The following is a 57,671-nucleotide window of genomic DNA, read 5'->3' as shown; positions in this document are numbered from 1 at the left end:
TGAAGCGGTTGAGCATGACGCGCCTCACGCCGAGTTCTGCGAAGAGCCGGAGGGTTCCGGGAAGAAGATCGCCGTTCAGCGCGGTCACGACGACGCCCCCCGTGACCGTGCCGCCCGCCGCCCGCACGCCGCGGATCGCATCGACGGCCCGCCCCCACGAGCCCACGGTGCGGGTGAGTCGGTCGTGCGCGGCCGCCCCGGGGGCGAGCAGGGTGATCTCGTAGTGCCTGACGCCGAGGCCGGCGAGCGCGACGTAATCACGCGGTCCCGAGGCCGCGCCGCTCGTGAGGATCGTCACCGCGGCCCCCTTCATCCGGCAGTAGATGACGAGCTCGGCGAAACGCGGCGCGCAGAAGGGCTCCCCGCCGGAGAAGACGACGTGCTCGATGTCGGCGACGGCGAAGAGCCGCCGGAGCGTCCGGCGGGCGCGGGCGTAGCCGTCCGGCGGCGGTGCCGGCGCGCCGGGGCGCTTCCAGATCGCGTAGCAGAAACGACAATCAAGCGGACAGCGGTGCGTCGTCTCGAAGACGATCCGTTCGAGTCGGCTACTCATCTCCTCAGCCCCCGTCGTTCGTCACGAGGAGGCGGATCGAGGAGAAACCGTAGGGATCGGTCGGCTGGTGCGTGGCGTCGGTCTCGTAGAGCCACAGCCAGTAGGCGCCGGTCGAGAGCGACGGGTCGATGACGATCTCGAACTGCTCGGTCGATTCGTCCCACGCCCCGTCGAGGGGCTCGATGTCGCCGCGGTCGATCTCGACGAGCGAGTCGTCCGCGATCCGCCAGGAGAATGCGTCGCCGCTCCTCGACTCGATCCGGCAGCGAATGACGTTTCCCTGGGAGAGGTCGATCGGGACGCCGTCGACCTCCTGCTCCGGATCCTCGACGACGACGTGGTTCGAGATCGCCGGCGCGTAACAGGTAGCCTCGTTGTCGCCGCACGACCCCGTCACGGCGACGGCGCCGAGGGAGAGGAGGAGCGCGCCGAGACGGAGCTTGGCCCCGAGCAGCGGCCCGCGGCCGCGCGAGAGGAGAACGAGGAGGGAGACGACGACGAAACAGAGCGAGAGGGCCGCGACGGCCGCCGCGACGAGAACCTTCCGGGACATGGCGATCCCCTTTCACGGAATACCACGTTCGATGCGTTTCGACCGGTATCAGATGATCATGCGGATCGCGAGGGGTGGTTTCTCCGGCCGCGGCCGGTTCGTTTCACATCTCAATATACAACGCGACGGCCCGGACGTTCCAGTGCTTTCCGGCTTGCAGCGCTCCTTGCCGGGTCGGAAAAAGTCCTTGAACGGCCCGCGGCGGGGCATATATTATTGACGTTCTCGTTACGAGTTAGTGAAACGTCTCGTTCACTATAAACCTTCTCAGCCAGAGGTGGTCCCATGATTATCGGTCTTCCGAAGGAGATCAAGAACCACGAGTACCGCGTGGCCCTGCTCCCGGTGGGCGTGGAGACGCTCAGGAAGCACGGCCACAAGGTCCTCGTACAGAAGAACGCCGGTGTCGGCAGCGGGTTCGCCGACGCCGAGTACCGCGCCGCGGGCGCGACGATGGTCGCCTCGGCGAAGGACATCTTCAAGCGGGCCGACATGATCATCAAGGTCAAGGAGCCGCAGCCGGTCGAGGTCAGGATGATCCGCAAGGGCCAGATCGTCTTCACATATTTCCACTTCGCCGCGGACCGCGCGCTCACCGACGGCATGATCAAGTCCGGCGCGATCTCGATCGCCTACGAGACGATGATCGAGAAGGACGGCTCGCTGCCGCTGCTCACCCCGATGAGCGAGGTGGCCGGCCGGATGGCGATCCAGGAAGGGGCCAAGTACCTCGAGCGCCCGATGGGCGGGCTCGGCCTGCTCCTCGGCGGCGTTCCCGGCGTCGAGCCGGCCAGCGTCGTCATCCTCGGCGGCGGCGTCGTCGGCACCGAGGCGGCGAAGATGGCCGCCGGCCTCGGCGCGAGCGTCACGATCCTCGACATCGACCTCGAGCGCCTGCGCTACCTCGACGACGTGATGCCGGCGAACGTGACCACGCTCATGTCGAACCCCGCGAACATCCGCCGCAAGATCGCCGAGGCCGACCTGCTCGTGGGAGCCGTCCTCATCCGGGGCGCGAAGGCGCCGAAGCTCGTCACCCGCGGCATGCTGAAGCTCATGAAGAACGGGTCCGTGATCGTCGACGTCGCCGTCGACCAGGGCGGCTGCATCGAGACGATCAAGCCGACCACCCATTCCGACCCCACCTACGTGATCAACGACGTCGTCCATTACGGCGTGGCGAACATGCCCGGCGCCGTCTGCCGGACGAGCACGCTGGCCCTGACCAACGCCACCCTCCCCTACGCGGTCGAGATCGCGAACAAGGGCTGGGAAGAGGCCGCGAAGAAGAACCCGGCGATCTGGACCGGCGTGAACATCCTCGACGGCCAGGTCACCGACCCCGCCGTCGCCCGGGCCTTCCGCATGAAGTACGTGCCGCTCGATTCCCTCATCTAGCGGCCCGTTCGATCGGACACGACGACGCCCCCTCCCCGTTCGGGGAGGGGGCGTTTTTTTCGTGCCGCGTCCGCCGGCGTACGGAAGCGCGCCCGCTACTTCCTGCCGTAGCCGACCGTCGCGACGGCCGCCTCGATCTCGGGAAGGGTGTCCGGGTCGCCGATCGTCGAGGGCACCTTGTACTCCTTGCCGTCGGCGATCCTGCGCATCGTCCCGCGGAGGATCTTGCCCGAGCGGGTCTTGGGCAACCGGTCGACGACGATGGCCTTCTTGAAGCAGGCGACGGCGCCGATCTCCGAGCGGACCATCTGCACGAGTTCCGCCGCGATCTCCGCGCGGTCGCGGTCGACCCCCGCCTTGAGGACGACGAAGCCGAGGGGGAGCTGCCCCTTGAAGCTGTCCTCGACGCCGAGGACGGCGCACTCGGCGACATCCGGGTGGGTGGCGATGACCTCCTCCATCCCGCCCGTCGAGAGCCGGTGCCCGGCGACGTTGATCACGTCGTCCACGCGTCCCATGATGAAGACGTAGCCGTCCTCGTCGATGTAGCCGCCGTCGCCGGTGAAGTAGTAGCCGTCGTAGGGATAGATGTACGACTCCTTGTACTTTCGGTCGTTTTCCCAGAGCGTCGGCAGGCAGCCCGGGGGCAGCGGGAGACCGATGACGACGATCCCCTCCTCCTCGCGGTCGAGGATCTTCCCCTCGGTGTCGACGATCTCCACGCGGTATCCGGGCACCGGGAAGGTCGGCGATCCCGCCTTGACGGGCATCGGCTCGATCCCCATGCAGTTGGCGACGATCGCCCAGCCCGTCTCCGTCTGCCACCAGTGGTCGATGACGGGGACGCCGAGCAGGTCGCGCGCCCAGTTGTACGTGTCGGGATCGAGCCGCTCGCCGGCGAGGAAGAGATACCTGAAGCGGGAGAGGTCGTGGCCGGCGAGCAGCTCGCCGTTCGGGTCCTCCCGTTTGATCGCGCGGAAGGCGGTCGGCGCGGTGAAGAGCGCCTTCACGCCGTGCTCGGAGATGACGCGCCAGAAGACGCCGGCGTCGGGCGTGCCCACGGGCTTGCCCTCGTAGAGGATCGTCGTGCAGCCGGCGAGGAGCGGCGCGTAGACAATGTAGGAATGGCCGACGACCCAGCCGACGTCGGAGGCCGCCCAGAAGACCTCGCCCGGCTCGACGTCGTAGACATGCTTCATCGACCAGGCGAGGGCGACGGCGTGTCCGCCGTTGTCCCGGACGACCCCCTTCGGCATCCCCGTCGTGCCGGAGGTGTAGAGGATGTAGAGGGGGTCGGTCGCCTTGACCGGCACGCAGGAAGCCGGCTCGGCGCCGGACATCGCCTCGACCCAGTCGAGGTCGCGGCCCGCGATCATCGATGCGGTTGCCTGCTCGCGCTGGAAGACGATCGTGTGCTCCGGCTTGTGCTCGGCGAGCTCGATCGCCTTGTCGAGGAGGGGCTTGTACTCGATCGTCTTTTTGCCCTCGATCCCGCAGGAGGCCGAGACGATCGCCCGGGGCTTCGCGTCGTCGATGCGGATGGCCAGCTCGTGCGCGGCGAAGCCGCCGAAGACCACGGAGTGTATCGCGCCGATCCGCGCGCAGGCGAGCATCGCGATCGCCGCCTGGGGGATCATCGGCATGTAGACGACCACGCGGTCGCCTTTCCGGACGCCGATCGATGAGAGGACGCCGGCGAAGCGCGAGACCTCGTCCAGAAGCTCGCCGTAGGTGTACGTACGGACGACGCCCGTCACGGGGCTGTCGTAGATGAGGGCGGGCTGGTCGGCGCGGCCCCCCTCGACGTGGCGGTCGAGGGCATTGAAGCAGGTGTTCAGCTCGCCGCCGGTGAACCAGCGGTAGAAGGGCTTTTCTGAATCGTCGAGCACCTTCGCGGGCTCGGTATACCAGTCGATCCCCTTCGCCGCCTCGCCCCAGAATCCGTCGGGGTCCTTGATCGATCGCCTGTACGCTTCGCGGTACTTCCCGGGCACGACATCCTCCTCGGACAAAAAAATTGCGCGATCCCATGCTCCCCGGCCTGGAAAGGAGATGAAATCACGAATCGATACACAGCCGTCTGACAAATCCGGCCAGAACAACATAACGATTCAAGTGCTTGGCGGCAAGCCGTTTTTCCCCGCCGGTCAACGCGATGGCACGGGAATGACGTGTACGGCGGCCCGTTCTCCGGCGAGGATGATGCCGGGAGCGCGAAGAAGATTTGGACATGCGACGGGCGACGTGCTCGAGGGAGAGCGCGCCGCCCGTTCGTATGGCGCCGGCGCCGGGCCGGGCGTCGTTACTCGTGGATTTCGAACAGCCCGCACGTCTCCTCGTAGGTCATGGCACCGAGCGAGTCGATCAGGCGCGAGCGGGAAATGCCCCTGCTCCCGGCAATCTCGTCGAGAGCGCCCCCGGGGATCAACACGTACCTGGCCACGTTGCCGCTCGGGATGGCGCCCGGATCCGTCCCGGGAGAGGGTATCGAATAGTAGGCGACCTTGATGCTTCCGGCCCGCGCCCGGAAATGGAAGCGGTAATCCACATCCTCGACGGTCACGGGCAGCTGGCAGATCTCCGGGGAAATCCCCAGGAACCGCATGTAGACCAGGACGACGCCATGGTCGATGATCTCCTGCGTCAGGGCGGTGGTCGTCATCGTGAAGGTTCGTTCGATCGCGCCGTAGAACGCCTCCTGGACCCAGGGATCGGTCTCGTACCAGTCCGAGTAGATGACGTTCGCGGTGCCGGCCGGGCCGGCGGGCCCCCGCGCCCCATCCTCCCCCGTGCAGCCGACGACCACGAGCGCGAGGCACAGAATCATCCCGGAAACGATACGCTTCTTCACTCGTTACCTCCCAGGCTCTGGTTGAACTGGAACAGGAGAATCGCCGCGACCGTATGTGAAATCCGGCACATTGTCAAGCAGGCGTCCGGATATTCCGACGACAATCGGATCGTGCATCACCCGGCTCGGCCGAGGCGGACCGTCGCATCCCGTTGACAGACGCCCGCCAGGCACGATATCTTTTCTGGCGGCTCAATCATCACAAAAATACGTGCGCACATTCGCACCAACGGGGGGATAAACATGAAACGGTTCATCCGGAACGGTATTCTGGTCCTGCTCGCGCTGGCGCCCGCCTCGGCGGCCGCCCCGACGCGCGCCGGCGTCATGCATTGTCGTCGCACAAACACTCGAAGGGGGTCAGGCATGTTCAGATCCATGCTAGCTGCAACGTTGCTCGTCTTGTCGCTGTGCCTCTGCGCGTTCGCCGAGGTGCCGCGGACGCTCGACTACCAGGGGGTGCTGACCGGCGCGGACGGTCCGGTCGTGCCCGACGGCAGCTACACGATGACGTTCAGGATCTACGATGTCCCCGCGGGCGGGTCGGCGCTCTGGGAAGAGACCAGCGACGCCGCCGTCGGCAAGGGGATATTCTCCGTCACCCTCGGCATGGCGGTTCCCCTCGATCTTCCCTTCGACGGGCAGTACTGGCTCGGCATCTCCGTCGAGGGGGAGACGGAGCTTTCGCCTCGCGTGCAGCTCACCGCGGTCGCCTACAGCCTCAACGCCGCCTGCACGCGGGGGGAGAACCTCGTCCCGGCCACGGGGAGCGTGGGCATCGGCACGACCGCGCCCGCCGAGATGCTCGACGTCGCCGGCGCCGTGAAAGTCGGCGGCACGGCCAACCTGAACGCCGGCACGATCCGCTGGACCGGCTCGGATTTCGAAGGGTACGACGGCGGGGCGTGGCACTCCTTCACGACGACCGGCACCGGCACGGTGCCCCCGGGCTCGTCGGGACAGACCCTCCATCACACGGGAAGCGGGTGGGCGGCGACGAGCAGCCTCTTCAACGACGGCGCGAACATCGGGATCGGCACGACCGCCCCCACCGCCGCGCTGGACATACTCGGCGGCGCGCTGCACATCAGGCGCAACGACACCCAGTACACCGAGATCCGCAACAACGACGCCGACGGCGGCTACCTCCGGGTCTTCTCGCCGGAGAGCAACAAGAAGCCCCTCCGCATCGGGAGCCTCTACAACGAGACCGGATCGCCGTCGAGCAGCGGGACGCAGATCCGGTTCTACACGGGGAACGCCGCCTCGCCGATCATCCCGATGGTGCTGAAGGAGAACGGGTTCGTCGGCATCGGCACCGAGACGCCGGCGCGCCAGCTCGAGGTCGCCGGGGGACGCGCCTACGCGCGACTGACCTCGAGCAGCGAGAACGGGTCGGTGTTCGAGATCAAGTCGACCGACACCTCGGACATGCGTGTCACCGGGAAGATCGATTTCCTCGACGCCGCCGACAACCGCAAGTCGACGATCGCGTCGCGGCAGATCGCGCATCCATCGGCCGCATCGGGGCTCTACCTGAGCGTCGACGACGTGCACCGGATGGTGATCGCCGACAACGGGAACGTCGGGATCAACTCGATCCTCCCGACGGCGAACCTCGAGGTGAACGGGGGCACCATCCACGTCCGCCGCGAGGACGAGGCGGACCAGTACATCGAAGTCCGCAGCAACGACTACGGCGGATCGCGCCTCACCGCCTTCTCGCCGGGGGACAACCGGAAGGCGCTCTTCATCGGGTGCCACCACAACGCCACCGGCACGCCGAACGGCGAGACGTGGATCCGGTTCTCCGTCGGCAGCGTCGGCATTCCCGTCCATGCCATGGCCATCCGGGAGAACGGCAACGTCGGTATCGGCACCGTCAATCCGTCGAAGCAGCTCACCGTTCGCGGGAACATACTCATCGAGAGCGAGAGCACGGGCGATCCGGTGGCCGAGTTCGGCGAGGGGCTCGACTACGCCGAGGGGTTCGACATCTCGGAAGGCGCGGGCATCGACGCCGGCACGGTCCTCGTCATCGACGCAAACAATCCGGGGAAGCTCGCCGTGAGTTCCCGTGCCTACGACAGCCGCGTCGCGGGGATCGCCGCCGGCGCGAAGGGGCTCGGCTCGGGGGTCCGGCTCGGCGTGGGGCAGTTCGACTGCGACGTGGCCCTCGCGGGACGGGTCTACTGCAACGTCGACGCCACGGCCGGCGCGGTCGAGCCGGGGGACCTGCTCACGACGTCGTCGACGCCGGGGCACGCGATGAAGGCGACCGATCGCGCGTCGGCCCAGGGCGCCATTCTCGGCAAGGCGATGGAGCGACTCGAACAAGGCGCGAAGCGGCAGATCCTCGTGCTCGTCACGTTGCAGTAAGGGGGTGGTCGAGATGAAGAGAACACGCATGCATACGATGATCGCGGCGATCGCCCTCGGCCTCCTGCTCCTGCCCGGGCTCGTCCGGGGCCGGACCGTGACGCGCGACGAGGCCCGGAACATAGCGTCTAACTACATCGAGCTCGTCATCGCGGCGACGGGCAGCTGGGGAGAGTCGACGGCGGCCTCCGTCGGCGACATCGCCGAGCTCCGCCGGGGCAACCGGCTGCTCGGGTACTGGTGCCACATCGAGCCCGCCGGGCACGTCGTCGTCTCGATCCACGACGCCCTCGCGCCGGTCAAGGCGTCGTCGGAGACCTGGGACGGCGATCCCGCCTGCCCCGCCGACATCGTCGAGGTGATCGCCTGGAAGATAACGCAGGAGCACCTTCTCATCGAGGAGCGCATCGGTCCCGTCGAGACGGCGCCGACCGAGGCGGTCGCGGCGCTCTGCGAGATCGACTACCGGGGCGCCCGGGACATCCTCGCCCGGGATCCCGGCGATTTCAGGAGATCGGAGATGCTCGCCGGCGCCCTTGCCAACTACCAGTCGGGGGGCGTGATGCTCTCGACGATCTGGAACCAGACCGATCCGTACAACCTCTACATGCCGGCGACCACCGCCTGCGGCCCCGGCTACGACGATCGGTGCGCCGCGGGGTGCGTGGCGGTCGCCGCGGCCCAGATCATGAAGTACTGGGCCTGGCCGCCGGTCGGGAGCGGCGTTCCCTACCAGGACAACTATTACGAGTGGACGCTCATGCCGGACGACCTGACGGCGTCGTCGCCGCACGACCAGATCGAGGCGACCGCGCTCCTCGTCCTGCATGCCGGCATGGCCTGCGACATGGATTACTGCAAGGACGGCGGCTGTGCCTCGTCCGCGTTCCACGTGGACATGAACATCGCGTACGTCGGCAACTTCCGTTTCAGCGCCTTCCCGCTCGTCCTGGATCGGCCGAGCTATTCGAGCGATTCCTGGTTCGAGTTGATCCGCGACAATCTCGACCAGAACATGCCGCTCCAGTACGGCATCCCGGACCACTCGATCGTGTGCGACGGGTGGCGCATCGTCTCGGACATCAGGCAGTACCACATGAACTACGGCTGGGGCGGCTGGCTGGGCCAGGGATCCTGCTGGGATCCGTACATCGGCATCGGGAGCAACACGTGGTTCACCCTCGATGCCCTGCCCTGCCCCGACCTGACGAAGGAGAACTGCATCGCCTACGTGAAGCCGATGGGATCGCTCGGCGCGACGCTGAGCGGCACCTACGCGGCGTATGCCGCCTTTCCCTACCGGTACGTCAACGTCGACACCGGCGGCGAAAGCGCCGTCTTCCAGGCAGGCCAGCTCGTGCAGGCGCTGCCGGGGCGGCGGATCCGCTGCACGAGCGCGGGAACGGGCGCCGTCAGGTTCTACGGGGCGGCGGGACTCCACACGCGGCTCTTCACGCGGGGAGACACGTCGAAGGGGGTCAAGATCACCTGCGGCTGCGTGGCCCTGTACGGGGGCGGCGGCGTGCTGATCCACTGACGGCTCGTTTTGCCGGGATACCGTCGGGGAGGCTCTCCACCCCCGCTCGCCGTGGGTCTCGGTGGGGATGCCGTGCTATCGTCCTGCAGATCAACCGACATCGTTCGGGCGATCGTCGGCTCGAGGAGGTTCGATCATGAGGAAAAGATTGCTCGGCGGTACGGGCCTCGAGGTATCCGAGATATCCTTCGGGGGCTGGCAGATCGGGAACGACGACAGCTGGGAGGGGCTGGACGAGGAGACCTCGCTCGCGCTTGTCAACGCCGCCCTCGGTGCGGGAATCACCCTCTTCGACACGGCGCCGAACTACGGCGCCGGCGAGAGCGAGCGGATACTCGGCCTGGCGCTCGAGGGCCGCCGCGACGAGGTGATCCTGGTGAGCAAGTTCGGGCACCGGCGGGACGGCCCGAAGGACTTCTCGACCGGCGGTTTCCTCGACCGGCTCGGCGGGAGCCTCGAGCGGCTCCGGACCGACCACGTCGACATCCTGCTCCTCCACAATCCCCCCGCCGCGATCTACGAGGGGACCGACCCGATCTGGGACGCGCTCGGGGAAGCCCGGGGCAGGGGCATGATCCGGCATTACGGCGCGAGCCTCGACTTCGCCGCCGAGATCGAGTCGTGCCTCGCCAACACGGGATCGGAGGTTCTCGAGATCTTCTTCAACATCCTCCACCAGGACGTCCGCAGGGCCTTCCCTCTGGCGCGCGAGAATCGGGCCGGCCTGATCGCCAAGATCCCGCTGGACAGCGGCTGGCTCACCGGCACGTACGACGCCGGCAGCCGCTTCGACGGCGTGCGGAGCCGATGGAGCGAGGAGGAGATCGCGCGCCGGGCCGCCCTCGTCGAGAAGCTGGGCTGGCTCACGGAAGACGGCTCGCCCCTCGCCCGCAAGGCGATCTCCTACTGCCTGTCGTACGACGAGGTGAGCTGCGTCATCCCGGGCACGAGGACGATGGCGCACCTGCGGGGCAACCTCGCCGCGGCCGGATGCAGGATCGATCCCGGTGAGCGGAAGCGCCTCGAGGAGTTCTGGGATGAGTTCACCGGCGGCGGCCGGGAGCTCCTCCCCTGGTGAAGAACGCGCCCGTCCGGACTCGATCCCGCGGGGGCCTGCCGCCCCGCGCGCACCCGGGCCGGGCGCGACCCGTCGCCGGACCGAGCCCCTCACAAGGAGATGGTCATCCCCGCGAGGGGCGATTCGCCTTGACATCCAGCTCTTTCAATCGGAACTATTGCACGTTGGCGGTGCGCGCATGCCGCGCCGCATCGATGTGCAGAACAAAAACACGGGGCAGCATGACGCACACGAACACATCACGTCCGGCGCGCCCTCGTCCTCATCGCGCGACGCCCCGGCCGTTTTCCCCGGGATCATCGATCGCGGCCTTCGTCATCCTCGGCTGTGTTTCGCTTTCCGCCTTCGCCTGCGGCGGCGGGGAGCGCGCGGCCTCGATCGTTCAGACCTCACGTGCAGGCGACCGGGCCGCGGTGGCCGGGCGCGTGACCTTCACCGCGGAGCGCCCGGCGGGGCTTCCCGTCATCGCCCTCGATCCCGAGGAACGATACCAGGAGATCGTCGGGTTCGGCGGGTCGTTCACGGAATCGTCCGCCCATGTGCTCGGGCGCCTGGGCGAGGAGAAGCGAGCCGAGGTGCTGCGCGCCTATTTCAGTCCCGAGGGCGCCGCCTACAGCCTGACGCGAACCCACATGGGCAGCTGCGACTTCTCCCTCTCGAACTACACCTACGCGACGACGCCCGGGGACACGGCGCTGGCCGATTTCAGCATCGAGGAGGACCGCGGCGATCTGATCCCGCTCATCCGCGACGCGGCGGCCGTGCCGGGGGCGGACTTCCGGATCGTCGCCTCCCCCTGGACGGCGCCCCCCTGGATGAAAACCAACGGCGACTGGAACGGCGGGTCGCTCCTCCCCGAATACGACGACACCTGGGCCCTGTTCTTCTGCAGGTACATCCGTGCCTACGAGAAGGAGGGCATCCCGATCTGGGCGGTGACCCCCGTGAACGAGCCCCTCGGCAACGCAAACCAGTGGGAGAGCATGATCTTCACCCCCGAGCGGATGGCCGGGTTCGTCAAGCAAAGCCTCGGTCCTGCATTCGCCCGGGAGGGGATCGGCGCCCGGATCCTCGTCTACGACCAGAACCGGGATCACCTGGAGGAATGGGCAACCGCCATCCTCGGCGACCCGGACGCGGCGAGATACGTCCGCGGGACGGCGATCCACTGGTACAGCAGCACGGTCGAGTGGTACCCCGAGACCCTCGAGCGTGTACACCGGCGCTATCCCGACAAGCTCCTGCTGCACACCGAGGGATGCATCGACTCGGAGGTGCCGGTGTGGCGAGACGACGACTGGTACTGGCGGGCGGAGGCGACCGACTGGGGCTATGACTGGGCGACGGAGGAAAACAAGCATCTCCATCCGAAGTACGTGCCGGTCTTCCGCTACGCACGCGACATCATCGGCTGCCTGAACAGCGGGGTGGCCGGCTGGATCGACTGGAACATCGTCCTCGACGACCGGGGCGGGCCCAACCACGCGGAGAACTGGTGCATCGCGCCCGTCATCGCGAAACCCGAGACGAACGAGGTCTACTATACCCCGCTCTACTTCGTGATGCGCCAGTTCAGCAGGTACATGCGCCCGGGGGCGGTGCGGATCGGGGTGGATTGCGGGATCGGGGGCCTGATGGCGACGGCCGTCCGGAATCCCGGCGAAAACATCGCCGTCGCGATCCTGAACCAGGGGGAGCGCGCCGAACGATTCGCCCTCCTGCTCGACGGGGAATTCGCCGAAATCTCGATTCCCGGCTACGCCCTCCAGACTGTTATCATCGAATGACGGGGCCACGATAGAAAAGGAGATCCGGATGAGCATCGAAGACAAGCTGTCGTTCAAGGAAAAGTTCGGCTACGGGTTGGGAGACACGGCGTCCAACCTGTATTTCCAGATGTTCATCAACTTCCTCCTCTTCTTCTACACGGACGTGTTCGGGATCCCGGCCGCCGTGGCCGGTGTCCTCTTCATGGTCTCGCGGTTCTGGGACGCCGTGAACGATCCCCTGATGGGGATCATCGCTGACCGGACGCAGACGAGGTGGGGCAAATTCCGGCCGTACCTCCTGTGGATGATGCTCCCGCTCGCCATCATCGGCGTGCTGACCTTCACCACGCCCGAGCTCGACCTCCAGGGCAAGATCATCTACGCCTACGTCACCTACATCCTCATGATGATGGCGTACACCGCGATCAACATCCCCTACTCCGCGCTGCTCGGGGTCCTGTCGCCCCATTCCAGGGAACGCACGAGCGCCTCGACCTACCGGTTCGTGCTCGCGTTCGCCGGGGCGTTCATCATCCAGGGCGCCACGCTGCCCCTCGTGAATTACCTCGGGCGCGAGGACCGGGGCGTCTCGCTGTCGGCGGGCGTCCTCACGATCGAGGAAGTCGACACGCGGACATCCCGGATCATCATAGAGGCCGGCGACGGCGAGCAAACGACATCGAGGGAATTCCTCGTCAAGATCGACCGCGAGGGGGAACGCCCGCCGGTCCTGCTCCGCCCGGTCGGCGACCTGCTCCTCGAGCAGGGGTTCGCGGCGAAGAGGATTTCCCTGAACGACGTCTTCGGCAGCGCGCGCGGGGACAGGCTGCGGTACGAGGCGACGAGCCGCGAGCCGGACGTCGTCGAGGCGGCAGTCGAATCCGATTCCGTGCTGGTCCTCAGGGAGAAGGGGCCCGGGATATCGAGGGTCGCACTGACGGCATTCGACGAGCACCACGCGACGAAGGATCAGGCCTTCGCCGTCATGGTCAACGAATCGGGGAACCATCCGCCGGTCATGACGCACACCATTCCCGACACGACGTACGCCCTGGAATCCGGGCAGCAGCGGATCAATCTCCGGGATCACTTCGCCGACCAGGACACCGACGAGCTCGTCTACCGCGTGTCGTCCGGGGACAGGGCGGTGGCCTCGGCCGAGATCGCCGGCGAGGAGGCGGTGCTCGAGATCAGGGGAACCGGGGTCGCGGACATGACGATCACGGCCGTCGACGGTCGCGGCGGCTCGGCGTCGGCATCCTTCCGCGTCACCGTCGAGTCCGACGAGAACGATCCCCCTGTGGCGCTCGCCTCCTTCGACAACATGGAGCTCGACGAAGGCTTCGGCGAGCACCTGATCGACGTCTCGACGGCGTTCGTCGACCCGGAGGGCGCGGCCCTGACATACGCCGTACAAAAGGTGGACGTGGCGAAGGGCTTCCAGTACACCCTCGTCATCTACGGCGTGCTGGCCTGCATCCTCTTCTACTTCACCTTCGCCCTCACGAACGAGCGCGTGCAGCCGTTGAAGGGACAGCGGACCTCCCTCAAGGGCGACCTGAAGGACCTCGTGCGGAACCGCCCCTGGATGATCCTCCTCGTGATGAGCATGTTCACGCTCGGGTACATCATCATCCGCATGGGCACGATCCTGTACTACTTCAAGTACTACATCGAGAACGAGCTGCTCGCCGCCCTGTTCATGGTGACCGGGACCGTCGCCGTCATCGCCGGCGTGGCCTGCACCTCGTTCCTCTCGAAGCGGCTGGGCAAGAAGCGGCTGTACCTGATCGTCATGGGGCTGGCGAGCGTCTTCACGGCGGCCTTCTACCACGTCCCCAAGGACCGGATCGGCCTCGTGTTCGCGGTCCATATCGTCATCTCGTTCGTGATGGCCCCGCAGGCGCCACTCCTCTGGGCGATGTACGCCGACACCGTCGACTACTCGGAATGGAAGCACGGGCGGCGGGCGACGGGGCTGATCTTCTCCGCGGCGACCTTCTCCCAGAAGTTCGGGATGGCACTCGGCGGCGGGCTGGCCGGCTGGCTTTTGGCCATGTTCAAGTTCCAGCCCAACGTTGCCCAGAGTCCAGAGACGCTGACGGGGATCCGGCTGATGATGAGCTACATCCCCGTGGGAGGGACGATCATCGCGACCGTCGCGGCCTTCTTCTACGAGCTGGACGACAGGACGATGCAGAAGATCGAGACGGAGCTTGAGGAGCGGCGCGCGGCGCGGGGCGATTCGGCCGCCGGGTAACGCGGAAAAGAATGCGTGATCATTCGCCGGCGGCGCGCCGACGGATTCGGCAGGCGATCGCGACGGGAGGTCCGCCGGCTCAGTCGCCGGCGGCGCGTTGCATCGCCGCCTTCGGGGTGCGGTCGGCGCGGAAGAGGCCCCAGTGCTTCTCGACCTCCGCGGGGTTCCCGCCACCCTTCCAGTTCTCGTCGAAGGCCTCGAAGAAGAAGACGATCTCCCGCTCCCGCTCGGCCCAGGCGCGGACGGCATCGTAGAAGAACCGCTGCTCCGCCTCGCCGGGGGTCCCCGTGATGAGCTCTCCCTGCTGCCCCTCGTCGATGGCGGAGGTGGCCCATCCCGTCTCGCCGATCACGACGAGGCGGTCCGGATGCATCGCCCGCACGGTGTCGAGCTGCGCGATCTGCCAGGCGAGGGCCTCCTCCACCTGCAGGCCGTTCCACATGGGATGGGCGTGGAGGGTGATGAAGTCGAGCTCGGCGGCAAGCTCCCGGCTGTGGGGCTTGTTCCAGTAGTTGAAATCGTCGGCCACCGTCACGGGGACGTCGACACCGGCGCGGACGCGCCGCACGTGCCCGATCAGGATGTCGAGGGGGCTGCGGTGGGCCGACCAGAAGATCTGGCTCTCGTTCCCCACGCTGACCGCCGCGACGATGTCGGGGTAGGCGTTGGCCAGGCGGATCGCGTCGACGACCTCCCGCCGGTTCTTCGCCGCCGCCTCCTCGAACCGCTCGAGCACCTCGCCCGCCTCGTTTCGCGCCTCCTCGGGGTCGATCCACACCCCGAGCATCACCTGCATGTCGATGCCGTGCTCGCGCATCACGGCGAAGAGGGTGTCCGTGAACTCCGACGCCCCGTAGATGCGCATCAGCTTCCAGCGGGGGGCCATGATGCGCAGGTCCTCGAGGAGCTCGGCGGCCGACGGCTGCGCCCCGCCAGGGCGCTGTCCGTCGCGGTGGGGACCGTAGCAGACGGCGTTGTACGTCGGGCGCCCGGCGACGGCCGGTTCGAACGGGCGCGTCTCGTCGGCCCGCTCGCAGGAAACGGCGGCGGCGAGCGCCGCCAGCAGCATGAGCAACAGCAACGACGTGAAGGCATCGCGCATGAGACGGCCCTCCCGTGTATCCGTGAACGGAATCGTTCCTGCCGCGATCCTAGCAGAAAACGGAGCCGGCGTGCAGCAACCGAATGCGCCCCTTCTCCGCACCGAACCCGCCGGCGGCGGGCAGGCTGCGGTCCACGCACATCGGAATCGTTTTTCGCGCGGCGGACGCCCGCCGCCCCTTCACCGCCGGATCAGCTCGACCATCTCACGGACGGCCCGCTCGATGCCGACGAAGACGGCGCGCGAGACGATCGAGTGGCCGATGTTGAGCTCCTCGATCTCGGGGATGAGGACGACGGGGCGCACGTTGTGGTAGGTGAGCCCGTGGCCGGCGTGCACCTGCATCCCGTATCGCTTTATCGAAACCGCCGCGTCGCGGATCGCGCGGAGCGCGTTCTCGCGCCCGGCGCCGGTGGCGTTGGCGTACTCGCCCGTGTGGATCTCGACGGCGTCGAACCCCACCCGCTTCGCCTCCTTGATCTGCGCGTGGTCGGGGCCGAGGAAGGCCGAGACCCGGATCCCCCCCTCGCGGAGGCCCTTGACGACGGGGGCGACCGCCTCGACGGTGCGGACGAGGTCGAGCCCGCCCTCGGTCGTGACCTCCTCGCGGCGCTCGGGGACGATGCAGACGGCGTCCGGCCGCAAAGCCAGGGCGATCTCCTGCATCTCCGCCGTTGCGGCCATCTCGAGGTTGACCGTCGTCTGGGCCATCTCGCCGATGAGCCGCGCGTCGCGGTTCTGCATGTGGCGGCGGTCCTCGCGCAGGTGGAGGGTGATCTGGTCGGCCCCGCCCATCTCGGCGAGCATGGCGGCGGTCACCGGGTCGGGCTCCGTCGTACGCCGCGCCTCCCGCAGGGTGGCCACGTGATCGATATTGACTCCGAGTCGCATCCTGTTCACCGCTGTCCTCCTTCGGCCGTCTCCGTGTCGCGGCGCCGGATCATCTCCGATGCCGTTCCGAAGCGTATCCCGTTGCGCGAGGCCTCCTCGACGAACCACCGGAGCTGTTCGAGGGAGGATCGCCTGACGTGCATGATGCCGACGGCGCGTCCGCGCCGCTTCGCGAGGGAGAGGAGCTTGCGCAGGTTGTCCCGCTCGTCCTCGCCCCGGTTGTCGATGAAGATGTCGTTCGCCGCCGTGAACACGCCCAGTTCGGCGGCCGTCTCGGCCACGATTGAGCGGGCGCTCGTCACGCTGTCGAGGAAGAAGAGCCCGCGTGCGCGGCACTCGGCGAGGACGGCCCGCATGACGTAACGGTCGGCCGTCGCCTTCGAGCCCATGTGGTTGTTTATTCCCGCCGCCCCCGGCGTCGATTCGAGCGCCTTCGCCACGATCCGGCGGATCTCCCCCTCATCCATGTCGACCCGCACGAGGGGGATCTCGCCGTCGTCGTCGGCGCCGCGCTCCGGCTCCATCGGGAGGTGGCAGAGGATCTCCTTGCCCGCCGCGGCGGCCTTGCGGCAGACGCGGCCGGAGTGGCGGAGGCCGGGGATCACGGTGATCGTGAGCGGGACGGGGACGGCGAGGAACTCGTCGACGAGCGCGTCGCAGCGATAGCCGAAGTCGTCGATGACGATCGCCACCGTCGGACCGCGGCGCTCTGGCTCGGGGGCACGCGGCGCGTCGGCCACGCCGACGTCGTAGCGGCCCGTCGCGGCGCGGCGCGTGCCGACGGTGACCGCCAGGCCGCCGCCCGGCTTTTCGCGGCAGTCGATCACCCGGCCGCCCGCGGCCGCGAGCGCCTCGTCGATCCGCTCGTTCGCCATGGCGAGGGAGGCGCCGGGCGGCAGCGTCGCGCGCCAGACGCGCACGGGGCCGGGGGCGTCGGCCGGCTCGGTGGCGTGGAGGCGCATGCCGCCCGCGCGCATCCCGCTTTCCGCGAGGGCGGAGGCGACGCGCTCCTCGAGATGTCCGCGGACGACCTCGAAGCGGCCGTCGAATCCGAGATCGAGGAGGAAGACGTCGCCGCGCTCGCTCGCGAGGAACCGCAAAAGCGCGAGAGAGAGGAAGAGAAGAACGGCCAGGGCCGCGACGACCACGCCCGGGCCGCTCTTCCCGCGTTTTTTCTTTCGTGCCATGTGTCTCCCGCCGCCGCGCGGCCGCCCGGCCGCCGTCCGGCGCCCGAATCATACGGCCCGGACGGGGCGAAGTCAAGGCGGCCCGGTCTTCGCCGGGCCGGCGGGGCGGAGACTACTCTTTCGGGAGATCGAACATGTACCTGATCTGCCACTTCCCCGGCTCGTCGGGATCGGGGGCGACGATCACCTGGATGAGGTCGTTGCCGACATGGATGGTGCCGTTCGCCTCGAGCTGCGCCCGGATCTCGTAGGGCCGCGTCGTTTTCAGGCACCCGGGGCAGGGGACGGCGCCGACCGTCGAGATCGTGTCCCAGCCGGCAGGCTGGATGGTCAATTCGAGCATGATCGCCAGGTCGAAGAGTCGCCCTGTCAACTGGAACTCCATGGACTTGTCCCAGGAGGAGACGCCGAACACCCCGGCGTCCCCCGGCTGGAGATGCCATTCGAAATCGGGGTGCAGCAGGTCGGCGTACCTGCCCGCGTCGCGATGCTCGTAGGCGAGCAGGATCGTCTCGATGCAGTCCTCCCGCTCGGTGCGGTCCGGCCAGGCGGCCAGGCTCCCGTCGCGGGGCTCGACCGCCGAGTCCTCGCCGCACCCCGCCAGCGCGACGGCGGCGCACGCGAGAAGGACGGCGAAGCGTCTCCGCGTATTCATGGCTCCTCCCGTGTCCGTGAAAGGCGTTGTCCCGCGCATATGATAATATAGTTACGGCGATATTTCAAGCCGTCGCGCGCCCACCGGGCATCGCCACCGGGCGCGGGTCGCCGGCGAGGCCCCGCCGGCCGCCGCCCGGGAGGCCCGCCCGGGCGAAAAAAAGCCGCCCCCGGGCATGCCGGGGGCGGTCGTGTTCGCGCGTGTCCGCGGGGCGCGGCCTACTCTTTCGAGAGGTCGTACATGTACTTGATCTGCCACTTCCCCGGCTCGTCGGTGTCGGGGGCGACGATCACCTGGATGAGGTCGTTGCCGATCAGGGTGTTGCCGTTCGCCTCGAGCTGCGCCTGGATCTCGTATATCCGCGTCGTCTTCCAGCAGTCGGGGCAGGGGACGTCGCCGACCGCCGAGATCGTGTCCCAGGCCGCCGACTCGATCGTCAGATCGAGGACTAGGGCCCGGCTGAAGAGCTGCCGGGTGAGTTCCAGGTCATCGCTCTTCGCCCAGTAGTCGATTCCATACCTCTGCGCATCCTCGTACTGGAGGTGCCATTCGAAATCGGGGTGAAGCAGATCGTCGTACGTGCCCGCATCCTTGTACTGGTAGGCCAGCAGGATCGTCTGGATGCAGTCTTCCTTCTGGGTGCGATCGGGCCACGGCACGGTCGGCCCCACGGGGGGCTCCTCGGCCTTGTCCGGATCGAAGATGCACGCCGGCGTCGATAGCAGGACGGCGGCGAGCGGGAGCAGAATCAGGGCGGCGAGGCCCCTGGTGCGTGCTGTTTTCATGTCCGGTCCTCCTGAAGAGGAATGATAGCACATGCCGGCCCGGAACGCAAGGGCCGCGGGATTTATTGCGCCATGTCTGACGCGCGATAGCTATTGTTGCATGCGCTACTCGTACGCTCCTCTCAGGACGCCGGAGGTGGGGTAGGAATCGAGGACATCGAAGTCCTCCCACGACTGCAGCGTCCAGCCCGTGGATGTCTCGACGACGATGAAGATCGCCTTGCCTCCGTATACCTGCGGCTCCGTGCCGTCTCCCGGATCGAGGGTGATGAGGTACTGCCCCTGGTACTCGGCGCGGCCGACCGAAACGTTCTCCTTCTCGAAGAGGCCGTCCGCGTCCCCGAACTGCGCGGTCCGCGTCCCCTGGAACTCCGATTTCACCCGGTTCAGGAAATCGAGCTCGGCCACCTTGCCCCAGTCGTCGAATGAACCGCCCCCCTCGTCGCCGGGGCGCGGGATGAAGACGAAATCGTCGCCGAGGCTCCGGTCGTAGCTCGAGTTCCCCGACGATGCAAGGCCGCAGTCGAGGTTGGCGAAGACGTCCTTCGGCGTGTTCGGGACGATCCAGCACTCGTCTCCCCCCGTGCCGGGAGGGGCGGCCTCCCGCGGATCGAAGAGGCAGCCGGCCAGGAGCGGTGCGAGGAATGCGACCGCCAGGACAATCGTCATTTTCCGTCTCATCTCGGTCTCCTAGAACGCGAAGCTCACGTTCGCGTCGATGTCCCAGAACTCCTTGCGCTCCGCCGTCAGGTTGGGGCCGAAGCGGCGAACGTAGTCGACGGCCAGCTCGAGCTTGCCGCCGCCGAACACCGTGCGCGACCGGTCGAAGCCGATCCGCATCCCCCCCGTGTCGTAGATGCTCGTCGAGGTGACAACGCTCCGCCCCGACACGGTCCGCAGCCGGCTGTTCTCCTGGTAGCGGAAGTTCGCCTCGGCCCGGAAGATGTAGCCGTCGCGCGGCCGGTAGTCCATCTTCAGCCAGAGGCTGTTCTCCGTGTTCTCCGCGTTCCGGTTGTAGCGGCGCACCCCGTCGTCGTACCGGACGTAGTTGCCCGAATCGCGGAAGTTGAACTTGTGGCGGAAGGAGAGGCCGAGCGGCCGCGTGAACCGGATCCCCGCGTCGGTCTCCACCGTCATCGTCCGGTCGAGGTCGTTGTTGTTCTCGAAGTAGGTGAACTCGGTCGATTCCCACTTCAGCTGGTACTCCTGCGAGAGCCGCAGCCAGGGGAAGGGGGTCATCGAGAGCCGCGGCACGAAGCGGTAGAGCCAGTCGACCCGGTTGTCCCCCGAGAGGGAGGCGTCGATGTTGATCGTCTCGCGGCGATCCATCGAGAACTCGACGTCTGCCTTGAGGCTACCGAAGGGACTGGACTCGAGCCGGGCGACGAGCCCCTCGTAGACGTCGTCGCGGTCGCGCGGGTTGGCCGCCTTCTTCTCGATGTACTTCTGGCGGAGCGAGGTCGAGCCGCGCAGGGACACCTTGAGAGAATCGGTGATCGCGTGCGTGAGCCCGAAGCCGATCTTCTTGTTCTTCCCCTCGTAGTTGGAGAGGGAGGTGGTGCCGTAGAAGTAGGTGGCGATCCCGTTCTCCATCGTGACGGAGAGATTGCCCCGCCGCGCGTACCGCCAGGAGACGGTCGCCTTGGCGAAGGTCTCCTCGATTTCCTTCGAGAGCCGGGTGTCGACCTTGTTCTTCTGGTCGTTGATCTCGTGCTCGAACTCGAACTCGATCGTGAGGAAATCGAAGGGGCTCACCTCGGAGGCGAGCGAGAAGAGCTCGGCCTTCCGGCGTTCCTCCTCCTCGACGGCGGCCGTCGGGTCGTCGAGGATCTCGAGGGAGTTGCCTCGCGGCGGCGTGACCTTGCGCACCGTCCCCACGGACCGCCGGTAGGTGAGCGAGAAGCTCTTTTTGTCGCCGATGCCGTAGTCGAAGCTGGCGCGGACCGTGTCGGCATCGCTCGGCAGCCCCCGCCACGCCACCTGCTCGGTGATCTCGCTCGACTCGTTGCCCCGGCTCGTCCCGAAACCGCCGTCCAGGGTCACCCGGTCGCCGAGGTCGTACCAGAGGTAGCCGCCCACGCCGCCGAAGATCCGTTCGTCGTACTTGAAGTCGTTCTGCCCCCGGGAGGCCTCCGCCCGGACGGAGATCTGGCCCTTGCGCGAGAAGAGGAAGGGCCGGGTCACGGTGGCGTCGATCGAGGCCTGCTCGTTCTGGACGACGAGGCCCTGACCGTAGCGGGCGAGCCCGGTGAGTGTCTTGCTGAGGTAGGTCTCGCCGATCTTGAGGTTCAGGGTCAGCAAACCGGGGACGATCTTCCCCGCCGTGTTCATCATCTGCTCGTTGATCTCGTCCTGGTCGCGGCCCCGGTAGGTCTTCTTCGTGATCGAGGTGGCGTGGCCGAGCATCCACCCGTGCCCCGCGTCGATCACGACGTTCACCGAGGAGCCGAGCGAGAGGTAGGTTTCCGAGCCCTCCATCTTCGACGACCACGACGGGCGGACGCGGTCGATCCCCGTCGTGTCGACGGCGGCGGCCATCGCGCTGTCGACGGCGGCGGTCTCCGCGCTGTCGAGGGCGGCCGCGGTCGTCGCGCTGTCGGCCCCGGCCGTCGCGGCGGCGAGCGCCGGCGCGGCGACGGCGAGCGCGATCGCTATGCAGATCAGCCGTCTCATCGCTCCTTCGCGATCCGTTCGCGGGCGGCGAAGAGGGCCGCCCACTCCTCGAGGACGAGCGCCTCGGGGCGTTTTTGCAGGTCGACGCCGGCCGCCCTCCCCAGTTCCTCGACGATCGACGCATCGAGCGTGCCAGCCGGCCCCGCCAGGGCGGTGCGGAGCATCTTGCGCCGTTGCGAGAAGACCCCCTTGAGGAGGAGAAGGAAGCCCTCGCGATCGGCCGGCCCCGTCGGCGAGGCGAGGGGCTCGAAGGCGAGGACGACGCTCTCCACGCCCGGGCGCGGACGGAAGGCGCCGGGACGCACCCGCGCGACCCGGCGCATGCCGAGGTAGCTCCCGAGAAAGACGGTGAGGATACCACAGTCCCGCGAACCCGGTGAAGCGAGAATCCGCTCCCCCACCTCCCGCTGGAGCATGATCGCGGCGCGGCGGCAGCCAGGAAGCCCCGGCAGGCGGAGAAGGATCGGGCTCGTCAGGTGATAGGGTATGTTCCCGGCGAGGAGATACCGGTCCGCGCCACGGGCGAGCGCCTCCCCCTCGATGTCGAACGCGCGGACGTCCCCCTCGACGATCTCGGCCGCGGGCAGACGCTCCCGGAGCAGCGCGGCGAGCGCGCCGTCCAGCTCGACGGCGAGCACGCGCGCCCCGCGCGCGGCGATCGGGACGGTGATCGCCCCGCGCCCCGGCCCGATCTCGACGACGAGCTCCCCCGGCGCCGGGTCGAGCGCGTCGACGATGCGCCCGGCGACGGCCCGGGATACGAGAAAGTTCTGCCCGAGACTCTTCTTCGCCCGGGGCGACAGTGGCCCGTTCACCCGTCCTCCCTCGTTCGGGTGTCGTAACGCGCGGATTTTCGGGATGTTATCACAACCCGCCCCTGCGGGAAAACGCGGAATCGGGTTGCGGCGCGCGGTAGCAGTGGGATGGTGCGGTCAGTTTCCTCCGTCGCTGTCGTGCCCGGGGCGTTCCGGCGGCCCGCCGCCGGCGTCGAGCTCCTCGCGGATCCGCCGGAGGAGCGTCGCCACCGTGTACGGCTTCTGGATGAAACCGCACAGGGCGCCCGCGCTCCCCCGCGGTCCGGCCGCCCCCGAGGGATAGCCGCTCGAGAGCAGGACGCGCGGCGCGTGCTCGGCGGCGAGGAGCCGCACGGCGAGCTCGTTGCCGCTCCTGCCCGGCAGCACGACGTCGCTCAGCACGAGATCGAAGGCTTCCCCGTCGCGCAGGAAACGATCGAGGGCCTCCTCGGCGGACGCCGAGCCGACGGCCAGGTAGCCGTTCTCCGAGAGGGCGCGGACGGTGAAGTCGCGGACACCCTCGTCGTCCTCGACGACGAGGATGCGCTCGCCCGCCCCCTGGACGGAAATATACGAAAAGCTTTCCTCGCCGGCAACGTCCGCCTCGTTTCCCGCCGCGGGGAGAAAGACGCGGACGCTCGTCCCGGCGCCCGGCTCGCTGAAGATGCGTATCGCCCCGTCGTGCCGGCGGACGATCCCGTAGACGGTCGAAAGGCCGAGCCCCGAGCCGCCGCTCTCGCGGCGCGTGCTGAAGAAGGGCTCGAAGGCGCTTTGCCTCGTCTCCTCGTCCATCCCCTCCCCCGTGTCCTCGACGGTGAGGCAGACGTACGAACCGGGCCGGACGTCGGGGATCCCCCAGGCGTCCTCGCCGCCGAGCTCGACGTTCTCCGTGCCGATGAAGAGCTTGCCGCCGCCCGGCATGGCGTCGCTCGCGTTGATGGCGAGGTTCATGATCACCTGTTCGATCTGCCCCGGGTCGGCCTTCACGGGGTGGAGGTCGGAAGCGAGGGCCGTGACCATGTCGATGTGCTCCCCGATGAGCCGGCCGAGCATCCGCTCCAGCTCGGCGACCGTCCGGTTGAGGTCGATCACCCGCGGCCGTATCTCCTGGCGCCGGCTGAAGGCGAGGAGCCGGCGCGTGAGCGTGGCGGCGCGGTCGGCCGCCCGGCGGATCTCCTCGACGTCTTCCCTGCGCTCGTCGTCGCCGGCCAGCCCCATGAGGAGAAGATCGCTGTAGCCGCCGATCGCGGTGAGGAGATTGTTGAAATCGTGCGCGATGCCGCCGGCCAGCTTGCCGATCGCCTCCATCTTCCTCGACTGGAAGAGCATCTCCTCGAGCTGCCTGTGCTCGGTGACGTCCTCTATGATACAGATCCCCTGGAGAAAGGTTCCGTGCCCGTCGCGCGCCACGGAGGTGTTGATTTTCACGTGCCTCACGTCGCCGTCCTTGTTGATCATGCGGCACTCGTAGCCCCAGACGCGGTCGCCTGCCCGCATCAGGTCGATCGGCTCCCCGTCCTCGAGGCGGTCCTCCTCGTGGATGAGCTCGTGGCAGCCGCGGCCGATCAACTCATCCTTCGTGTAGCCGAGCACCTCGGTCACCCGCGCGTTGCAGTCCCGGACGATCCCCTCCTCGTCGACCGCCACGACGAGATGCGCCGCCGTGTCGAAGATCGACCGGTACCGCTCCTCGCTGCGGCGGATCTCGTCCTCGGCGAGCTTGCGCCTCGTCCGGTCGGTCGTGACGACGTAGCGGCGGGGCGTGCCGTCGGCGGCGACGGTCGTCGAATAGCGGTTGTGGATGTACCGGCGCTCCCCGTTGCCGCGGACGATCCAGAACTCGAGATCGCGCGGGGGCGGGTTGCCGCCCCTGACCGCGGCCTCCGCCGCGTCGAGACGCGGCCGTTCCTCGGGCGCGGCGATATCGAGCCCGGTCATCTCCATCAACCGCTCGCGGGGGTATCCGAGGATCTCGACGAGCCGTTCGTTGACCCAGACGATCCGGCCGCTCTCGATCACCGAGAGGCCGTCGCTGATGTTCTCGGCCATGAGGCGGAACCGCTCCTCGCTGTCGCGGAGCGCCTCGTCGGCGAGGACCTGCTTGGTGACGTTCTCGAAGATCGTGACGACGCCGTCCACCTCGCCCTGCCGGTCGAAGAGCGGCGCGCAGTTGATCGAGAGGAGGATCCGCCGGCCGTCGGGCCACTGGACGGCGTTGCGCACGCCGACGAAGGCCTCGCCGCTCGAGGAGACCCGCCCGAAGGGCGTCTCCTCGGGAAGGAGCGGCCGGCCGTCGTAATCGGCGTAGACCCAGCCGGGTTCGTCGTAGCGGGAGGCGCCCGGCTCTTTCTTCGCGAGGCCGAGCATCGAGACGGCGCCGGCGTTCGCCGAGACGATCCGCCCGTCGCGGTCGTCGACGACGATCCCGTAGCGGCTCGTCTGCATGAGCCGGCCGAAGAGGTTGCGCTCCCAGTCGCCCACATTCTTCCAGAAGGCGTCAGGCGGGGCGCCCTCCTCGAGCTCCCGCACGCGCGCCTCGAGGCGCGCGATCTCCGCGCGCAATCCTTCGACGGAGAGCTCGTCCATGTCCGGCCCCTTGTCGGAAGGCGTTCGTTGTCGTCGTGTCGTTACGGCCGCTCGAAGCGAGGGTACCACAGGTCTCCGCCGTCCACAAGGGAATCGGCCGGGCACCGGGGACGCCGGGTCAGCTGTCGCGGCAGGAGAAGAAGCGGAGCCGCCGCTCGCGGAAGCGCGCGCCGGGGATCGACTCGACGAGCCGGCGGCAGGCGGCCAGGTCGACGCCCGGGCAGCCGACGGCCGAGACGGTCGTCTCCATCGGGGAGGCCGCCGCCCGCCTGATGAAATCGACGACGGCGGGGAAGGCGCGCTCCCCCGCATCGGGCCGGCAGATCTGCAGGTAGGTGTCGGCGTCCGGGGCGTTGAGGCTGATCGAGACGCGGTCGAAGACCGCCGAGAGCTCCGGAACGATGTCGCGGCCGTTGACGAGGTTGCCCTGCCCGTTGGTGTTGAGGCGGATCGGGAGTTCGAGACCCTTCAGGCGCCCGGCCGCCGCCGCGATGTCGCGCACGCGGGCGGTCGGCTCGCCGTAGCCGCAGAAGACGATCTCGCCGTACCCGCCACCGGCGGCGACCCCTTCCGCCGCCGCGACCATCTCGTCGACCGACGGATCGGCCAGGATGTTGAGGTTGTGGCCGTAGAGGAGATTGTCGCGGCGCATGCGCGAGCAGAAGGTGCAGAAGTTCGTGCAGGCGGAGGTGACGTTCACGTAGATCCCGCCCTTGAGCCCGTAGGCGACAGCGGCGGGCAGATCGCGCTCGCCGAGGAACAGCCGCCGGAAATTGACCGTCGTCGCCCGTTCGACGTCGGCCGCATCGACGCCGAGGATCTCGGCGAGCGCCTCGGCGACGAGCTTCACGTGGGCGGGCTCGTTCCGCTCGCCCCGGTGCGGGACGGGGGGCAGGTAGGGGCAATCCGTCTCGAGGAGGATGGCGCCGGGGGGCACCCGCCCGGCCACGGCCGGCAGGCGGCTTCCGCGATAGGTGAGGGGCCCGCCGATCCCCACGTGGAACCCGAGGTCGAGTACCTCCCCGGCCTCCTCCTCCCCGCCGGAGAAGGCGTGGACGACGCCGCCGACCGATCCGGCCCCCTCCTCGCGGAGGATCCGCACCGTGTCCTCGAATGCCTCGCGCGTGTGCACGACGATCGGCTTCCGGAAGTAGAGGGCCAGCCCGATCTGCCGGCGGAAGACCTCCCGCTGGACGTCGCGCGGAGAATGGTCGCGGTAGTAGTCGAGGCCGATCTCGCCGACGGCGACCGCCTTGCGCCGGAGCAGCCCGCGCTTGATCTCCTCCTCGAGACGGTCGTCGTACGAGGAGGCGTCGTGCGGGTGGACGCCGAGCGCCGCCCACACCTCGCCCCGCGCCTCGGCGAGCGCGAGCGTGCGGGCGATCGATGCCCGGTCGAAGGAGACGTTGAGGATCCCGCCGACCCCCGCCTCGCGGGCGCGCGCGAGCACCGCGTCGAGGTCGCCGCGGAAGGGCTCCATGTCCAGGTGTGCGTGGGAGTCGATCAGCATCGTGCGCTCATTTGGCGAAGAGGGACGCGGGATCGTCCTGGATCCGCGGAAAGAGCGGCTTCGGCGATTCGAGCGCCGCCGCGCCCGCCTCTGCGTGGGGCAGGTCCCCGAGCGCCGCCTCCGGCGCGCGCAGCTGCCCGAGCATCGACTGCATCTTCCCCGGCATGAAGGGAGCGAGCACCGTCGCAGAGGCGGCGAGGACGGCCCACAACTCGCGGAAGACCTCCTCGAGCTCGCCGCGCCGCGCCGGGTCCTTCGCGAGATCCCACGGGCGCATCTCCTCGACGTACTGGTTGGCCCGCTGGATCGCCGGCCACCAGGCGCCGAGCGCGCGGGAGAACTCCATCCGCTCCATGTGGGCCGCGTAGCCCTCCAGCCCGTCGCGGATCTGGCCGTACAGTGGCCGCCCCTCGCCGTAGGGGGCCGGGGGCAGGTCGCCGCCGAGGTACTTCACGATCATCGACACGGTGCGGCTGAAGAGGTTGCCCAGCTCGTTGGCGAGATCGGCGTTGTAGCGGTTCACGAGGATCTCCGGCGAGATGTCGCCGTCCTTGTCGAAGGGCACCTCGCGCAGCAGCAAGTAGCGCGTCCCGTCGGCGCCGAAGACGCCTGCGACCGCCTCGGGATCGAGGATGTTGCCCAGCGTCTTGCTCATCTTCTCGCCGGCGAGGGAGACGAAGCCGTGCGCGAAGACGCTCTTCGGCGGCTCGACGCCGGCGGCCATGAGCATCGCCGGCCAGATGACGCAGTGGAAGCGGGTGATGTCCTTGCCGATGACGTGGACGTCGGCCGGCCAGTACCGCCCGAACAGCGCGTCGTCGCCGCCGAACCCGAGCGCGGAGACGTAGTTGGTGAGCGCGTCGAACCACACGTAGACGACGTGGCTCTCGTCGATCGGCAGGGGGATGCCCCAGTCGCGGCCGTGCCGCGAGATCGAGACGTCCTCGAGCCCCCCGCGGATGACGTTGACCACCTCGTTCATGCGCGCGCGGGGGCGGATGAACCCGGGGTTGGCCTCGAAGTGCTCGAGGAGCCGCTCGCCGAAGCGCGAGAGGGCGAAGAAGTAGTTCTCCTCGTGGATCGTCTTCGGCGCCTGCTTGTGCCGCGGGCACATGCCGTCGACGAGATCCTTCTCCGAGACGAACTCCTCGCAGGACTCGCAGTAGAGCCCCTCGTAGGACCCCTTGTATATGTAGCCGTTCCGGTGGATGCGGCTGAAGATCTCGCGGACGGCGACGGCGTGCCGCTCCTCGGTGGTGTGGATGAAGTCGTCGTAGGAGATATCGAGCGCGCTCCAGGCCTTCCGAAAGACCTCGCTCATGCCGCGGCAGTACTCGAGCGGATCGAGACCGCGCCGGATCGCCTCGCGTTCGACGTTGGTGCTGTGCTCGTCGTTGCCCATCAGGAAATGAACGTCGTAGCCGGCCATGCGCTTGTACCGTGCCATGCAGTCGGCCCCGATCTTCTCGTAGGCCGTGCCGAGATGGGGGCGGCTGTTGACGTAGTCGATCGCCGTGGTGATATAGAACGTGCCCTTCTCCATCACTGTCCTTCTCGTTTCTTCTGTCGTCCCCGCTGGCCGCCACGGCGCCGGGGGCGCCGCCGGCCGGAGCGCGGCCTGTCCGTCGTTTCCTGTCCCTCGCGCGGCGGCGCCGTCCCGCCGGCCGCCGGGGCGCCTCCGCCGGGCGGGGCGGCCGCCGGAGCGGCCGGTTCCTTCCGTTCCGGGGCGGGCTTTTCCGCCGCCGCGGTCTCGGGCCGGGCGATCTCGCCGCGGAAGTCGTCGAGCCGCACCTCGACGGTGTTCCCGTCGGGGTCGGAGAGGATGACGGATTGCCGGAAGATGCTGAATTTCTCGATCCGGTGCTCGCCGCCGAAGATGCGGATCTTGCTCCCGATCTTGGGAATCCCCTTGCGGAGGTCCTTGTAGTCGCCGAGCTCGTAGGCGAGGCAGCACATCAGCCGGCCGCACGCCCCGGAGATCTTCGTCGGGGTGAGGGGCAGGTTCTGGTCCTTCGCCATCTTCAGGGTGACCGGTTCGAAATCCTTGAGGAAGGTGGAGCAGCAGAGCCGCCGCCCGCACATCCCCATGCCGTCGAAGCGCCGCGCCTCGTCGCGGACGCCGATCTGCCGGAGGTCGATCCGCGTGCGGAAGACGCCGGCGAGGTCCTTGACGAGCTCGCGGAAGTCGATGCGCCCGTTGGAGGTGAAGTAGAAGGTGATCTTGTTGCCGTCGAACTGGTACTCGACGTCGACGAGCTTCATCGGCAGCCGGTGCTCGGCCACCTTCTCCTGGCAGACACGGAGCGCGTCCTTCTCCGTCTCGCGGATCTCCTCGAGCTTCTCGACGTCGCGGTCGGTCGCGTGCCGGAGCACCTCCTTGGAGACCACCTCGACATCGGTCGAGCCGGCGCTGGTGATCGAGATGATGAGGCCCATGTCCTCGCCCCGGTCCGCCTGGACGACGCAGTGGTTGCCCACGCGCAGGTAGAGCGCCCGCTCGTTCCGGAAGAACTCCTTGCGCTGCGCCTTGAACTGGACCTCGACGAGCTCCATGACCGTCACGTCCTCTCGCTGGCCGGGGGGAATCGACCGCGCGGCCGCCCGGACGGGCGACCGACCCATTCAATCTAGTACCACTTGCCGACCAAATCAAGAAGGAGTTGTGAAAGCGTCAGTTCCAAGTCCGCGTTGCCGTCGATCGATCGGACGGCTCCCTCGATCCGCCCGAGGTCGGCCCCCCAGGCGCGCGTTCCGGCCTCGCCGGCGGCGGCCGCGACCCCGGCGGGGACGGCGCCCGCCTCGCCCCGCATGAGGAGCCGGGCCATCGCCGCGATCTCCCCGAGGAGCTCGCGGGCCTCCTCGCGCGTGTACTCCCGTGCCGCACCCTCTGCCTCGCCGATGAGCGCCCGCGCCTTCCCCTCGAGGACGAGCTGGAGGATCCCGGCCGCGTCGCGGTGGATCGCGAGGTGGCGCTCGTCGAGAAGGCGTATCCCCCGGCGCAGGTTGCCGTCGGCGAGCGCGGCGATGCGCGCGGCCTCCTCCCGCTCCACCGAGCGGAACATCTCGAGAAAGCGGGCGACGTCCCCGGACGCCACCGGATCGAAGCGGATCTCCTGGCAGCGCGAGAGGATCGTGGGAAGCAGCCGGTCGGTGCGGGCCGTCGTCACGACGAGGACGGCCGAGCCGGGCGGCTCCTCGAGGAGCTTGAGGAAGGCGTTCTGGGCCTCGACGGTGGCAAGATGCGCGTCGAACAAGAGCACGACCGACCGCCGCCCCTCGAAGGGCGCGCGGGAGACGGCCTCGATGACGCGGCGGATCTGCTCGATGCCGATGCTCCGGGCGCGGCCCGCGAACTCCCCCTCGTTGAAGAGGTCCTCGCGGCGGCTCTCGACCACCACCGGGATCGTCTTGGAGAGGTCGCCGTAGGGGACGGGGAAGACGAGGTGGACATCGGGGTGCTCGAGCGCGCCGACGCGGAGGGCGGCCAACTCGCCGAGCGCGCCGTCGCCGGCCGGGCTCGCGCTCTGGAGACGCGCGGCGAGCCCGATCGCGGCCAGTTCCTTCCCCGCGCCGTCCGGGCCGGAGAAGAGCAGCGCGTGCGGCAGGGTGTCCGCGGCGAGCATCGCGCGCAGCCGGGCCGAAACCCGCGGCTGCGCCTCCTCGATCATCGCCGCCGCCCGCAGGTTGTCCATCCGCCGTTCCTTTCCCGTCGTCACCGGCCGAGCCACTCGGCCGGATCGAGCGCCTTCTTCGACTGCCTGACCTCGAAATGGAGCGGGACCGCAACCTCGCCGCCCCCCGCCTCGGCGATGACCGAGCCCCGCTCGACCTGCTCCCCCTGCGCGACGAAGACCGTCGTCGTGTGGGCGTAGAGGGTGTACCAGCCGCCGCCGTGGTTGAGGATGATGCAGTCGCCGTAGCCGGGGAGGACGTCGGCGTACTCCACCCGTCCGCGCGCTACCGCCTTCACCGGCGAACCGGGCCGCGTCTCGATGTCGATCCCCGTGTTGAAGGTCACCGTCTTGAACTCGGGGTGCGTGTACTTGCCGAAGGGACGCACCGTCCGCCCGTCGGCCGGGCGGGTCATCCGCCCGCGCAACGCCGTGAAATCCGCCTCGCCGTATTCTCCCCACGCCTTGGCCCGCTCGGCGCGCCGCGCCTCGAGGATCTCTATGAGGTCCTGGAGCTGCGACTCGGCGGCGGCGAGCTCCTCGGCCCGCTTCTCGTGCGCCGCCCGCCGCCCCCGGAGATCGGCCAGGGCGCGCCGGCGCTTGCGCTCGTTCTCGTCGAGCCGTCCCAGTTCCCCCTCCTTCTCCCGGCGGGAGACGGAGACCTCGTGGAGGACCTCGGTGACCTCCGCCTCCTGCCGCTCGATCTCCGCCCGGCGCTCGCGCACGTCGCTGATGAGCCCGGCGTCCCGCTCGGCGATCAGGGAAAGGAATTTCCAGCGCTGGAGCAGGTCGCCGAAATCCCTGGCCCCGAGAAGCTCCTGCCACGTCCGCCGGGTGCCGTCCTTGTACATCTCCCGGAGCCGGCGCGCGAGCGTGCCGAGGCGGAAGCGGTAGACCGCCTCGTTGACGTCGATCGCCCGGCGGAGCGTGTCGGCCTGCGCGGCGAGCAGTTCCTCCTTCTCGCCGAGGCCGGCGAGGAGGCTCCTCGTCAAACGCGCCTCCTCCTCGAGGCGGCGGATCAGGCCGGCGGTGTCCTTCTCCTGCGCCTCGATCCCGGCGATCGTGCGTCGCTGCTCGGCGATCTCCCGCCGCAGCCGCTGCAGCTCGCTCTCCTTGTCGCGGATCTTCCCGTCGAGCCCCTCCTCCTGGGCGAGCGCCGGGAGGGCCGCGGCGGCGACAAGGAGGAGGAGGACGAGTGCCGTCCGCGGAGAGAACATGGAGCGCTCCTTACAGCCTGAGGAACCGCCGCATCGCCGCGACGCTCCCCAGCGCCCCGAGCAGGGCGCAGAAGAGAACGAAGCCCGCGACGGCGTCCCACCGGAAGAAGACGATCCCCGGGAGGTACCGCAGGGCGAAGAGGTGGATCCCGAGGAGGAGGCCGATCGCCATCACCGCCGCCGCCGCGCCCTGCGCGGCGCCCTCGACGACGAAGGGGGTCCGGATGTAGGCGTTCGTGGCCCCGACGTATTTCATCACGTCGATCGTCCGCCGCCGCTGCAGGATGGTGAGACGGACCGTGTTGGAGATGACGAAGACCACCGAGAGGAAGACGATGAGCCCGAGGCCGAGGTCGATCGCGTAGAATCCGCGGACGAGCTTCTCGCCGCGCTCGAACCACCGCTTGCCGTAGCGGACCTCCTCGACGCCCTCCCATCCGCCGACCGCCTCGGCGAAGGAGCCGAGGATCGGGCTCCGGATGCGGTCCTGCCTGAGCTGGACGCGGTAGGCGTCGGGAAGGGGGTTCTCCTCGAGCGCGTCGAGCAGGTCGCTCTCCCCGCCGAGGGCCTCGCGGAACTCCTCGAGCGCCTCGTCCCGCGAGACGAAGACGACCTCCCGCACACCGTCCATGCCGAGCAGGCGGAACTGGATCGCGCGGGAAGTGTCCTCGTCGATCCCGTCGCGGAGATAGACGTAGACGCGGAGCTCCTCGCTGGTCCGGTCGATGAAGCCGGCGATGTTCAGCGTGACGAGGAGGAAGACGACGAGGATCAGGAGGGAGAGCCCCATGATGATCGTCGAGACGGCGTTGGCCCCCTTCCGGCGGGCGAGCATCTTGAAGGATTCGTCGACGACGTACCGGATGCCGTTCGCGTTCATCGCTTCTTCTCCCCGTCGCCGGTGATGTCGCGGCCGGCGAGCCGGTCGGCGTCGCGGGCGACGCGGGAATCCTCGACGCGGTCGCGCAGGTCGCCGATGTAGACCGGCTCGGTGTCGCGGACGATGCGCCCCTCCTCGAGGTAGAGGATCCGCTGGCCGAAGGAGCGGACGAGGTCGATGTCGTGCGTCGCCATGAGCACCGCCGTCCCGCCCGCGTTGAACTTGAAGAGGATCTCGAGGACGTTCTTCGTTTGCACGGCGTCGAGGTTGCCCGTCGGTTCGTCGGCGAGGAGGATCGCCGGGCGGTTCGCCACGGCGCGGGCGATCGCCACCCGCTGCTGCTCGCCGCCGGAGAGGGTCGACGGCGATTCGTACCGCTTGTGGTAGAGCCCGACGCGCGTGAGGATGTCGGTCGTCTGCCGCTTGATCTCCCCCATGCCCGTTCCGGTCACCTGCATGGCGAGGGCGACGTTCTCGAAGACGCTGCGGTCCTCGATGAGACGGAAATCCTGGAAGATGATCCCGATCCGGCGCCGCAGGTGCGGGACGGTCTTGCGGTGCATCCGCGTGGAGACGTAGGGCCCCACGACGACCTGCCCCGCCGTGGGGAAGTCGTCCATGTAGAGCATCCTGAGCAGGGTGCTCTTCCCCGCCCCGCTCGGCCCGACGAGGAAGACGAACTCGCCGTTGGCCACCTGGAAATTGATGTCCGCGAGGGAGAAATGCCGGCCGAGGGTCTTCGAGAGGTGGTAGACCCCCGCGATGATGCGGCGCTCGTGGGTCATGGCTCGTCCTCTCCGCCGCGGCGCGCACGGCAGCATTCGACGGCGAGACGGACGGCCGCCTCGATGCTCCCCGTGTCGGCCTCGCCCCTGCCCGCGATGTCGTAGGCCGTCCCGTGGCAGACGGAGGTCCGCACGGTGGGCAGCCCGATCGTCATGTTCACCCCGCCGGCGAACCCGCCCATCTTGAAGGGGATCATCCCCTGGTCGTGGTAGAGCGCCACGAAGGCGTCCCACCCCTTCTCCTCCCACCGGTGGAAGAGGGTGTCGGCCGGTATCGGCCCGCCGACCCGGAATCCCTCCAACACGAGCGCCTCGAGCGCGGGAGCGACCGTGTCCAGCTCCTCGCGTCCGTTCAGCCCGCCGTCCCCCCCGTGCGGATTGAGGGCGGCGACGGCGATCCGCGGCTCCTCGATCCCCCACAGCTCCGTGAGGGCGGCCGCGGTCACGCGGACGCCCGTGTCGATCCGCTCCCGCGTGATCAGCCCCGGCACGTCGGCGAGAGGAATGTCCCGCGTGAGGATGACGATGCGGAGCCGCCCCGCCACCATCATCATCTGGCAGTCGGGGGCGCCGAGGAGCGAGGCGAGCATGTCGGTGTGTCCGCGGAAGGGATAGCCGGCGAGGGAAAGCCCCTCCTTGGAGACCGGTCCGGTGACGATCCCGTCGACCGCCCCGGTCGCGGCGAGCTCGACGGCCTTCTCGATCGCCCGGCCGGCGACGAGCCCCCCCTCGCGCGAGGGCCGCCCCGCCGGCGGGTCCAGCCCCGCCGCCGTGTCGATGACGGTCGTGTCGCCGCGGGTCGCCGGGCCGGCGACCCACGTCTTGGCCGTGACGACGGGCGGCGGCCCCCCGGCCGCCCCGGAAAGCGCCCGGGCGAGCGCCGCCGCCGAACCGATCACGCAGAGCTCGGCGTCGCCCCGCGCCTCGCCGGCGATGGCGGCGGCGGCCAGCTCCGGGCCGATCCCGCCCGGATCGCCGATCGTGAGCGCGAGACGCACCGGCCGTTCAGACATGCCACCCCTCCATCGGCCCGGTCCGCACGTCGCGGATCGTCCGCAGCCAGCGGTCCCGGTCCTTTTTCGCGATCTGCGCCGCCGGCACCTCGAGCACCTCGACGGCGAGGGTCCGGTGCGGCCAGCGGATCTCGACGACGTCCCCCGCGCGGATCTCGCGCCCGGGCTTCACGGGCCGCCCGTTCACCGAGACGTGGCCGTCGTCGATCCCCTTCCTCGCCTGGCTCCTCGTCTTGACGAGGCAGAGCGCCTTGAGGAAGAGATCGATCCTCATCCCGCGCCACCCTCCTTCACGTCGACGTAGTAGATCGCCTTGAGGTCGTCGACGTAGCCCTGGAGCCGCTCCTGCACCTTGCGGTTCTCGATGACGCGCCGGAGCTCGTCCTTCGATTCCTCGAAGGTGAAGGGGCGGGGGGGCGTGCGGCCGAGGACCCTGAGGATGCGGAAGCCGTCCTGCTCCTTGATGAGCGGGGCGATCCCGCCGTCCGGCACCCCGGCGACGATTTCGCGGATGTGCTCGGGGAGGTTCTCCATCGGCACCTCGCCGATGAAGCCCCCCTCCTCGCGCGTGTCGGGATCGTCGGAGTGGCAGGCCGCCATCGCGGCGAAGTCCGCCCCCGCTAGGAGGCTGTCCCGCACCGCCTCGGCCAGGCGCGCCGCCCTCTCGACGTCGGCCTCGCCGCTCTCCACGCGGGAGAGGATGTGGCGCAGGAGCACCTCCTCGCCGCGAACGTCCTCGAGCCGGATGACGTGCCAGCCGAACCGGGTGAAGACCGGCCGGCTGACCTCGCCGACGGTGAGGGCGCGGACGGCCTCCTCGAAGGCGGGGCTGTTGTAGTCGGCGAGCTTCGCGTAGCCGAGGCTGCCCCCGTAGGCGGCGCTCGGACAGTCGGAGCAGGTGCGGGCGAGCTCCTCGAACTCCTCGCCGGCATCGAGCCGGGCCATGATGCTGTCGATCGTCCCGCGGGAACGCTCCGCCGCGCGCTCGGAGATTGCCGGGACGATCTTGATGTGCGAGAGGGTCACCGTCGCCGGGCGCGTCGGAAGCTCGTTTGCGTGCTCGCGGTAGTAGCGGCGGATCTCGCCCTCGGTCACGGCGACGCTGCTCATCACCTCCTGCCGCAGCAAGCGGCGGATGAGGAGGTTGGCGCGGATCTTCTCGCGATAGGTCGCCGAGAGCTGCTCGAGCGTCATTCCCTCCCGCTCGAGCTGGCTTTGGAAGGCCTCGTCGCCGCCGATCTGGCGCTTGAAGTTGTCGATCGTCTCGTTCAGCCGCTGCTCGACCTCATCCTCGGCCACCTCGACGCCGAGCTTCTCGGCGTGGACGGTCATGAGGAGATCGGCGATCAGGCTCTCGAGGATCTCGCTCCGCGCCGCCTTTTCCTCGTCGGCGTCGAGGCGTTGCTTGCCGGACTCCATGACGTACCGGCGCAGCTCGATCTCGACGTCGCTCCGCATGACGGCCCGGTCCTCGACGACCGCGGCAACGCGGTCGACGAGCTCCCCTTCCTGCGCCCGGGCCGGATCGGCCGCGGACAGGAGGAGTACGCCGGCCAGAACCGCCGTCGCCATGATCCTCGTCATCGTCAGTTCACCTCCGTGCCGCCCGAGGCGGCAGTGTCGGCGAAAGCGGGGACCGCGTACGCCGAGTCCGCGTACTCGATCTCCGACCGTCGCCGGAGCTCGTCGAGGAACTCCCCGTAGGCCCGCTCGCGCTTGCGGACGACGAGGGTGTTCATGATCCGCTCGCGGACCTCCTCGAGCCCGACCTTGACGTAGGCCTCGCGGATCCCCACCAGCTTGATGATGTGAAACCCGAAATCGCTCCGGACCGGTCCGCTGACCTCGCCGGGCGTCATCCGGAATATGACGTTCTCGAACTCGGGGACCATGTTCCCCTTGGTGAGATACCCGAGATCGCCGCCGCGTTTCGCCACCGGATCGACCGAGTGGCGGTTCGCCACCCACTCGAAGCTGTTCGTTTCGAGAAGCGCCTGGACCTGGCGCGCCTCCTCGAGCGTGTTCACGAGGATGTGGCTGACCCGGTACTCGTAGAGGTATTCCTCCCGGTGCTCCTCGAAATAGCGCTCGACCTCCTCCTCGGTCACGCTCGTCCGCTCGCGCAGCTCGATGGTGAGCAGGTGGTCGGCGAGATACTCCTGCTCGAGGGCCGCACGCCGCGCCTGGACGCGCGGATCGTCCCCCAGGCGGCGCCGGATCGCCTCCTGGTGGAGGAGCTCGGTGTCGACCCAGCGGTCGACGAACCGCCTGCGCTCGGCGTCGTCGAAGGGGACCCGCTCTCCCTCGGGGAGCAGGCGGTCGAGTTCGTCGACGGTCAGCACGCGTTCGCCCACGCGGACGATCGCGCCCGGCGGGATCTCGCGCACGGGCGGCTTCTCGCGCCCGCCGCACCCGGCGAGGACGGCCAGGATAACCAGCAGGGAGACGCCCGCCGCGAGGCGGCCCGCCGCGATCAGAGCTTCGTCAAACCGAGCTCGACCTTCGCGAGGTTGTCCCTGTCGATCGTGATGACGTAGTCTTTCTTCCACTGCTCGAGCTTCTCCTGGAGGACTTCCTCGCTCTTCGCCTCGAGCAGGGCCTTGTGGATCGTGTCGTACGCCTCGTTGTACGTCGGTACCCGGCCCTGTTCGATCTGCTCGACCTTGATTACCGCCCAGCCGCGGGCGGTCTGGAAGGGGTCGGAGACGGAGCCCACGGAGGGCAGGGCGAACGCCACGGGGTCATAGTCGGGATAGTTGCCGGAAGCGACCATGCCGGTCCTGCCGAGATTCTCCTTGGCGCTCGGATCCTGCGAGAAATCGCGGACGAGAAGCTCGAACTTCTCGCCGCGGCGGGCCCGCGCCGACACCTCCCCGGCCGTCTCCTCGGAGCCGACCAGGCAGATCGAGAAGTCGCGCTTTTCCTGCGTGCGGAGCGTCTCGCGATTCTCGTCGTAGTACTCGCGCACCTCGCGGTCGGTGACGGAGGTCTCGTCCTTCACCTGGTCCTGGTAGAGCCGGTAGACGAGGAACTGTTCGCGGCGGTTCTCGAGGGTCGCGGCCACCTCGGGGATCTCGAGGATCTTCGCGCGCTGCTCGGCGTAGTCGGGCAGCACCTGGTCGAAGACGTGCTTGTGGACGACCTGGATGACCCGCTCCCTGCCCTGGTAGCGGAAGGGGCGCTCGGGGATGCCGAGCGTCGTGTAGATGTCAACGAAGTCGGCCAGCGTGATCGTCTGGTCGAGATAGGAGCAGATCACCATGTCGAGGTACTGCTCGGGGATCTCCGGGACCGGTGCGTTGTCGCGCGTGATCGTCCGGTTGACGAAGACGTCCTCCATCGGGTAGTCCTGCGGGAGATTGTCGTACGCGATCGTGACGGCCTGCTCGGAGAAGGTCAGCCCGATCTCCTTCTCGATCCGCGCCTTGACCTCCTCGATCCCCTTCTGCTCCTTGATCGCCTTCACGCGGGCGCGGGCGAACTCCTTCGTGTCGTCGGGGACGATACGCCGCTTGCGGTGCACCTTGATCAGCGCGTAGCCGGACGAGGTCTGGAGCGGCTCGGAGACATCCTGCTCCTCCATGCCGAAGAGCGCCTCCTCGACCCACCAGAGGATGCGTCCGACGTTGCTCGATCCGACGAAGCCGCCCTCCTCCGCCTCGGCGCCGAAGGAGTACTTCCGCGCCGTCTCGGCGAAATCGGCGCCGTCGAGGATGCGCTGCCTGAGCTCCCATGCCTGGTCCTCGTTCGGCACGACGATCTGGCTGATCGTGTACTCCCAGTGCATCTTCTCGAAGTAGTCGTCGACCTCCGCGTCGGTCACCGTGACCTTGCGGCGGATCTGGTGCTCCATCATCGCCGCCACGAGGAAGGGCTTGCGGAAGGAGTCCCAGAACTCGACGAACCACTCCTCCTTGTCGTACCCCGCGCCGAGGGCCTTGAGCGCCATGACTTCCTTGTTGATCATGTGATTGAGCACCTTCATCCTGCCCTCGAGGTCGTCGTTCTCGGGCATGTACTTTTCCTCGAGATTCAGGACGGCGTTCTCCACGTCGGCGACGGTGATCGTCCGCGTGTCGACCCGCGCGACGACGAGGTCTTCGCGTTTCGTGCACCCCGTGGCGAGCGCGAGCCCGACCAGCACGGCGATGAGTACGGCTCGTTTCAAGATGATCTCCTTTCACGGAGCCTTTCGGCCCGATCGTTCACGTATCGTTCCGTGCGGATCGGCGGCGCCGGTCCGCTTCAGCCCTTAAACTATGTTATGTAGCAGAAAATTCCAATAATTTCAACAGCATCTCGACATCGGCGAGCGCCGCCTCCTCCCGCTCGCGCGGGCTGCGTCCGGCCCTGCCGGCGGTTACCGGCGGATCGACGGTCAGCGAGAACCCCCCCTCGGCGTGGAACGAGATGCGCCCCGCGAAGGCCTCGACGATCCGGGCGATCGCCCGGCGGCCCGGGACGCCGTCGGGGCGGAAGCCGACCCGCAGCCGCCCCGCGTGGTCCGCCTCGACGAATTCGATCCCCGCGGACCGGGCCCTGAGGCGGATCTCGACGAGCCGCAGCATGTTCAGCGCCGTCTCGGGGGCCGTTCCGAACCGGTCGCGCAGCTCCGCGCGCATGTCCTCCACCGCGTCGACGGTTTCGATCCGTGTGAGCCGGCGGTAGATGTCCATCCGCTCCTCCGAGTCGGCGACGTACTCGCCCGGGAGGTAGGCGCGCAGGGACATCGACACGCGCGCCTCCGCCGTCTCCTCGGGCTCCTCGCCCCTGAGCCGGGCCACCTCGTCGCGCAGCATCCGCGAGTAGAGATCGAGCCCGACCGCGCGTATCTGACCCGACTGCTGCGGGCCGAGCAGGTTTCCCGCTCCGCGGATCTCGAGGTCGCGCATCGCGATGCGGTAGCCCGCGCCGAGGTAGTCGAACTCGCCGATCGCCTGGAGCCGCTTCATCGCCGTCGGGGTGAGGGTCCGCCCGCGGGGGACGAGCAGATAGGCGAAAGCCTTCCGGTCGCTCCGGCCGACACGCCCGCGGAGCTGGTAGAGCTGGGCCAGCCCGAAGCGGTCGGCCCGGTTGATGATGATCGTGTTGACGTTCGGGAAATCGAGCCCCGCCTCGATGATCATCGTGCAGACGAGGACGTCGAACCGCCGTTCGAGGAAATCGATCATCCGGCGCTCGAGCTCCCGCTCCTTCATCTGCCCGTGCGCGTGGGCGATCCGCACGCGTTCGGGGAGGAGCCTGCGGAGGAACCCCTCCATCACCTCGATCGACTGCACCCGGTTGTGCACGAAGAAGACCTGGCCGCCGCGGTCGACCTCGCGCATCACGGCGTCTCGGATCCGTTCGTCGTCGAAGGGGAGGATCTCGGTGTGGATCGGGAGCCGGTTGCGCGGGGGGGTGTCGATCACCGAGAAGTCGCGGATCCCCGAGAGGGCCATGGAGAGGGTGCGGGGGATCGGCGTGGCCGTCATGCTGAGGACGTCGACGGTCTTCTTGAGCTTCTTGAAGGCCTCCTTGTGGCGGACGCCGAAGCGGTGCTCCTCGTCGATGACGGCGAGACCGAGATCGCGGAAGACGACGTCCTTCGAGAGCAGCCGGTGCGTGCCGACCACGATGTCCATCCGCCCGGCGGCGATCGCCTCGATCGTCTTCTTCTGCTCCCTGGCCGTCACGAAGCGGCTCAGCATCCCGTGGTTCACGGGAAACCCGCGCAACCGCTCCTCGATCGACTGGTGATGCTGCATCGCGAGAACGGTCGTCGGAACGAGGACGGCCACCTGCTTGCCGTCCATGACCGCCTTGAAGGCGGCCCGGAGGGCCACCTCGGTCTTGCCGAAGCCGACGTCGCCGCAGAGGAGACGGTCCATCGTGCGCCCGCTCTCCATGTCTTCCTTCACCTCGGCGCTCGCCTGGAGCTGGTGGGCCGTCTCCTCGTAGGGGAAGGAGGCCTCCATCTCCTTCTGCCAGGGGGTGTCGGGCCTGAAGGCGTGCCCCTCGGCGAGGCGGCGGGCGGCGTAGAGCTCGAGAAGGTCGCGCGCGATCTTCTCCGCGCTCTTCCTCGCCCGCTCGCGCGACCGCGCCCAGGCGGCGCCGCCGAGCCGGGCGAGCGACGGCTCGCTCCCCTCGGCGGCGACGTACTTCTCCACCATCCGCAGGCGGGTGACGGGAATGAAGAGGCGGTCGTCCCCCTCGTAGCGGATGTCGAGGCACTCGGTCCGCCCCCCCTCCCGCTCGAGCACGCGCATTCCCATGTACCGCCCGATCCCGTGGTCGACGTGGACGACATGGTCGCCCGGCTGGAAATGCGAGGGATCGTACGTGAGCGACCGGCTCTTCGCGCGGGGAACGAGGTAGGGTCGATGGTACCGGCCGAAGACCTCCTCCTCGCTGAGCATGAGGACGCCGGCGTCGGGCCAGCGGAACCCGCTCGAGAGATCGCCCACGGGAAAGTCGATCTCGAGGGCGACCTCGTCGAGCAGATCCTCGGCGCGGTCGCGCTGGAAGGGGTTCGAGCAGAAGAGGAAGACGCGCGTCGAGTTGGCCAGGGCGGCGCGGACGTCCCGCTCGAGGCCGGCGAGGTTGCGCCGGTAGTCGGGGGGACGGGTCGTCTCGAAGCGCGCGGCCCCCTCGCGCCACAGGTCGAGGAGTTGGAGGACGCGGAAGCTCGCGAGCCGCTCGCGCAGCTCCTCTCCGGTCACGTAGACCCGGTCGGGGGCGGGGTAGCGATGCCCCTCCTCCCGCGACCGCTCGAAGCGGGTGGCGATCTCCCCCTGGAACTCGCGCGCGAGGGTCTCCAGCTCCTCGGCGCCGGCGAGGACGACGAGCGGATCGTTCGCGAAGCAGGAGAAGACCGGCTGCACGTCGTGGACGTCGGCCGCGTAGTGCTCCATCCCGTAGAAGGAGATCCCGCTTTCGAGCCGCTCGGCGGGCAGGAGCGCCCGCGCCCGCTCGTCGGGAGGCAGGGCCGCCGCCTCGAGCTCGAGACGCTCGCGGAGCCGTGCGAGCCCCGCCGCGTCGGGAACGAAGTGGTGGACGGGATGGACGACGACCGTTCCCGTCTCCCCGGCGGACCGCTGCGTCTCGATGTCGAAGCGGCGCATCGAGGCGATCTCGTCGCCGTCGAACTCCATCCGCACGGGATCGTCGGCGGCGATGGGGAAGAGGTCGAGGATCCCGCCGCGCAGGGCGAACTGCCCCTTCCCCTCGACCGTCTCGCGCCGCTCGTAGCCGAGGTCGACCAGGCCGGCGGCGAGCTCGTGGGGATCGCGCTCCGTTCCGCGCTCGAGGCGCACGAGGATCCGGCGGAAGAGCTCCGCGGAAACGACCTTCTTCATCGCCGCGCGGAAGGTGCAGACGAGCACCCTGCATCCGCCCTCGGCGAGGATCTCGAGGGCCTTCATCTGCATGCCGGCGAGGTCGCGGTCGGGCTCGTGGTAATCGTAGGGGAGCATCTCGTCCTCGGGGTAGAAGACGACCCCCCGCAGGCCGAAGAGCTCGAGGTCGATCGCCGTGTCGCGAGCGCCGACCGGGTCGGCGGCGATGACGAGCATCGGCTCGGCGCGTGTCTCGGCGAGGGCGGCCACGAGGAGCGACCGGGCCCCGCCGCGCAGCCCCGCCGCGGCGGCGTCGGCGCCCGCAGGCGCGAGGCCGGCGGCGAGCGTCCGGAAGGCCGGCGTCTCGCGGATGCGCGACTTCAGGTCATCCCACATCGCCGGACCTCCCCGCCTTCTGCGCCGCGACGAGCTCCGCGGCGAGAAGGGCCAGCGCGACTGCGGCGAGCTGCGTCGATATCTCCCTGCCTTCCCGCGCGTCCCGGACGCGCTCGGCGACCGCCTCGCCCGGCGCGACGACCGCCGCGTGGGCGAAACCCAGCGAGTCGGCGGCGGCCCGCGGATCGATGGGCGAGAGGTCCGACTCGAGGCGGCAGTCGGGATTCACCGCGACGAGCCGCGTCCCGGCGGGACCGCGGATCTCGGCGAAGCCCGGCTCCCCGGCGGCGACGCCTCCCGGCCCGGGGCGCGCGATCGCGCCCCCGGGAAGAAGGACCGTCTCCGCCGTCCCGGCGAAACCGAGAACCTCGCCGACGAGGAGGCCGGCGGGCGCGGCTGCCTCCCCTCCCGGCGCGAGGAGGGCCTGCTGCACGAGGGGGAGAAACCAGGGCGAGAGGACGAGGGCGCCGCTTCCGGGTTGCAGGCAGGCGAAGACGACCTCCCCCTCGCCGCGCGCCTCCCGCCAGACGAGGGGGCTTCCGTCGTCGAAGCGCAGCTCGGCGGCGCCGGCGGGGACCCCCCGCACGACCGCTCCGCCGGCGATGCGGATCCGGGAGAGCCGCTCGATGTCCTCGCGGTCGAAGGGAGCGAGGAGCGCCGTCCCCGGCACGGGGTCGATCAGCCGGGCGAGGCCATCGGGATCGCCGAAGCCGATGTCGAGCCGCCGCCGGGAGAGCCGCCGCGCCGTCTCCTCCGTCTCTGGCAGGACGAAGAGGAGCGCGTGGCCCCCCTCCTCGACGAACCGCTCGATCAGCGCGATATCCCCCGGGAGCGGGCCGCGTCCCGGGCCGAGGACGACCGCCCCGGTCTCAAGGTCCGCCGAGGTGAACTCCCGCCATCCGCGCCTGACGAGGGCGATGTCCCCCTCCGAGCCGTCCGGGGCGAGCGCCTGCTCGAGGTAGAGGGCGTCGCCGTCGGCGAGCAGCAGGGCGTCGAGGCGCTCGCGCACCTCGACGGCGAAGCGCCGCGTGTCGTCGGCGGCGAGGCGGTCCGGCGCCGAGCGGGCCTCGCACCGCAGCCACCCGGCCCGCTCGGCGGGAAAGACGAAGCGCTCGACGCGACGGCCGTCCGGCGGAACGACCGTCTCCCGCTCGGCGATACGGTGGCCGTCGACGAGGACGCGCAGGGGCGTTGGCGCGCCGGCGTTCCCCGCGCCGCGGAGATGGACGGCGATTCCGATCGCCTCGCCGCGGTGAACGACCGTCCGCGGCGCGTCGATCCGTTCGATCGCCGTGTTGTCCGTCCCGGTTGCCCGCACGGGGAGAAGGAAGGCGCGGACGAACCCGTCGTCCGCCCGGTCCGTGACCTGTCCGCCGTCGCCGGCCGTGTCGCCCGCCGCCTCGCCGCGTTCCCGCTTCGGCGCGCCGGCCGCCGCCCGCTTCGTTTCCGCCGCGGGGCCTTCCAGGCCGAGGGCGCCGCGCTGGAAATCCGAGACGAGGTAGAGCTCGCGGGCGGGAAGATCGGCCCTGGCGAAGGCGCGCCGCGCCTCCCGCACGGCGGCCCGGAGATCGGTCGTCCGCCACGAGACGCCGGCGGGGCGAACAACCGACATCGCCGTCCCGCGGTCGAAGGGCGCGGCGTCGAGGACCGTCTCGGCCCGGTCGTCGAAGAAAATCACCGTGAGCTCGTCGCCCGCCTCGAGCCGGTCGAGGACCTCGGCCGCCCGTTCTTTCGCCGCGTCGAGGACCGTGCCGCCCCCCGTCGCGGCGCCCATGCTCCAGGAGCGGTCGACGAGAAGGACGACGGACCGCGGCGCCGCGGCGGGAAAGAGCCCGGCGAGCCCGCCGCGGACGACGGGACGGGCGAAGGCGAGGGCGAGCAGGGCCACGGCCGCCATCCGCAGGACGAGGAGGAGGAGCCGCCGGAGATCGACGCGGCGCATGCTTTGCCGCTCCGAGGGGCTGAGGAAGCGGAGGCTCCCGAAGGGGATCTCGGGGATCCGGCGCCGGCTGAGCAGGTGGATCACGAGGGGCACGCCCGCCGCGGCGAGGAGGAAGAGGGCCCAGGGCTGCAGGAAATCCATCGTCCGCGTCACCTCCCCCGCGGCGCACGGCGCCGCGGCCGTCCGCCCGTCACCTCAGGCGCCGCCGCTTGCCGAGATAGGCCGCGAGGGCGCCGTCGAAGGGCGTCGCCGTCGAGACCGGCACGTAGTCGATCCCGTGCTCCACGCACCGCCGCTCGATCGCCCCCTTCCACGCCCGGACGCTCCGTCGGTACTCGTCCCGGAGAAACCACGGCTGCGCCCGGAGGGTCTCACCCGTCTCGAGGTCGCGGAAACGCGTCTCGCCCCGGAAGTCGAGGTCCTCCTCGCGCGGGTCGAGCAGGTGGAAGACGATCACCTCGTGTCCGCGGTGGCGGAAGCGCCTCAGCCCGGCCGCCACCTCGTCGGGGTCGTCGAGGAGATCGCTCACCAGGACGACGAGACCGCGCCTGGTGACGAGCTCGGCGAGGTCGTTGAGCGCCCGGCTGATCCCCGTGCGCGCGCCCGGCCGGACGGCGTCGAGGGCGCTCAGCAGCTGGAAGAGATGGCGCTTCACCGACCGGTGGGGCAGGTACTCGTTCACCCGCTCGTCGAAGAGGGCGAGTGCGACGGCGTCGCGCTGCCTGACGAGCAGCCAGGCGAGGGCCGCGCAGAGCAGGGCCCCCCACCGGAGTTTCGAGACGCCGCCGCCCTCCGCGTACCCCATCGACCCGCTTCGGTCGAGGAGCAGCGTCGCGCGGAGGTTCGTCTCGTCCTCGAAGACCTTGACGTAGTGCCGGTCGGTCTTCGCGTAGACCTTCCAGTCGACGTTCCGCGCCGACTCCCCCGGCCCGTACTGCCGGTACTCGGCGAACTCCACGGAGAAGCCGTGGTAGGGGCTGCGGTGCAGCCCCGCGATGAACCCCTCGACGATGAGCCGCGCCCGGAGGTCCATGTTCTCCAGGCGGCTGACGACCTCGGGGCGCAGGAATCCGCCCGGGTTCGACTCGCCGGCACCCGCTTTTCTTCCTCCGTTCATCCGGACACGCCCTCGAGGAGCCGCCGGACGAGATCGTCGGCGGAGACGCCGTCCGCCTCGGCGCGGAAATTCGTGACGAGCCGGTGCCGCAGCACGGGGAGGGCGACGGCGCGAACGTCCTCCGTGTCGGGGGTCGTCTCGCCCCTGAGGAGGCTCCTCGTCTTCGCGGCGAGGACGAGATACTGGCCGGCCCTCGGCCCCGCCCCCCAGGCGAGGTATTCCCCGATTCCCGGCAACCCGGGCTCGCGGCTCGCGCGGACGAGCTCGACGGCGAACCGCAGGACGCGGTCGGCGACGGGGACCCGGCGGACGAAACGCTGGATGTCGAGGATCGCGCCGGCGTCGAGGACCGGCTCGGGCTCGGCGGGCGCCGCGCTCGTCGTCGTGTCGACGATCCGCATCTCCTCTTCCGCCGACGGGTAGCCGACGCGGACATCGAACATGAAGCGGTCGAGCTGGGCCTCGGGGAGGGGATAGGTCCCCTCGAGCTCGATCGGGTTCTGCGTGGCGAGGACGAAGAAGGGGGGCTCGAGCGGGTGGTCGCTCCCCCCGGCCGTCACGTATCCCTCCTGCATCGCCTGGAGGAGGGCCGCCTGCGTTTTCGGCGGCGTCCGGTTGATCTCGTCGGCGAGGACGACGTTGGCAAAGACCGGCCCGCGGATGAAGCGGAACACGCGCCGGCCCGTGGCCGCGTCCTCGTCGAGGACCTCGGTGCCCGTGATGTCGCCCGGCATGAGGTCGGGGGTGAACTGGACGCGCGAGAAGGAGAGGCGAAGGCACCGGGCCACCGTGGAGACGAGAAGGGTCTTGGCCAGCCCCGGCACGCCGACGAGCAGGCAGTGCCCGCCGGCGAAGAGGGCGGTCACCAGCTGCTCGACGACCTCCTCCTGCCCGACGATGACGCGCGCGATCTGCTCGCGCAGCCGCTCGTACGCCTCGCGGCACGCCACGAAGACGCGCTCGTCCTCCGGCCGTCCGCCGCCCTCGCGCCCGGTCACGATTTCGTCTCCCCCGGGGCGGCCAGGTGCTCGTCGAGGAAACGGAGGATCGCCCGGTACCCCTCGATACGGTTCTCCTTCTTGAGGAAGCCGTGCCCCTCGTCCTCGAAGACGAGATAGGACACCGGCACGCCGTTCTTCCGCGCCGCCGCGACGATCTCGTCGGATTCCACCTTGAGGACGCGCGGGTCGTTGGCCCCCTGGAGGACCATGAGCGGCCGGACGATGCGCTCGGCGTGGAAGAGTGGCGAGATGCCCCGCAGGTACTCCCCGTCGACGGACGGATCGCCCATCTCCGTGTAGAGCGCCGCGCGGAAGCTCTCCCACCAGGGCGGGATGTTCTCGAGCGTCCGCACCCAGTTCGAGATGCCGAACAGGTCGACGCCGACGGCGAACGTTTCCGGGCGGAAGGCGAGCGCCGCGAGAACCATGTACCCCCCGTACGAGCCGCCGATGATCCCGATCCGTTCGGGGTCGACCCACCCGGTCGACGCGAGGTACCCGGCCCCCCGGACGCAGTCGTCGAGATCCTCGTCGCCGTGCTTCATGTCGTCGAGCTTGAGGAAGGTCTTCCCGTAGCCCGAGGAACCGCGGTTGTTGACGTCGAGGATCGCGTAGCCGTGGTTGACCAGGTACTGCCTGAGCGCGCTGTAGCCGATGCGCGCCTGGCCGCCCGGTCCGCCGTGCACCATGACGAGCGCCGGCGCCCTGCGATCCTTCGTGGCCCCTTTCGGCCGGTAGAGGACGGCGGGGATCCGGAGGCCGTCGAAGGACTCGTAGCGGACGACCTCGGCGTCGACGAGGTCGTCGGTGTCGATCCCGGGATTCATCGAATCGGTGAGGCGGCGGTGCCGGCCCGACGCGAAGTCGTACACGTAGAGATTCCGCTCGGTGCGCGCGCTGCTCGCGTAGAAGCGCATGAAGCGCTCGCTCGGCGAGATCCCCACCGACACGACGTCGCCGGCGGGCAGCCCGGGGAGCTCGATCGCGCGGCCCGTCGCCGTCTCGGTGACGCGGATCTCCGTTTGCGCGTCGTTGTTGACCGCCGTCACGCGGTAGCTCCCGCCGTGCGAGACGTAGGAGTAGAGGATGTCCCAGTCGTGCTTCTCGACGAGCTCCGTCTTTCCCGTCGCGATGTCGTAGCTCTTCAGATAGCGGAACTCGCTCTCCTCGTCGGTGAGAAAGCGGAGCGTCCGCGAATCGGGGCCGAAGTCCGTCGGCGCGAAGAAGACCTCGCCCACGTGCGGCGTGATGTGCCGCACCTCGCCCGTCGACCGGTCGTACAGGTAGATGTCGCGGTCGCTCGTCGTGCGCGTCTTCGAGAACGCCATGTAGCGCATGTCGTTCGAGACCGCGCCGAACTCGTAGCCGGCGTCGTTGAGGTAGATCATCTTCGCCGAGAAATCGGCGGCGTCCATGATGTAGACGTCCATGAACCGCTCGTCCCGGGCGTTCGACCCGTAGAAGAAGTGCGTCCGCTCGTGGTTCCAGCCGTAGAAGACGGCGCGCGCCGCCTCGCCGGGCGTCAGGTCGCGCGCGGAGCCGTCCTTTTCCTGCAGGAAGATGTGCGAGATCTCGTTGCCGCCGCGGTCGCTCGAGTAGAGGAAGCGGTCGTCGCCGGGCAGATAGGACAAGGCGAAGATGTTGTCCCCGGCCGAGAAGGTGAGCTGCGTCGGCTCGCCGCCGGCGACGGGGATCGAGTAGGCGTTGAAGATCCCGTCGCGGTCGCTCGTGACGAGAAGACGCTCCTCGTCGTGCGAGAATGATCCGCCCGACCAGGAGACCGTGCCGAGAAACTCCTCGATCGTGTACCGTTTCGCCTCGCGTGAACAGCCCGCCGCGACCAGCGCGACGAGTGCGAGCGCGGCGAGCGCGCGCATGGTCTTCATCCTGCCTCCCTTGCATGCTCCGAAGCGCCGTCCGCTCCCCGGGGCGGGGAGCGTTCCACTGTCAGTTATACGGGAAATCGCCCCGGCGTTCCACACCGAATTATCCCTCGCGGCTCGACCGTGCCGGAGCAGGACGAGCTCCGCCGTCTGCGAGCCGCCGGGCGTGGCGATCCGGCAGAAGCAGGCCCCCGGCGCCGCGCGCCGCCCTGCCGCCACGACGCGCCATAATGACACGCGACACCCGCCTGCCTGTGCCATCATGGCGCACCCCTGCCATCGACGAGGGCTTTTTGGCGGTGCGCGGTCGGTGAACGGCGGTGGAAAAAAGCCGCATCGCTCGCCATATCAAGCGCTTATGGAGCAGTCTCGCGGATTGGCACGTCCCGTGCGATAGAGATGGTCGTGCGACCTGAACAACGGGCAGACGAGAACAGAGAGTCGTTTCTGAACACAGGAGGTACGGTCATGAGGCTCGTAAAATGGAATCCCGGTTATCTGCACCCGCTCAATCGCAACATGGACGATCTCTTCGACGGGTTCTTCGGCGTGCCGTTGGCTCGCGAGCGGACCTGGGCGCCGCGAGTGGACGTCCACGAGCACGAGGACCGCTTCGAGCTCCAGGCCGAGATCCCCGGCATGGAGAAGGAGGAGATCAGCATCGAGGTGCAGGAACGCATGCTGGCGATCCGCGGCGAGAAGAAGGTCGAGGAGGAGAAGGACGAGGCCGGGTGCCACATCCGCGAGCGTCACTGGGGACGGTTCGAGCGGACCTTCACGCTCCCCGAGAACGTCGATACGGCGAAGATCGACGCCGCCTACCGGAACGGCGTGCTGACGATCGGCATCCCGAAGAAGGAAGAGGCGAAGCCCAAGGAGATCAAGGTCGAGGTGAAGTAGCCGGTCGAACGGCACGGAACGACGACGGGGCGCCGCGGGGCGCCCCGTTTTTCGTTTCTCTTTCTTCCGGCGGGATCGCCGCTACTTTGCCCCGGCCGGCTGGGGATTCTTCTTCTCGCCCATCGGCGGGAGCGCTCCCGGCCGCGTGGCGCTGTCGGGGCTCATCTTGCAGTTCCCCTCGAAGAAGACGCCCTCGTCGATGACGAGACGCGTCGTCTTGATGTCGCCCTCGAGATGCGAGCCGGCCTGCAGCTCGATCTTCTCCTTCGCGTCGATGTTCCCGATGACCGTGCCGCCGACCATGGCGTTGCGCACGGTGACGTCCGCCTTGACCTTGCCGCCCTTCCCGACGATGAGCGTGCCGGGGCAGTTGACCGTGCCCTCGAACTCGCCGTCGATCCGCAGCGTGCCGTCCTTGACGTCGATCGTTCCGTTGATCTTGCATCCCTGCCCGATTATCGAGTTCATCTTGCCCTCCGCGACCATGCCCTCGCCTTCCTTGCCGAACATCGCTTCCTCCTTCTTGCCTCTCGCCATCCGGCTTCCTTCCTTACTTGATCAGGTATTTCAGCGGATCGACGGGAACGTTGTTCTCCGTGACCGCGAAATGCAGGTGCGGGGCCGAGCTCCGGCCCGTGTCGCCGGAGAAGGCGACGGTCTGCCCGCGTCCCACGCGCTCGCCCTTCATAACTACCAATCTGCCGTTGTGCCCGTAAAGTGTTTTTATCCCGACGCCGTGATCGAGCAGGACGTAATACCCCCAGATGTCGTCCCAGCCCGCCTCGACGACCGTGCCCGGGGCCGCCGCCCGCACCGGCGTTCCCCGCGGCACGCCGATGTCGATCCCGGCGTGGTACGCCTGGTCCTCCTCGCCGCCGGTGACGCTGAATCCCCTGGTGATGTATCCCTTCACCGGCCAGGAGGAGGGCAGCGCCCGGAGGATCGTCTCCTCCTCGCTCGGGGTGACGGCGGACCCGTCCTCCGCCCCCGCCTCGTCGGCGACGCGGATCGCGACGCTGTCCTCTGGGCTGATCTCGAGCCCGAGCATCCGCCGGACCTGCAGGTCCATCGCATGCAGGCGCAAGAGCTTCCTGGTGAGATCCCCGATCTGCTCGTTCCGCCTGGTGAGCTCGGCCACCTGCCGCTCCAGCATCACCGTCTCCTGCGCCTTCACGAGGAGCCTGCCGTAGGTCGCCATGAAGACGACCATCGCGACGAGCCCCGCGCCGAGCACGACGACGAGCAGGTAGAAGAGCGGGTACGGGACGCGGTAGGTCCGCGTCTTCTTGAGGTCGTGCGGGACGACGATGATGGAGAAGGTTTCTTTCTTCATCGTTACGGGAGATCGCGACTAGAACGTCGTGTCGACCCCCATCGCCTCGAGGAGGCGTTCGAGCTCTTCGTCGGAGTAGTACTCGATGGAGACGATCCCCCCGCGGCGGCGCGGCGTCACGCGCACGCGCGTGCCGAGGCGCATCTCGAGCCGTTCCTCGACGGCGCGCAGCTGCGGATCGATCGGCGCGCGCTTCCGGCCTCGGCGGGTCTTTCGCGGCCGCTCCCGCTCGACCTCCCGGACGGTGATCCCCTCCTCGACGACGCGGCGCGCGAGCTCGATCTGCCGCTCGGCCCCCTCGACGGCGAGGATGGCGCGCGCGTGGCCCGCGGTGAGTTTTCCGTCGGCGAGCATCCCGACGACCTCGTCGGGCAGCTTGAGCAGGCGGAGCGTGTTGGAGACCGTGCTGCGGTCCTTGCCGAGGATGTCGGCGATCTCTCTCGCCGTCAGGCCGTGCTCGTCCTGGAGCGCCTGGTAGCCGCGCGCTTCCTCGATCGGGTTGAGGTCCTCGCGCTGGAGGTTCTCGAGCAGGGCGAGCTTCAGGGAATCGTCGTCCTCGATCCGCCGGACGATCGCGGGGATCGTCGTCTTGCCCGCCAGGCGCGAGGCGCGGAACCGCCGTTCGCCGACGACGAGCTGGTACCGGTCTCCGCTGCGGCGGACCACGACGGGCTGCAGGACGCCGAAACGGCCGATCGAATCGGCCAGTTCGCGGAGGTGCCCGTCGTCGAAGGCGTTCCGGGGCTGGTGGGGATTCGGATCGATCCGGTCGATCTCGATCTCGATGATCCGCTCCGTCTCCGACACGCTCTCCCGCATGTCGGGGGAGATGAGCGCGTCGAGACCCCGGCCGAGGACCCGCTTGCGCATCCTACGCACCTCCCGCGGCCGAGCGGGCGCCGGCCCCGGCCTGTTTTTCTATAAACTCTTGTGCCAAGCGAAGATAGCTCCGCGACCCGGCGCTCTGCACGTCGTAGAGGAGCACCGGCTTCCCGAAGCTCGGACACTCGCTCAGCCGGACGTTGCGCGGGATGATCGTCTCGTAGACCTTCTCGCCGAAGTAGGAGATCGCCTCGTCGGCCACCTGGCTCGAGAGCTTGAGGCGCTTGTCGAACATCGTGAGGAGCACGCCCTCGATCCGCAGGTCGGGATTGAGGTGCTTCTGGACCATCCGGATCGTGTTGAGGAGCTGGCTCAGCCCCTCGAGCGCGTAGTACTCGCACTGGATCGGGATGAGGATCGAGTCCGCGGCGGTGAGGGTGTTGAGCGTGAGAAGCCCCAGCGACGGCGGGCAATCGATGATGACGTAGTCGTAGCGGCCGACGATCTCGTGCAGGGCGCCCTTGAGCTTGCGCTCCCGCGCGATCTGCGAGACGAGCTCGATCTCCGCCCCGATGAGGCGCGGGTGCGAGGGGATCACGTCGACCAGATCGCCCGGGCGGATCGCCTCCTCGGCGGTCGCCTCGCCGATCAAAACCTCGTACACCGTCGGCTCATCCTCGCCTGCGCGGATGCCGAACCCGCTGCTCGCGTTCGCCTGGGGATCGGCGTCGACGAGCAGCACCTTCTGCTCGGCGGCGCCGAGGCTCGCGCTGAGGTTCACCGCCGTCGTGGTCTTGCCGACGCCGCCCTTCTGGTTGGCGACGGCCGTGATCTTGCCCATCGTCACCTGCCGCGCCGCTCGGCCGTGGCGGCGAGCGGCTCCTGGTCGAGCCAGGGAATGAAATCGACGCGTGCGCCGATGGCGCCGTCGTCGAGGTTGTCGAAGATCCGGTCGGCGATCGTCACCGAATCGGTCGCCGCCCAGTAGTTGTTTTCCGCGTCGATCGCCGCAACCTCGCCGTAGGGACGGAGCAGCCGGATGTCGTAGCCCGTGCCCCCCGCCGGCCCGTTGAAGAAGAAGGTGCAGCCGTGCACGACGGGCGCGGCGTCGCTCACCAGCTCGATGCCGTTGCCGTCGTTGCTCGCGATGAGACAATTCGTTATCGTGACGACGCTCGCCCCGCTCAAAGACACGCCGGGGCCCCCGCTGTACCTGATCGAGCAGGCATCGAGGAGGACATCGGCGTTGATCGCGACGACTCCCTTCCCGTTGTCCCAGACCGTGACGCCGTGCAGTTCGGCCGACGCCTGGTCGGACACGGAGATCCCGTTGCCGTCCGTGCCGAAAACGCTCGAGCTGTCCATGGCGAGCTCGGCGAAGTCGCTCGCGGTGACGCCGTACTGGGAGTTGTAGACGTTCATGTGGGCGATCTCGCCCCTGGCCTCGGCGCCGACGAAATACACGCCGCCCCAGGTCTCGTCGTCTCCCGGGCACCCGCTCGGGCCGATCGACACGGGATCGTCGTCGGTCCCGTTCACGCGGAGCGTTCCCCGGACGTCGAGCCCTCCCGTCTCGCTTTCGACGACGATCTTCACGCCCGCCTCGATGATGAGCGTCGTCGCCTGGCCGATCTCGATCGGGAAGAGATCGGTGATGATGTAGGTCCGCCCCTCGTCGCTCACCGTGACGACGCCCGTCGGCTTGTCGGGAAAGAGCGCGGCGACGTCGATCTCCGTCGAGAGCGAGGATTCGTCGATGCCGTCGCTCGCGCGCAAGGTGACGGTATAGACGCCGGGCACGGCGGGGGCCGTCCAGTCGACGCTCGCGCCTCGCCCGTCCGGCGGATCGAAGACGCCGGCCTCCGCCGTCCAGCGCAAGGAGATCTCGTCCGCGTCGATATCCTCGGCCGCCCCGACGAGCGTCACCGTTCCTCCCGGCGCGATCGTGCATTTCGTGATCTCGATCGTGAGGCCGGCGGGGGGATTGTTCGAGAACGTCGTCTCGCTCTCGCACCCCCACAGGGCTGCAATCGCCGTTGAAAAAACGAACAAGGCAATGATACTCTTCGCGTTGCGCGACATGTGCTCCTCCCGTGAGGCTGCGGTGGGGAATCACGGGTAGTATAGGAGCCGCCCGGCGTGAATGCAACGCCAAAACAGGCGTCCAACGGATTTTCGCGCCAACCCGGCGCCACCTCGCCTGATCCGCGGAACCTGCCGAACGCCCGCCCCCCCCCGTTTCACGTGAAACAGGGGCTTCGCGCCGGCGAGGAACGTCAGATAAAGAACCCGCCCCCCCCGGGAACGTATCGCGCGAAACCGATGCCGGTTGCAGGCGCGGGGTTTTTTGCCGTCTCGGCCTGCGCCCCGGGGCGCCACGCGAACAAACGGCCGCCGGCAGGCGGCTCTAACCCTTGTTTTGTCTGTTCCGGGCAAAACGATGCCCCCGGCCGCCGCGAGGCGCTTCGGGCGACCGCCGCGGTCGCCTCGTTCGTTTCACGTGAAACGCGGTCTCCGGGAATGTCAGCCGGCGTCGGCGTTCCGCTTCCGGAACATGACCATGAGGCCTCGGTTGGCGGGAAGGGGGGCCTCGGCGACGAAGGCCATGTCGCCGGCCGGCTTTTCGTCGAGTTCCTCGCGCCACCCGTCTCCCTTGATCGTGATGTAGGTTCCGCCCCCGCGCAGAAGCGTCGCCGCGAGGGGCAGCGCCAGGGGCAGGCGCCCCGCCGCCCGCGTCGCGACGACGTCGAAGGGGCGGGCGGGCGGCTTGCGGACGGGATCGCTCCCCTCCGCGGCGAGTCCCGGCATGCCGAGAATGGCGACGACGCGCTCGAGAAAACGCAGCAGCTTGTCTTTCCGCTCGAAGAGGACCACGTCGAGATCGGGTCGTGCGATCTTGAGGACGACGCCCGGAAATCCCGATCCGGCGCCGACGTCGGCGACCCGGCAGGGCCGTTCGTTATCGAACGCCCCCCGACTCGCGGCGAAATCGGCGAGCAGCCAGGAATCGACGAGGAGAAGGACGATGTTCTCGTCGAGTCGCCCGCGCCCGACGAGGTGGAGCCGCGAGCCCCACCTGGCGAGCTCGTCGACATAGCGGCCGAGATATTCGCGGGATGGGTCGTTTACCGTCACGCCGGCCGCCGAAATCCGCCGTATCGCCGCCGCGGCGAGGCCCTCGCCGGTCATGGCGTCCCCTTCCCGCGTCTCCGTCGATCGAGAAAGACCATGAGTATCGACAGGTCGGCGGATCGCACGCCGTCGATCCTCGATGCGGCCCCGAGCGTTGCGGGACGGAAGCGATCGAGCTTCTCCCGTCCCTCCCGGCTCAGCGCGTCGATGTCGTAGGAGAAGTCGTCCGGGATCCGTGTCGTCTCCATCGAGAGCATTTTCTCGGCCGTCCGGCGCTGGCGCCGGATGTAGCCGTCGTAGGCGACGCGGACGCCGAGAGCGAACCGGCCACGGTCGTCGAGTCCGAGCGTTCCGCCGGGAAGTTGCCCCTCGATCGCCTCGAGGCCGACACCGGGGCGCTGCAGGAGTTGCAGGGCGGAGACGCGCCCCGTTTCGTTTCCGCCGAGCGCGTTCGCCACCGCCGCGGGCACCGTTTCGGCGGCGATCCGCCGCAGGGCGCACAAAACGCGCCGCCGGCGCCTGGCCGCGTCCCGCCAGCGTTCCGCGTCGACGAGGCCGAAGCGGACCCCGTAGCGGTACAGCCGCTCGTCGGCGTTGTCCTGGCGGAGCAGCAGGCGGTATTCGGCGCGCGAGGTGAACATGCGGTAGGGCTCGACGATCTCTTTCGTGACGAGATCGTCGATCAGCACGCCGATGTAGGCCTCGTGCCTGCCGGGCACGAACGGGCGCTCGTTCCTGAGCCCCAGGCAGGCGTTGATGCCCGCGACGATCCCCTGCGCCGCCGCCTCCTCGTACCCGGAGGTCCCGTTGATCTGCCCGGCAAGGAAGAGCCCCGGTATGAGCCGCGATTCGAGGGTGGGGCGCAACTGGCGCGAGGAGAGGACGTCGTACTCGATCGCGTACCCGTAGCGGACGATCCGCGCCTGCTCGAGGCCGGGGATCGTCTGGATCATCCCCTCCTGCACGTCGACGGGCAAACTCGTCGCCAGGCCGTTCACGTAGATCTCGTCGACGTCCCGTCCCTCGGGCTCGAGAAAGAGGAGGTGCCGGTCACGGTCCCCGAAGCGGACGACCTTGTCCTCGATCGACGGGCAGTACCGCGGGCCGACGCCGGTGATCTGCCCCGAGAAGAGGGGAGCGCGATCGAGATTCTCCCTGATCAACCGGTGCGTTCGCTCGTTCGTCCAGGTGATCCAGCAGGAGACCTGGTCGACGTCGAGGCGCCCCGTTTCGAAGGAGAAGGGCGACGGCGGCTCGTCGCCCGGCTGCTCGCGACAGCGGCCGTAGTCGACCGTGTCCCGCGCGATCCGCGGCGGCGTGCCGGTCTTGAGCCGGCGCCGCTCGAGGCCGAGCCCGGCGAGCTGGTCGGTGAGGCCGATCGACGGGCGCTCCCCCTCGCGGCCGCCGGGGATGCGCCGTTCGCCGATATGCATGACGCCGTTCGGAAAGGTCCCGAGGGCGAGGACGACGCGACGCGCGGCGATCCGCCCGCCGCCCTCCATGACGACGCCCTCGACGCCGTCGGCGCCGATCTCCAGGCCGACGACCTCCCCCTCGACGATGTCGAGCCCCGCCTGCGCCTGCAGGACGGCGAGCATCCGCTCGTGGTACGCCGCCTTGTCGGCCTGCGCCCGCGGCGACCACACGGCCGGCCCCTTGCCGCGGTTCAGCATCCGGAACTGTATCCCCGTCAAATCGATGCACCGGGCCATCTCGCCGCCGAGCGCGTCGATCTCGCGGACGATCTGCCCCTTGGCGAGGCCGCCGATCGCCGGATTGCACGGCATCCGGGCGATATCGCCGATCCGCAGCGTCGCGAGGACGGTCCCGTGCCCCATTCTCGCCGCCGCGAGTGCCGCCTCGCACCCCGCGTGCCCGCCGCCGACGACCAGGACGTCGCATCGGCGAGTCATCGTGCCGCCTCGGTTCGGCCACGGGGGGCGTTTCGTTCGGGAATCATTATTGATATGTTCATAACTAATTATATTCTTTTACTTGCCAATGCAGAAGCGACTGAAGATCTCGTCGAGGATGCGGCCGGCGACCTCGCGGCCGGTCACCCGGCCGATCGACTCGATCGCCTCGCGCAACTCGATGGAGAGGATCTCCGCCGGTCGCTTGTCGCAAACCGCCTCTCCGAGGCGCCCGAGCGCCGCCGCCGCGGCCGAGAGGGCCTCCCCCTGCCGGGCATTCACGGCGATGCGTTCCCGCGCGAGCCACCCCGCCCGCCCCCCGGCGGCCAGGTCGTGGAGAAGCGCCCTGAGACAATCGAGCCCCTCCCCCGTCTTCGCCGAGACGACGATCGTGGCGCCTTCCCCGGCCTCCCCGGCGAGGGCGCGCACGTCGTCGCGGAGCCCCAGGTCGGCCTTGTTGAAGACGCGGACGACCGGCGCTTCCCCCAACCGCTCCCGCTCCCCGGCCGCCGCCGCCGTCCACCCCTCGTGCCCGTCGACGACGAAGAGGACGATATCGGCGCGTGCGGCGGCCTCCCGTCCGATGGCCATTCCCCGCTCCTCGATCTCGCACGCCGTATCGGCGAGCCCCGCCGTGTCCTCGAGATGGTACGCGAATCCCCCGATGTGGATCCGCTCGCGCAGAAGATCCCGCGTCGTTCCCGGCAGGGCGGAGACGATCGCGCGCTCCTCGCCGAGGAGCGCGTTGTAGATGCTGCTCTTCCCCGCGTTCCGCGGGCCGGTGATCGTGACACGGATTCCCCCGCGGAGCCGTCCACCGGCCCGCGCCGAGGCGGCGAGTTCCCCGAGCTCGCCCCGCGCCGCCGCGGCCGCGTCCCCGAGCGCCTCCCGATCGACCGGGCCGACCTCCTCCTCCTCGACGAAATCGATGGAGGCCTCGACGAGGGCGAGCTGCGTCCGCAGCCGGTCCTCGATCGCCTCGAGCCGCCGCGAGAGCCCGCCGCGCAGCATGCCGAGGGCGACGTCCCTCGCGAGACGCGTCTCGGCGGCGATGAGATCGGCGACCGCCTCGGCCTGGACGAGATCGATCTTGCCGTTCGAGAAGGCTCGGCGCGTGAACTCGCCCGGAGCCGCCGCCGCGGCCCCGAGCCGCATCGCCTCGGCAACGATCTCCCCGGCGACGAACACGCTGCCGTGGCAGAAGATCTCGACCATGTCCTCGCCGGTGAAGCTGTCGGGCGCCTGCATCACGACCGCGGCGACCTCGTCGATCGCCGCGCCGTCCGCGCCGGCGAGCGTCGTCCGCCGGAGCCGCCGCGGCGGCCACGCGGCCGCCCCCGGCGACATGGCGTCGAGGATCCGCGCCGCCTCGCCGCCGGAAAGCCGCACGACGGCGATCGCGGACTCGCCCGGAGGCGTGCTCAGGGAGACGATGGTGTTCGTGTGCATGCCCGGTGGGTGGAAGGCGGCCGGCGGCGCGCCGCCGGCCCCTGTCCGTCTATCGCCTGGGCCGCCGGTTGTCGTGCCCGCCGGCCCGGTCTTCCGGCGCGACGCAGACCTTGCGCATCTCGCCGCTGCCGACCGTGTAGGAGGTGATGCCGTCCTCGTCGGTGAGGGCGAGGTGGACGATCCGCCGCTCGGCCGCCTTCATCGGCTCGAGCGAGACCTCCCTGTTCTGGCTTCGCGCCTTCTCCGCGGCCTTGATCGCCTTCTGGCGGATGATCTCGTGACGATTCTTGAGGTAGCCGCCCACGTCGAGCGTGAGCCGCTGGTACCCGCCCATCCGGCG

At 69.0% G+C, this 57,671-nt stretch carries 46 protein-coding genes and 1 pseudogene (1 of these 47 running past the window's edge); 8 read left to right on the top strand and 39 right to left on the bottom strand.

Annotated features, from left to right (window positions below; genetic code table 11):
* Both JW876_08185 and JW876_08180 read right to left on the bottom strand, forming a co-directional pair.
* A protein-coding gene (locus tag JW876_08185) for a radical SAM protein (GenBank protein MBN1885484.1) crosses the window boundary here: on the bottom strand, nucleotides 1–553 show its 5' portion. 509 nt of this gene lie to the left of the window's left edge; only the first 553 of its 1,062 coding nucleotides appear in the window; its start codon is at nucleotides 551–553; its stop codon lies off the left edge, out of view.
* A 4-nt stretch (nucleotides 554–557) separates the two neighbouring features.
* Complete coding sequence (locus tag JW876_08180; GenBank protein MBN1885483.1) at nucleotides 558–1,106, bottom strand: hypothetical protein; 549 nt, start codon at nucleotides 1,104–1,106, stop codon at nucleotides 558–560.
* 285 nt (nucleotides 1,107–1,391) lie between these two features.
* Between JW876_08180 and ald the strand changes: the two genes are divergently transcribed.
* Entirely contained in the window at nucleotides 1,392–2,504 is a 1,113-nt protein-coding gene (ald, locus tag JW876_08175; GenBank protein MBN1885482.1) for an alanine dehydrogenase, read from the top strand.
* Nucleotides 2,505–2,599: 95 nt separating this feature from the next.
* Here the strand turns inward: ald and JW876_08170 are convergent, their stop codons facing one another.
* Nucleotides 2,600–4,609, bottom strand: a complete 2,010-nt coding sequence (locus tag JW876_08170) for a propionyl-CoA synthetase (protein ID MBN1885481.1) — start codon at nucleotides 4,607–4,609, stop codon at nucleotides 2,600–2,602.
* A 197-nt stretch (nucleotides 4,610–4,806) separates the two neighbouring features.
* Nucleotides 4,807–5,355: a hypothetical protein gene (locus JW876_08165; protein ID MBN1885480.1), complete on the bottom strand. Its 549-nt coding sequence runs from the start codon at nucleotides 5,353–5,355 to the stop codon at nucleotides 4,807–4,809.
* A gap of 366 nt (nucleotides 5,356–5,721) precedes the next feature.
* Between JW876_08165 and JW876_08160 the strand changes: the two genes are divergently transcribed.
* The 6 genes and pseudogenes from JW876_08160 (at nucleotide 5,722) to JW876_08135 (ending at nucleotide 14,378) form a co-directional block, all read left to right on the top strand.
* Nucleotides 5,722–7,734, top strand: a complete 2,013-nt coding sequence (locus JW876_08160) for a hypothetical protein (GenBank protein ID MBN1885479.1) — start codon at nucleotides 5,722–5,724, stop codon at nucleotides 7,732–7,734.
* Between the two features lie 13 nt (nucleotides 7,735–7,747).
* Nucleotides 7,748–9,271 carry a C10 family peptidase gene (locus tag JW876_08155; protein ID MBN1885478.1) on the top strand — a complete coding sequence of 508 codons (1,524 nt, stop codon included), beginning with the start codon at nucleotides 7,748–7,750 and terminating at the stop codon, nucleotides 9,269–9,271.
* 136 nt (nucleotides 9,272–9,407) lie between these two features.
* Nucleotides 9,408–10,349: an aldo/keto reductase gene (locus JW876_08150; protein ID MBN1885477.1), complete on the top strand. Its 942-nt coding sequence runs from the start codon at nucleotides 9,408–9,410 to the stop codon at nucleotides 10,347–10,349.
* 221 nt (nucleotides 10,350–10,570) lie between these two features.
* Entirely contained in the window at nucleotides 10,571–12,136 is a 1,566-nt protein-coding gene (locus JW876_08145; protein ID MBN1885476.1) for a glycoside hydrolase family 30 protein, read from the top strand.
* A 28-nt stretch (nucleotides 12,137–12,164) separates the two neighbouring features.
* A pseudogene (locus JW876_08140) lies at nucleotides 12,165–12,734 on the top strand (MFS transporter).
* Between the two features lie 369 nt (nucleotides 12,735–13,103).
* Nucleotides 13,104–14,378 carry an MFS transporter gene (locus JW876_08135; protein ID MBN1885475.1) on the top strand — a complete coding sequence of 425 codons (1,275 nt, stop codon included), beginning with the start codon at nucleotides 13,104–13,106 and terminating at the stop codon, nucleotides 14,376–14,378.
* A gap of 79 nt (nucleotides 14,379–14,457) precedes the next feature.
* Here JW876_08135 and JW876_08130 read toward each other — a convergent pair whose 3' ends face one another.
* The 26 genes from JW876_08130 to JW876_08005 form a co-directional block, all read right to left on the bottom strand.
* The gene (locus tag JW876_08130) at nucleotides 14,458–15,480 is read right to left on the bottom strand and encodes a glycosyl hydrolase family 17 (protein ID MBN1885474.1); all 1,023 of its coding nucleotides are present in this window, start codon (nucleotides 15,478–15,480) and stop codon (nucleotides 14,458–14,460) included.
* 180 nt (nucleotides 15,481–15,660) lie between these two features.
* Nucleotides 15,661–16,371 (bottom strand): pyridoxine 5'-phosphate synthase, encoded by a 711-nt coding sequence (locus JW876_08125; protein MBN1885473.1) that lies wholly within the window; start codon nucleotides 16,369–16,371, stop codon nucleotides 15,661–15,663.
* Between the two features lie 5 nt (nucleotides 16,372–16,376).
* The gene (locus tag JW876_08120) at nucleotides 16,377–17,558 is read right to left on the bottom strand and encodes a divergent polysaccharide deacetylase family protein (protein MBN1885472.1); all 1,182 of its coding nucleotides are present in this window, start codon (nucleotides 17,556–17,558) and stop codon (nucleotides 16,377–16,379) included.
* Nucleotides 17,559–17,670: 112 nt separating this feature from the next.
* Entirely contained in the window at nucleotides 17,671–18,213 is a 543-nt protein-coding gene (locus JW876_08115) for a hypothetical protein (protein MBN1885471.1), read from the bottom strand.
* 218 nt (nucleotides 18,214–18,431) lie between these two features.
* Nucleotides 18,432–18,998 (bottom strand): hypothetical protein, encoded by a 567-nt coding sequence (locus tag JW876_08110; GenBank protein ID MBN1885470.1) that lies wholly within the window; start codon nucleotides 18,996–18,998, stop codon nucleotides 18,432–18,434.
* Nucleotides 18,999–19,103: 105 nt separating this feature from the next.
* A complete protein-coding gene (locus JW876_08105) occupies nucleotides 19,104–19,679 on the bottom strand; it encodes a hypothetical protein (protein ID MBN1885469.1) in 576 nt (191 codons plus the stop codon).
* Nucleotides 19,680–19,688: 9 nt separating this feature from the next.
* Entirely contained in the window at nucleotides 19,689–21,671 is a 1,983-nt protein-coding gene (locus JW876_08100; protein ID MBN1885468.1) for a hypothetical protein, read from the bottom strand.
* Nucleotides 21,668–22,486: a ribosomal RNA small subunit methyltransferase A gene (gene rsmA, locus JW876_08095; GenBank protein ID MBN1885467.1), complete on the bottom strand. Its 819-nt coding sequence runs from the start codon at nucleotides 22,484–22,486 to the stop codon at nucleotides 21,668–21,670. The genes JW876_08100 and rsmA overlap by 4 nt, the downstream gene beginning before the upstream one ends.
* A 117-nt stretch (nucleotides 22,487–22,603) precedes the next feature.
* Nucleotides 22,604–25,051 (bottom strand): PAS domain S-box protein, encoded by a 2,448-nt coding sequence (locus tag JW876_08090; protein ID MBN1885466.1) that lies wholly within the window; start codon nucleotides 25,049–25,051, stop codon nucleotides 22,604–22,606.
* A gap of 118 nt (nucleotides 25,052–25,169) precedes the next feature.
* Nucleotides 25,170–26,561, bottom strand: a complete 1,392-nt coding sequence (locus JW876_08085; protein MBN1885465.1) for a YchF/TatD family DNA exonuclease — start codon at nucleotides 26,559–26,561, stop codon at nucleotides 25,170–25,172.
* A 7-nt stretch (nucleotides 26,562–26,568) separates the two neighbouring features.
* On the bottom strand, nucleotides 26,569–28,104 hold the full coding sequence (gene metG / locus JW876_08080; protein MBN1885464.1) for a methionine--tRNA ligase: 1,536 nt from the start codon (nucleotides 28,102–28,104) through the stop codon (nucleotides 26,569–26,571).
* Nucleotides 28,104–29,114: a stage 0 sporulation family protein gene (locus JW876_08075; GenBank protein MBN1885463.1), complete on the bottom strand. Its 1,011-nt coding sequence runs from the start codon at nucleotides 29,112–29,114 to the stop codon at nucleotides 28,104–28,106. Before JW876_08075 ends, metG begins: the two co-directional genes overlap by 1 nt.
* 74 nt (nucleotides 29,115–29,188) lie before the next feature.
* Nucleotides 29,189–30,253: a DNA polymerase III subunit gene (locus JW876_08070; GenBank protein MBN1885462.1), complete on the bottom strand. Its 1,065-nt coding sequence runs from the start codon at nucleotides 30,251–30,253 to the stop codon at nucleotides 29,189–29,191.
* A gap of 20 nt (nucleotides 30,254–30,273) precedes the next feature.
* The gene (locus tag JW876_08065; protein MBN1885461.1) at nucleotides 30,274–31,449 is read right to left on the bottom strand and encodes a peptidoglycan DD-metalloendopeptidase family protein; all 1,176 of its coding nucleotides are present in this window, start codon (nucleotides 31,447–31,449) and stop codon (nucleotides 30,274–30,276) included.
* Nucleotides 31,450–31,459: 10 nt separating this feature from the next.
* A complete protein-coding gene (locus tag JW876_08060) occupies nucleotides 31,460–32,329 on the bottom strand; it encodes an ABC transporter permease (GenBank protein ID MBN1885460.1) in 870 nt (289 codons plus the stop codon).
* On the bottom strand, nucleotides 32,326–33,114 hold the full coding sequence (locus JW876_08055) for an ATP-binding cassette domain-containing protein (GenBank protein ID MBN1885459.1): 789 nt from the start codon (nucleotides 33,112–33,114) through the stop codon (nucleotides 32,326–32,328). Before JW876_08055 ends, JW876_08060 begins: the two co-directional genes overlap by 4 nt.
* Nucleotides 33,111–34,127: a 4-hydroxythreonine-4-phosphate dehydrogenase PdxA gene (gene pdxA, locus JW876_08050; protein ID MBN1885458.1), complete on the bottom strand. Its 1,017-nt coding sequence runs from the start codon at nucleotides 34,125–34,127 to the stop codon at nucleotides 33,111–33,113. Before pdxA ends, JW876_08055 begins: the two co-directional genes overlap by 4 nt.
* On the bottom strand, nucleotides 34,120–34,401 hold the full coding sequence (locus JW876_08045) for an RNA-binding S4 domain-containing protein (GenBank protein ID MBN1885457.1): 282 nt from the start codon (nucleotides 34,399–34,401) through the stop codon (nucleotides 34,120–34,122). Before JW876_08045 ends, pdxA begins: the two co-directional genes overlap by 8 nt.
* Nucleotides 34,398–35,711, bottom strand: a complete 1,314-nt coding sequence (locus JW876_08040) for a peptidylprolyl isomerase (protein MBN1885456.1) — start codon at nucleotides 35,709–35,711, stop codon at nucleotides 34,398–34,400. The genes JW876_08045 and JW876_08040 overlap by 4 nt, the downstream gene beginning before the upstream one ends.
* Nucleotides 35,712–35,713: 2 nt before the next feature.
* Nucleotides 35,714–36,514: a peptidylprolyl isomerase gene (locus JW876_08035; protein MBN1885455.1), complete on the bottom strand. Its 801-nt coding sequence runs from the start codon at nucleotides 36,512–36,514 to the stop codon at nucleotides 35,714–35,716.
* Nucleotides 36,515–36,600: 86 nt separating this feature from the next.
* Complete coding sequence (locus JW876_08030) at nucleotides 36,601–38,295, bottom strand: peptidyl-prolyl cis-trans isomerase (GenBank protein ID MBN1885454.1); 1,695 nt, start codon at nucleotides 38,293–38,295, stop codon at nucleotides 36,601–36,603.
* A 94-nt stretch (nucleotides 38,296–38,389) separates the two neighbouring features.
* A complete protein-coding gene (mfd, locus tag JW876_08025) occupies nucleotides 38,390–41,839 on the bottom strand; it encodes a transcription-repair coupling factor (GenBank protein ID MBN1885453.1) in 3,450 nt (1,149 codons plus the stop codon).
* Entirely contained in the window at nucleotides 41,829–43,922 is a 2,094-nt protein-coding gene (locus tag JW876_08020) for a BatA and WFA domain-containing protein (GenBank protein ID MBN1885452.1), read from the bottom strand. The genes mfd and JW876_08020 overlap by 11 nt, the downstream gene beginning before the upstream one ends.
* A 49-nt stretch (nucleotides 43,923–43,971) precedes the next feature.
* Nucleotides 43,972–44,898, bottom strand: a complete 927-nt coding sequence (locus JW876_08015; GenBank protein ID MBN1885451.1) for a DUF58 domain-containing protein — start codon at nucleotides 44,896–44,898, stop codon at nucleotides 43,972–43,974.
* Entirely contained in the window at nucleotides 44,895–45,896 is a 1,002-nt protein-coding gene (locus JW876_08010) for a MoxR family ATPase (protein MBN1885450.1), read from the bottom strand. The genes JW876_08015 and JW876_08010 overlap by 4 nt, the downstream gene beginning before the upstream one ends.
* Entirely contained in the window at nucleotides 45,893–47,785 is a 1,893-nt protein-coding gene (locus JW876_08005) for a S9 family peptidase (protein ID MBN1885449.1), read from the bottom strand. The genes JW876_08010 and JW876_08005 overlap by 4 nt, the downstream gene beginning before the upstream one ends.
* Before the next feature lie 465 nt (nucleotides 47,786–48,250).
* On the opposite strand from JW876_08005, the gene JW876_08000 reads away from it, so the two are divergent.
* Nucleotides 48,251–48,682, top strand: coding sequence for an Hsp20/alpha crystallin family protein (locus tag JW876_08000; GenBank protein ID MBN1885448.1), 432 nt, complete (start codon nucleotides 48,251–48,253; stop codon nucleotides 48,680–48,682).
* An 81-nt stretch (nucleotides 48,683–48,763) separates the two neighbouring features.
* Here JW876_08000 and JW876_07995 read toward each other — a convergent pair whose 3' ends face one another.
* The 9 genes from JW876_07995 to JW876_07955 all read right to left on the bottom strand — a co-directional run.
* Nucleotides 48,764–49,219: a polymer-forming cytoskeletal protein gene (locus tag JW876_07995; protein ID MBN1885447.1), complete on the bottom strand. Its 456-nt coding sequence runs from the start codon at nucleotides 49,217–49,219 to the stop codon at nucleotides 48,764–48,766.
* Between the two features lie 13 nt (nucleotides 49,220–49,232).
* Nucleotides 49,233–50,015, bottom strand: a complete 783-nt coding sequence (locus JW876_07990; protein MBN1885446.1) for a M23 family metallopeptidase — start codon at nucleotides 50,013–50,015, stop codon at nucleotides 49,233–49,235.
* Nucleotides 50,016–50,033: 18 nt separating this feature from the next.
* Nucleotides 50,034–50,885: a ParB/RepB/Spo0J family partition protein gene (locus JW876_07985; protein MBN1885445.1), complete on the bottom strand. Its 852-nt coding sequence runs from the start codon at nucleotides 50,883–50,885 to the stop codon at nucleotides 50,034–50,036.
* 1 nt (nucleotide 50,886) lies between these two features.
* Entirely contained in the window at nucleotides 50,887–51,678 is a 792-nt protein-coding gene (locus JW876_07980; protein MBN1885444.1) for a ParA family protein, read from the bottom strand.
* A 2-nt stretch (nucleotides 51,679–51,680) separates the two neighbouring features.
* Nucleotides 51,681–52,889 (bottom strand): right-handed parallel beta-helix repeat-containing protein, encoded by a 1,209-nt coding sequence (locus tag JW876_07975; protein ID MBN1885443.1) that lies wholly within the window; start codon nucleotides 52,887–52,889, stop codon nucleotides 51,681–51,683.
* A gap of 471 nt (nucleotides 52,890–53,360) precedes the next feature.
* A complete protein-coding gene (locus tag JW876_07970) occupies nucleotides 53,361–54,026 on the bottom strand; it encodes a class I SAM-dependent methyltransferase (protein MBN1885442.1) in 666 nt (221 codons plus the stop codon).
* On the bottom strand, nucleotides 54,023–55,882 hold the full coding sequence (mnmG, locus tag JW876_07965) for a tRNA uridine-5-carboxymethylaminomethyl(34) synthesis enzyme MnmG (protein MBN1885441.1): 1,860 nt from the start codon (nucleotides 55,880–55,882) through the stop codon (nucleotides 54,023–54,025). The genes JW876_07970 and mnmG overlap by 4 nt, the downstream gene beginning before the upstream one ends.
* Nucleotides 55,883–55,960: 78 nt before the next feature.
* Nucleotides 55,961–57,331 carry a tRNA uridine-5-carboxymethylaminomethyl(34) synthesis GTPase MnmE gene (gene mnmE, locus JW876_07960; protein MBN1885440.1) on the bottom strand — a complete coding sequence of 457 codons (1,371 nt, stop codon included), beginning with the start codon at nucleotides 57,329–57,331 and terminating at the stop codon, nucleotides 55,961–55,963.
* A gap of 49 nt (nucleotides 57,332–57,380) precedes the next feature.
* Nucleotides 57,381–57,671: hypothetical protein (locus JW876_07955; GenBank protein MBN1885439.1), on the bottom strand; the 291-nt coding region annotated here is incomplete at its 5' end.

Source organism: Candidatus Krumholzibacteriota bacterium (assembly GCA_016931295.1).
GTDB lineage: Bacteria > Krumholzibacteriota > Krumholzibacteriia > Krumholzibacteriales > Krumholzibacteriaceae > JAFGEZ01.
This window is presented reverse-complemented; position numbering and strand designations above follow the sequence as displayed.

Excerpts from the sequence above, each read along its gene's own strand:
- JW876_08180 (MBN1885483.1), bottom strand. The coding sequence starts at position 1,106 with ATGTCCCGGAAGGTTCTCGTCGCGGCGGCCGTCGCGGCCCTCTCGCTC.
- ald (MBN1885482.1), top strand. The coding sequence starts at position 1,392 with ATGATTATCGGTCTTCCGAAGGAGATCAAGAACCACGAGTACCGCGTG.
- JW876_08170 (MBN1885481.1), bottom strand. The coding sequence starts at position 4,609 with ATGTTGTTCTGGCCGGATTTGTCAGACGGCTGTGTATCGATTCGTGAT.
- JW876_08160 (MBN1885479.1), top strand. The coding sequence starts at position 5,722 with ATGTTCAGATCCATGCTAGCTGCAACGTTGCTCGTCTTGTCGCTGTGC.
- JW876_08155 (MBN1885478.1), top strand. The coding sequence starts at position 7,748 with ATGAAGAGAACACGCATGCATACGATGATCGCGGCGATCGCCCTCGGC.
- JW876_08150 (MBN1885477.1), top strand. The coding sequence starts at position 9,408 with ATGAGGAAAAGATTGCTCGGCGGTACGGGCCTCGAGGTATCCGAGATA.
- JW876_08145 (MBN1885476.1), top strand. The coding sequence starts at position 10,571 with ATGACGCACACGAACACATCACGTCCGGCGCGCCCTCGTCCTCATCGC.
- JW876_08135 (MBN1885475.1), top strand. The coding sequence starts at position 13,104 with ATGGTCAACGAATCGGGGAACCATCCGCCGGTCATGACGCACACCATT.
- JW876_08130 (MBN1885474.1), bottom strand. The coding sequence starts at position 15,480 with ATGCGCGATGCCTTCACGTCGTTGCTGTTGCTCATGCTGCTGGCGGCG.
- JW876_08125 (MBN1885473.1), bottom strand. The coding sequence starts at position 16,371 with ATGCGACTCGGAGTCAATATCGATCACGTGGCCACCCTGCGGGAGGCG.
- JW876_08120 (MBN1885472.1), bottom strand. The coding sequence starts at position 17,558 with ATGGCACGAAAGAAAAAACGCGGGAAGAGCGGCCCGGGCGTGGTCGTC.
- JW876_08115 (MBN1885471.1), bottom strand. The coding sequence starts at position 18,213 with ATGAATACGCGGAGACGCTTCGCCGTCCTTCTCGCGTGCGCCGCCGTC.
- JW876_08110 (MBN1885470.1), bottom strand. The coding sequence starts at position 18,998 with ATGAAAACAGCACGCACCAGGGGCCTCGCCGCCCTGATTCTGCTCCCG.
- JW876_08105 (MBN1885469.1), bottom strand. The coding sequence starts at position 19,679 with ATGAGACGGAAAATGACGATTGTCCTGGCGGTCGCATTCCTCGCACCG.
- JW876_08100 (MBN1885468.1), bottom strand. The coding sequence starts at position 21,671 with ATGAGACGGCTGATCTGCATAGCGATCGCGCTCGCCGTCGCCGCGCCG.
- JW876_08090 (MBN1885466.1), bottom strand. The coding sequence starts at position 25,051 with ATGGACGAGCTCTCCGTCGAAGGATTGCGCGCGGAGATCGCGCGCCTC.
- JW876_08085 (MBN1885465.1), bottom strand. The coding sequence starts at position 26,561 with ATGCTGATCGACTCCCACGCACACCTGGACATGGAGCCCTTCCGCGGC.
- metG (MBN1885464.1), bottom strand. The coding sequence starts at position 28,104 with ATGGAGAAGGGCACGTTCTATATCACCACGGCGATCGACTACGTCAAC.
- JW876_08075 (MBN1885463.1), bottom strand. The coding sequence starts at position 29,114 with ATGGAGCTCGTCGAGGTCCAGTTCAAGGCGCAGCGCAAGGAGTTCTTC.
- JW876_08070 (MBN1885462.1), bottom strand. The coding sequence starts at position 30,253 with ATGGACAACCTGCGGGCGGCGGCGATGATCGAGGAGGCGCAGCCGCGG.
- JW876_08065 (MBN1885461.1), bottom strand. The coding sequence starts at position 31,449 with ATGTTCTCTCCGCGGACGGCACTCGTCCTCCTCCTCCTTGTCGCCGCC.
- JW876_08060 (MBN1885460.1), bottom strand. The coding sequence starts at position 32,329 with ATGAACGCGAACGGCATCCGGTACGTCGTCGACGAATCCTTCAAGATG.
- JW876_08055 (MBN1885459.1), bottom strand. The coding sequence starts at position 33,114 with ATGACCCACGAGCGCCGCATCATCGCGGGGGTCTACCACCTCTCGAAG.
- pdxA (MBN1885458.1), bottom strand. The coding sequence starts at position 34,127 with ATGTCTGAACGGCCGGTGCGTCTCGCGCTCACGATCGGCGATCCGGGC.
- JW876_08045 (MBN1885457.1), bottom strand. The coding sequence starts at position 34,401 with ATGAGGATCGATCTCTTCCTCAAGGCGCTCTGCCTCGTCAAGACGAGG.
- JW876_08040 (MBN1885456.1), bottom strand. The coding sequence starts at position 35,711 with ATGACGAGGATCATGGCGACGGCGGTTCTGGCCGGCGTACTCCTCCTG.
- mfd (MBN1885453.1), bottom strand. The coding sequence starts at position 41,839 with ATGTGGGATGACCTGAAGTCGCGCATCCGCGAGACGCCGGCCTTCCGG.
- JW876_08020 (MBN1885452.1), bottom strand. The coding sequence starts at position 43,922 with ATGGATTTCCTGCAGCCCTGGGCCCTCTTCCTCCTCGCCGCGGCGGGC.
- JW876_08015 (MBN1885451.1), bottom strand. The coding sequence starts at position 44,898 with ATGAACGGAGGAAGAAAAGCGGGTGCCGGCGAGTCGAACCCGGGCGGA.
- JW876_08005 (MBN1885449.1), bottom strand. The coding sequence starts at position 47,785 with ATGAAGACCATGCGCGCGCTCGCCGCGCTCGCACTCGTCGCGCTGGTC.
- JW876_08000 (MBN1885448.1), top strand. The coding sequence starts at position 48,251 with ATGAGGCTCGTAAAATGGAATCCCGGTTATCTGCACCCGCTCAATCGC.
- JW876_07995 (MBN1885447.1), bottom strand. The coding sequence starts at position 49,219 with ATGGCGAGAGGCAAGAAGGAGGAAGCGATGTTCGGCAAGGAAGGCGAG.
- JW876_07990 (MBN1885446.1), bottom strand. The coding sequence starts at position 50,015 with ATGAAGAAAGAAACCTTCTCCATCATCGTCGTCCCGCACGACCTCAAG.
- JW876_07985 (MBN1885445.1), bottom strand. The coding sequence starts at position 50,885 with ATGCGCAAGCGGGTCCTCGGCCGGGGTCTCGACGCGCTCATCTCCCCC.
- JW876_07980 (MBN1885444.1), bottom strand. The coding sequence starts at position 51,678 with ATGGGCAAGATCACGGCCGTCGCCAACCAGAAGGGCGGCGTCGGCAAG.
- JW876_07970 (MBN1885442.1), bottom strand. The coding sequence starts at position 54,026 with ATGACCGGCGAGGGCCTCGCCGCGGCGGCGATACGGCGGATTTCGGCG.
- mnmG (MBN1885441.1), bottom strand. The coding sequence starts at position 55,882 with ATGACTCGCCGATGCGACGTCCTGGTCGTCGGCGGCGGGCACGCGGGG.
- mnmE (MBN1885440.1), bottom strand. The coding sequence starts at position 57,331 with ATGCACACGAACACCATCGTCTCCCTGAGCACGCCTCCGGGCGAGTCC.